Origin of the sequence: Planotetraspora thailandica, from assembly GCF_016863335.1 — a bacterium.
GTDB classification, from domain to species: domain Bacteria; phylum Actinomycetota; class Actinomycetes; order Streptosporangiales; family Streptosporangiaceae; genus Planotetraspora; species Planotetraspora thailandica.
Window position 1 is genome coordinate 114382 of sequence record NZ_BOOR01000018.1, and the last position, 57416, is coordinate 171797.

Sequence of the window (57416 nt, forward strand, 5' to 3'; positions counted from 1 at the left end):
GGCCTGGTCGAGCCCGGAAAGGGCCTGGGGCAGGCTCGGCGGGGCGTGGTCCAGGTACGCCGTCCGCACGTCGAGCCCGGGCTCCGCCAGCCGTACGGCATGCAGCAGAGCCTCCACCGCCGCGGCGGCACGCGGGTCGCGGGACCCGTGCGCCACCGCGATCAGCGGCGGTCGGTCGGTGGTACGGCTCTGCATGATCACGGTTGGTGTTTCGCCTGCTCGTCGGGTGTTTGCTCGAACTTCTGCATGATCACGAATGGAGAACTCGCAGATCAGGGCACACATCTCCGAAGTTCTGCATGATCACGCCCCTGTGGGGAGCGTGGTCACGCCTCGATCAGAGGTGGATGCCGCACTCGGTCTTGCCGAGGCCCTGCCAGCGTCCGCTCCTGGGGTCTTCGCCGGGGGCGACCTGCCGGGTGCAGGGGGCGCAGCCGATCGACGGGTAGTTGTCGTAGTGCAGGGGGTTGATCAACACGCCGTTGTCGGCGATGTAGTTGTCGACGTCCTCCTGCGTCCACCGCGCGATCGGGTTGACCTTGACCATCTGCCGCTTGGCGTCCCACTCCACGACCTTGGTGCCGATACGGGTCGTCGACTCGTCGCGGCGGATTCCGGAGATCCAGGCGAGGTACGGCTCGAGCGCCCGGTTGAGGGGCTCCACCTTCCGCAGGTAGCAGCACAGGTCGGGGTTGCGGCCGAACAGGCGGGGGCCGAGGTCGCGGTCCTGTTCGGCCACCGTGCGCGACGGCTCGATGTTGATCAGGTTGACGTCGTAGACCTGCTGGACGGCGTCGCGCGTGCCGATGGTCTCGGCGAAGTGGTAGCCGGTGTCGATGAACAGCACGTCCACGCCGGGCTTGACCCTGCTGACCAGGTCGATCAGCAGGGCGTCGCTCATCGAGGACGTCAGGCAGAGCCGGTCGCCGAACGTGGCGGCAGCCCAGCGGATGATCTCCCGGGCGGGGGCGTCCTCCAGGAACTGCGCGGCCGACTCGACGATGCCCTGCAGGTCGAGTGTCGCCCGCTGTCTTTCCAGTCCGACCTCGATGTCCACCAGACTCATCTCTTACTCCTCACACGTCGTTCAAAAAGATCGTTCACGAGCGCACGCCGAGCCCGAGGAACTTCACCCGGAAGGCCCGAGCACAGGAGCGGCAGTACCACCCGTAGCTCTCTTCCTCGGTGACGTAGGGCTCGAGGTCTTCCTCGCCGCAGTACGGGCAGTAGAACGGCGCCGCTCTCTCGCTCATGCGCTCGCTCCGCTCGCTGGTCTCGGGCGCCTTTGAGGCGTTGCCTTCCCTTGTCGCGCTTGGTCGCTGCGCTTCCGCGCGCTCCGCGGTCCAGGCAACGCCGCGCCCTCGATGCTCATTTGAGGTCGGCCTCGTCCGCGCGCTGGACCCACTCGCTGAAGGTCTCGCCTTCGTTCTTCTGCTTCTCGAAGTTCCGCACGACCCGCTCCACGTAGTCGGGCAGTTCCTCGGCGGTCGCCTTGAGCCCGCGGACCTTGCGGCCGAAGTTGGGGTTGAGGCCGATGGACCCGCCCAGGTGCACCTGGAAGCCCTCGACCTGCTCACCCTGGTCGTTGACGACCAGCTGGCCCTTGAGGCCGATGTCGGCGACCTGGATGCGGGCGCAGGAGTTGGGGCATCCGTTGACGTTGATGGTCAGCGGCTCGGTGAAGTCGGGAAGCCGCCTCTCCAGCTCGTCGATCAGGTCGGAGGCGGTGGCCTTGGTCTCGACGATGGCCAGCTTGCAGAACTCGATTCCGGTGCACGCCATGGTCTGGCGGCGGAAGGTGGACGGGTTGACCTGGAGGTCGGCCGCCTCCAGTTCCTTGACGATCGAGTCGACCTGGTCGGGGGCGACGTCGAGGATGACCATCTTCTGCTCGACCGTCGTGCGCACCCGGGTGGCGCCGTGCCGTTCGGCGATGTCGGCGATCCGGTGCAGCTTGTCGCCGTCGACCCGGCCGACCTTGGGGGCGAACCCCACGTAGAAGTTCCCGTCCTTCTGCGGGTGGACGCCGACGTGGTCGCGGCGGCCGCCACGGGGCAGCGCGGGGGCCGGCCCGTCGGCCAGGGCGTAGCCCAGGTAGTCGGACTCGAGGACCTGGCGGAACTTCTCCGCGCCCCAGTCGTTGACCAGGAACTTGATGCGGGCCCGGTGCCGCAGGCGGCGGTAGCCGTAGTCGCGGAAGATGCCGCAGATCCCCGCCCAGACCTCGTGGACCTGCTCGGGCCGTACGAACGCGCCGAGCCTCTTGGCGAACATCGGGTTGGTCGACAGGCCGCCGCCGACCCAGACGTCGAAGCCCTGCTCGCCCTGCTCGTTCACGACACCGACGAACGCGATGTCGTTGATCTCGTGGACGGTGCAGTGCGCCGTGCAGCCGCTGATCGCCGACTTGAACTTCCTGGGCAGGTTGGAGAACTCCTTCTGCCCGATGTACCGCTCGTTGATGTCGTGGATCTGCTGGGTGCCGTCGATCGTCTCGTCGGCGTCGATGCCAGCCAGCGGGCAGCCCAGGATGACGCGGGGAGTGTCACCGCAGGCCTCCATGGTGGACAGGCCGACGGCCTCGAGCCGCTCCCAGATGTCGGGCACGGACTCGACCTCGATCCAGTGGAGCTGGATGTTCTGCCGGTCGGTGATGTCGGCGGTGCCCCTGGCGTACTCGTTGGAGATGTCGGCGATCACCCGGAGCTGTTCGAGGTCGAGCTGACCGCCGTCGATGCGCACCCGGAGCATGAAGTAGCGGTCGTCAAGCTCTTCGGGCTCGAGGATGGCCGTCTTGCCGCCGTCGATCCCGGGCTTGCGCTGCGTGTACAAGCCGTACCAGCGGAACCGGCCCCGCAGGTCGGCGGGGTCGATCGAGTCGAAACCGCGCTTCGAGTAGACGTCGATGATCCGCTGACGGACGTTGAGCCCGTCGTCGTTCTTCTTGTTCTCCTCGTTCTTGTTCAGCGGCTCACGGTAACCGAGAGCCCACTGACCTTCGCCGCGCGGGCGCTTGTGGTGGCGGTTCGCCGGGCGGGCCGGGGTGCTCATGGGCACGTCCTTTTCCGTGTGATCGGTCTGAGGATCGGTCTACGGTTCGGACGCGCTTGGGGCAGGCGGCCTCGCGCTCCTCATCGAGCGGATGGCATGAAAAAAAGACGCCTGGTGCGCGCCCGATTCAACAGCGGGAGCGGTCAGCCGGCGTCGATACAGATGGCGGAGCGGACACGCAGAAGGTCGACGTGACGTCGCACGACGAGCAATGGGTCCGCTGGCATGTCCTAAACGATACCCCGGAGATCCTGGATGTCCAAGTTCGTGTCCAGGATTCGGGATCGTAACCGGTCCTTCATTCTGAGGTACGGATCATCCCTGGCTGACCCAGTTCTCCGGCGGCTCGGTGTGCCGGTCGTCCAGCGACTCCTGGTGCTGGCAGTCGCACCACGATCCGCCGCGGCAGTCCTCGTGTCGCCGGTCCTTGCACGAGTCGCAGATCATGTGTTCATTGTTCACGCCCGGTTACACCCGGGTGAACCGCGGGTCGCGGCCGGGCGCATGATCGGCGTGGGTGACGCCTCGCCCTCGCGGGCGGGCCGATTCCCCCCTATTGTGGGCCACGGCGTCGGCGTTAATGACCTGGTTTGCCCCAGGTTGGCGGTATTCGCGCCGGGCGCGGGTAGGGCTCATATCCGGCAGCGGGTGTCTGCGTTCATGATCACAATGAGCCGCGGGCACCTTCACTCTGCGTATACGGTTGGGTGCCATGACGTCCACGGACGCTTCGACACGCAGGCCGAGGCATGTCTCACGCCTGGCGATGATGCGTGCCCGCGCACGCCTGAGCTGGGTTCGCGACACCAACGCGTGGTCGCTGGCGAAGGCGACCACCATGGCGGGCGTCAACTACCGGGTCACGGGCCTCGCCGGCGAGGCGGCCTTCTTCGCACTCCTGTCGCTGCCACCCTTCGTGCTCGGACTGCTCGGCGTCATGGGCCATCTGAGCGGCCTCCTCGGCCAGGACAGCGTCCAGGAGGTCAAGGAGTGGGTCGTCAACCAGTCGGAGCTGCTGTTCACGAGTAACACCGTCGACCGCGTCGTGATGCCCCTGCTCAACGACGTGCTCAACGGCGGCCAGGTGTCGCTGATCTCCGTCGGCTTCCTGCTGTCGCTGTGGTCGGGCTCCCGCGCGCTGTTCGTGTACGTCGACCTGATCTCCATCGCGTACGGCCTGGGGGAGACCCGGGGGATCATCCGTACCCGGGTGCTGTCGTTCGGCCTCTACGTCGCCGCGCTGCTGATCGGCCTGGTCATCATGCCGATCCTGGTCATCGGGCCGACGCTGCTGTCCAACACCCTGAGCCGATACAGCGTGCTCGTATCGATCTTCTACTGGCCCGTCGTGGTCGCCGGGTCCGTCCTGATGCTCACGCTCCTCTACCACGTGAGCGTCCCCAGGCGCACCCGCTGGTGGCGGGAGACGCCGGGGGCCGTGCTCGCCCTGATCATCTGGATCCTCTGCGCCGCCGTGCTCCGTGAGGTGCTGGCCGCCTGGTTCAAGCCGTTGTCCATCTACGGCTCGCTGGCCGCCCCGATCGCCGTCCTGCTCTGGCTCTACATCACGGCTCTGGCCGTACTGATCGGTGCGACGCTCAACGCCGAGGTCGATCGCCTGTGGCCCCGGAACGGCACCGCCCGCCACGAACTCTGCGCCTGATATCAAGACGGTTGCGACCAAGGCCGGATTTATCGCGCGATATGCGGTGATCCGTAATGATGTCTGCGATGAACGGGCAGCCATCCTCTGAAGAGACCACGTCGGTGCATCGGCGGATGATCGGTCCGTACGTGCCGGTTCGCCGTCTTGGCGAAGGCGGCATGGGCATCGTGTACCTCGCGCACGACCGGGCGGGACGCCAGGTGGCCGTCAAGGTGATGCGCCCGGAGCTGGCCGCCCAGGAGGAGTTCCGCGGCAGGTTCCGTAAGGAGGCGGAGGCCGCCAAGCGGGTGGCCCGCTTCTGCACCGCGCCCCTGCTCGACGCCGGACTGGACGGCGAGCAGGCCTACCTGGTCACCGAATACGTCGAGGGCCCCGACCTGTCCTCTGTGGTCGAAGCACAGGGGCCGATGGGCGGGTCGAACCTCGACGCCCTCGCGGTGGGCGTCGCCACGGCGCTGTCGGCGATCCACCGGGCCGGCGTGGTGCACCGCGACCTGAAACCCTCCAACATCCTGCTCGCCCCCGTCGGGCCTCGTGTGATCGACTTCGGCATCGCCCAACTCGCCGACACCCTGGCCGAGCGGACCGGCGCGGTGATCGGCACGCCGAGCTACATGGCCCCGGAGCGGGCGAGAGGCGAGACCGTCACCGCGGCCGCCGACGTGTTCGCCTGGGGGTGCGTGGTCGCCTACGCCGGGACCGGCCGGCCGCCCTTCGGCCGAGGGGCCGCTGCGGAGGTCCTCTACCGGGTCACCAATCACGTGCCCGACCTGAAGGGGCTCGACGAGCGCCTGCGCCCTCTGGTCGAGCGTGCCCTCGACAAGGACCCCGGCCGCAGGCCGAGCTCCCAGGAACTCCTCGACCGGCTGCTCGGCCGCGAGGAAGTGGCCGTCGAGGCGGCCACGCGGATCGTGAGCGAGGCCTGGACCAGCCCGAATCCGTCTTCGGTCGCCACCAGGGCTGAACCGGTCTCACGCGCACTACGGGCGGCGAAGCCGTCGCGCAGGCTCTGGAGCGGCGTGATCGCGGTATCGGTAGTGCTTGCGGCCGCCGCGGTCGTCGCCGCGCTGCAATTTGGCGGAGACGGGGGAGCGACGACCCCGGAGGGCCCGGTGGCGACCGCAGCCAAGCAGTTCAAGGGCACTCCGTTGCAGGTCACCGTCGACTCGGCGACCCGGCACGGGACCTCGGTGAACCTCAGGCTGTCGGTCAAGGTCACCGGCACGGAACAACGATGGTGGCCCCGGGACCTCTTCGGGGAGGACGCCTCGGAGATCAACCTCGTCGCCCCGGACGGCACGGCGAAGTATCCCCCGGCAGGCAAGGACGACGTGTGCGTATGCGGCCCCGTGCCCGCACAGTGGTTCGAATCCGGCGACACGGTTTCCCTGTGGGCGAGCTACACGGGCGTACCGGACGGCATGGATACGGCCGGGGTGGACGTCCCCGGGTTCGGGCTCATCACGGATGTGCCCATCTCGGAGGGGTGAGCCGTATGGGACGGCTCCCGATAAAGTAGGGAAGTCGCGACTGGCGCTGGCGTGCGCCCCATGGGGCCGCGTCGCAAGGTGGGTCACCACCGGGGAGCATTCTCGCGGAGGCCGTGCGCCTGGGCCGCCGCACCTGTCAATGTGGACAAGGAAGGCGCCATGGCTGGGAACTCGCTGAACTCCGTCGATCCCGAGATCGCCGGGCTCATCAGGGCCGAAGAGCGGCGGCAGGCCGACACCGTCAAGCTCATCGCGTCGGAGAACTACGTCTCCAAGGCCGTTCTGGAGGCCACGGGAACGGTTCTCACGAACAAGTACTCCGAGGGGTACGCGGGCAAGCGCTATTACGAGGGCCAGCAGGTCATCGACCAGATCGAGACCGTCGCCGTGGAACGGGCCAAGTCGCTGTTCGGGGTGAACCACGCCAACGTCCAGCCGTACTCCGGCTCGCCGGCGAACCTCGCGATCTACCTGGCCTTCCTCAACCCCGGCGACACCGTGCTCGGCATGGGCCTGCCGTTCGGCGGCCACCTCACCCACGGCTGGTCGGTCTCGGCCACCGGCAAGTGGTTCAACGCCGTACGGTACGGCGTGCGCAAGGACACCGGCCGCATCGACATGGACGAGGTCCGTTCGATCGCGCTGGAGCACCGGCCCAAGCTGATCTTCTGCGGCGGCACCGCGATCCCGCGCACCATCGACTTCCCGGCCTTCGCGGAGATCGCCCGTGAGGTCGGCGCCGTCCTCGCCGCCGACATCGCGCACATCGCCGGGCTCGTCGCGGGCGGCGCCCACCCGTCGCCGGTCGGGCACGCCGACGTGATCTCCACGACCACGCACAAGACGCTTCGCGGCCCACGCGGCGCCATGCTGATGGCCACCGCCGACGAGCACGCGACCGCCCTCAACAAGGCCGTCTTCCCCGGCCTCCAGGGCGGCCCGCACAACCACACCACGGCCGCCATCGCCGTCGCCCTGCACGAGGCCGCCCAGCCGGAGTTCAAGGCGTACGCCGCGCAGGTCGTGAAGAACGCCAAGGCGCTCGCCGAGGAGCTGTCGAGCAGGGGCTTCGACCTCGTCTCCGGCGGCACCGACAACCATTTGATCCTCATGGACCTCACGCCCAAGGGCGTCGGCGGCAAGCCCGCCGCCCAGGCGCTCGACCGGGCCGGGCTGGAGACCAACTACAACACGGTGCCCTTCGACCCGCGTAAGCCGTTCGACCCGTCGGGCATCCGGATCGGCACCCCGTCGGTGACGTCCCGGGGCATGGGCGAGGCGGAGATGCGGCAGATCGGCGCGTGGATCGACGAGGTCGTCACCGCCGTGGCCAAGGGCGACGCTGACGATGTGATCGCGCGGGTCCACAAGGAGGTCAGTGACCTGACCGCCCAGTTCCCCGCCCCCGGCCTCTCCTGATCCGCCGCCTTCTTGGCGTATCAGCCACTCCAGCAGAGCCCCCTTCACCCGCCCCTTGGGCGTGATCATGCAGATCTTCGGTGAAGGGGGCTCTTCGCTGCCCCACCCCCTTGGCGTGATCATGCAGAAGTTCGCTGAGAGTGGGTCTGACCTCGCAGGACGCCGATCGTGATCATGCAGAACTTCGCCGGAAGTGTCGGTGACCTGCGGCTTCGCCGTACGTGATCATGTAGTGAACGTCGGGCCTGAGTATCAGTGCCCCGCATCCCTGGGGTGCCCACTGCATGATCACGGTTCTCGTTTCCGCAGGTCGGTACGGCTTTCGCCGAACTTCTGCATGATCACGATTGGGAAAACCGCTGGCAGGCGGGCATGTTCTCGAACTTCTGCATGATCACGCCCACGTAAGCATGATCACGCCCACGTAAGCATGATCACGCCCAGACTCCTGGGGGATAAATGGGTTGGCGGGGGGTGGGGGTGTCCGTTAGGTTCGGGGCAACCCGTTCGGGCAACGCCCTTCGGGGTGACCACAGGCGAACGCCGCTGATCGGAGCGGCCACGGAGAAATCGGAGGTGATGATCATGCGGGTCTTTCTGACGAGCATGCCGTCCATCTACCTCCGGGTGCCCGCCTGATCCTGCGCTGAGGCACCCGCTTCCGAAGGGTTCCTCAGAAATGTTCTCCGATCTTTCTCTGCTCGGCTGGCGCGACGATCTCTACCCGCAGCTTCCCGCGGGCGCGGTCCCCGGCCGGGTGGCCCGCGTCGACCGCGGCGCCGCCGAGGTCATCACGGCCTTCGGCACACATCAGGCCATGTACGGCTCACGCGTCCGCAGGGCCTCCGCGGCCGATCCCGTCGCGTTGCCGTGCGTGGGCGACTGGGTGGCGCTGAGCCGGCTCCCTGAAGGCCGCTACGAGCTCACCGAGGTTCTTCCGCGCGCGACGGCCTTCGTGCGCGGCGGCGTCAGCCGTCACTCGCGAGGGGGGCTGTCCGGCGACGGGCAGGGCCAGGTGCTGGCGGCCAACGTCGACGTGGTCTTCGTCGCCGAGCCCTCGATGCATTCCACCGATTTCGCCGATCTCGGCAGGATCGAGCGGCTCGTCGCGCTGGCCTGGGAGAGCGGCGGCCTGCCGGTCGTCCTCATCACCAAGACCGACCTCTTCGAGGACGGGCTCGACGACCTGCTGGCCGACGTGGCCGCGACGGCGCCGGGGGTGGACGTGCACCCGGTCAGCTCGCTGACCGGCGACGGCGTCGACCTCGTCCGCGCCCACCTTGCGGGCTCCAGGACGGCGGTGGTGCTCGGGGCCTCCGGCGCCGGCAAGTCCACGCTGGTCAACGCGCTCGCCGGTGGCGAGGTCATGGAGACCCAGCAGGTCAGGGCGGCCGACGGGCGGGGCCGCCACACCACCGTGCACCGGGAGCTCATTCCGCTGCCGGGCGGCGGGCTCGTCATCGACACCCCCGGCATCCGCAGGGTCGGCCTGTACGACATGAGCGACGGCGTAGATCTCGTCTTCTCCGACATCGACGAGCTGGCCGGCTCGTGCCGTTTCTCCGACTGCGCCCACGTGGAGGAGCCCGGCTGTGCCGTGCTGGCGGCGGTCGAGTCGGGGGAACTGCCCGAGCGGCGGCTGGAGAGCTGGTACAAGCTCCAGCGCGAGGCCGCCTGGATGGCCCGCCGTACGGACGCGCGTCTGCGCAGCGAGGAGACGCGGAAGTGGAAGGTCATCCACAAGGAGATGCGTCGTTCGGGCAGATCGCGACCATAAGCGTGATCTGCGGCTTATGCCGGGTATGACGACACGCATGAACCGGAAACGGGTGCGGCTGCCGTTCGCCGACAGGGCGCAGGCGGGCTCCCACCTGGCCTCCGCCCTGTACCGCATGCGCCGGGGTGACCCGGTGGTGCTCGCGCTGCCGCGCGGCGGGGTGGCGGTGGCCGCACCTGTGGCGGACATGCTGAACGCGCCGCTCGACGTGCTGGTGACGCGGAAGATCGGGTGTCCGGGCCAGCCGGAGCTTGGGGTGGGCGCCATCGCTGAGGGCGGGGAGCCGGTGTTCCACCACGACCTGCTGGAGAAGCTGGGCCTCGAGCCCGCCGACGTCGTCCCGGTCGTGGACAGGGAGCGGCTGGAGCTGGCCAGGCGGGTGGAGGTCTACCGAGGTGAGCGCAGGCCCGTGGAGGTCGCGGGCAAGGACGTGATCGTCGTCGATGACGGCCTGGCGACGGGGGGCACTGCGACGGCGGCGCTGCGAGCCGTCCGGGCTCGGCAACAGGGGAGAGGGACGGTCACGCTGGCGGTGCCGGTGGCTTCCGGAGACACCGTACGACGGATGCGGCAAGAGGCCGACAATGTCGTGGTTTTAGCGGTTCCGTGGGGTTTTCGGGCGGTCGGCCAGTGGTACGAAACCTTCGACCAGCTCACCGATTCCGATGTTCTTGATCTGCTGAGGGGCCGGACCCCGGACGGTCCGTGACCTGAGGGTGTCCCGCTTTCCTTGCGGTCGGCGGGAACACCCGGAGGCCTGCTGACGCGTGTCGGGGAAGGGGGAAGACTCAGGCGACAGCGCTGATGCCGGCGCTCGCCGCGCGGCGCATGCGGCGACGACGCTCGGAGGCGCGCTCGTCCTCGTTCAGCCCGCCCCAGGTCCCGTACTTCTCCGGGCGGGAAAGGGCGTAGTCGAGGCACTCGGCGCGCACTGGACACTGAGCGCAGATGGCCTTGGCCTTGCGCTCACGGATGTCGCGCTCCGGCTGACGCTCACCGTCAGGGCCGAAGAACAGCACAAGGTCCTCTCCCCGGCACGCGGCATCATCCTGCCAACCCCAACTGGGGCGCGGGCGGGCGAGCTGCCGACGTACCTGAGACATGAGAAACCACCTTTTGATGTGAGGTATTTCAGGGTTCGTGCCGCTTTGGACGCTTGTGGCGTCCCTCGATCCAACGCCAGGACTGGCCGTGATGTTCCCGATACCGGGCGGAAGGACCGTCAGGCCACGGCCGGAGTGAGCTGCCTCAATTCGGCCAACCTGTAGGTCGAGATCTCGTCGGCGCAGGTCATTCCGCACGGTGGGGTGAACACCGCGGGTTCGACCACTACCCGAAATCGCGACGATCCACGTGGTGACGTGCAACGCACGACGCACACCGTGGTGCCGCTTTCCGACCGGGAGGATTCCACGGCCACTCCGCCGACCGAGAATTCACCGGTGTGAGACCGGACGAAATGCTCAGCGGCCTGAAGTGGCTCAGGGATGCCCGCGCGTCCCCGGAAACGATCGAGGACGACCTCGCCGTGCCGGTACGCGTTTGCCGCCGCGATCGCAGCAGCCTGAGACATGCTGCCGTAGTAAAGCCCGTGTGGCAAGCATACGAGGTTAGCGGCGTATCGATCGCCGCCAACATGACTGGTCTCCCAGACGCCTCCGGGCAGGTTTTCGTCAAGAAACCGGGCCAGCGGGAGGCCGAGACGGGCGCAGCAGGCGTTGCGTTTGCCGTGCGTGCAGACCAGGAACATCGGCTCGTTCACCAGTATGCAGGACTCCGGAACCACTCCGTGCACGAGCGAGCCCAGGTCAAGATCGTTGAGGTCCTCGAAACGGCCTTCGGCCAGCCAGGGTTCGGGGCCTGCGGACGACGCCACGAAAATGTGCGTCGTGGTCGTCTCGGCGGCGCGTCGCCCCGACCGGCGGATTAGTTGCGGCCGGATTCCGAGCGAAGTGGCCCGGTCGATCAGGGCGTGCACCTTGTCGGGTAGTTTGCACTCGTCGAGATAGGCCGCCCAGGGACCTGAGTGCTCAATGAGCAGCCAGAACTTCGCGCCGACGGTCGCGCTCGCGAGAACGGGAGCGGCGCCCGTGTGAAGAGCGGGGAAGTGCTCACAGCCGTTGGCCATCGACGCCTGCCCTCCCTCACACAATTAGGTAAGTCTTACCTTAGCTAACCGAGTCAAGCGCTGTGACCGGTGGGCCCCCTGAAAACTTCACGCACGCCTGAGGGCCGCCTCCGCCGCGGGAATCGCCGCCTCGCGGTCCGCGGGCACCAGCCCGATCCGGGTGCGCCGGTCGAGCAGGTCGCCCACGTCCAGGGCCCCCTCATGACGGATCGCCCACACCAGCTCCGCCGTGGTCGTCTCGAGTGACGACCCGGGCGCCGCCGGCTCGGCCAGCTCCGGGTTCTGACGCATCAGCGCCTGTACGGCACGGGCCTCGGCGCCGTACCGCTCCACCAGCCTCCGGTCGGCGCCGGCAGCCTCGCCCGCCCCCACCAGCGGCAGCCGTGCCGTACGGCTGGGGGGAGCCTGGGGGCAGGCGGCGTCGACGGCGTCCTCGGCCATGCGGCGGTAGGTGGTGAGCTTGCCGCCGACGACGGTCACCACCCCTCCGCGTGATCGCAGCACGGCATGCCTGCGGGAGACGTCGGCCGTCCTGCCGTGGCCCCCGTCGACGAGGGGGCGCAGCCCGGCGAAGGCGCCCGCCACCCGGTCGCGGCCGACCGGCTCGGTCAGGACCGAGCTCAGGACGTCGAGGAGGAAGGCCACGTCGTGCTCGGGGGCCTCGGGTACGTCGGGCACCGGGCCGTCGACGGGCTCGTCGGTGAGCCCCACGTAGGTGCGCCCGTCGGGCTGAGGCAACACGAGCACGAAGCGGTTGCGCTCACCGGGGATGGGCACGTGCATGCCGGCCCGCATCCCGCCGAGCGTGCCGGGGGCCAGCACGAGATGCGTGCCTCGGGAGGGGCGCAGCCGTACCGACGGGTCGAGCTCGCCGGCCCACACACCGGTGGCGTTGATCACCGCACGGGCCCTGAGACCGAACTCGGCCCCGGTCAGCTCGTCGCGCACCTGGGCGCCGTCCCCGCTCACCGCGAGCGCACGGCACCGGGTGAGGATCCGCGCCCCATGGGCGGCGGCCGTGCGGGCCAGCGCCACGACGAGCCGTGCGTCGTCGACCACGCGGCCGTCCCATGACAGCAGGCCTCCGCGCAGGCCGTCGGGGCGCAGCGCCGGGGCGAGCGCGAGCGCCCGAGCGGTCGGCACCCGTGACGGGCCGGGCAGGGAGCGGCGCGGCGTTCCCGTCGCGGCGCGCAGCGCGTCGCCGAGCCGGTAGCCGGTCATCAGCGCCGCCGCCTGCCCGCGCGTCACCGCCGGGGTGAGCGGCAGCAGGTACGGCTGGGCGGTGACGAGGTGGGGGGCGGTGCGGCGGAGCAGGACGCCGCGCTCGGCGGCGCTCTCGTAGGCCACGCCCACCTGCCCCTTGGCGAGATAGCGCAGACCGCCGTGGATGAGCTTGGAGCTCCACCGGGACGTGCCGAAGGCGATGTCGTGGGCGTCGATCGCGGCCACCGACAGGCCGCGCGATGCGGCATCGAGAGCGGCGCCCGCCCCCGTGGCGCCGAGGCCGACCACGAGCACGTCCACGACCGTGTCCCGAACCTCGGCGAGCTCACGGGCCCGCCGCGCGGCGTTCAGCGATGACCGGCCGATGTCGGGCGAAGCGTCCATACGTCTCCTTGGGTCGCGCATTACCCTTGGGTAACCTACCCGGAGCCGTCCACGTCGTGGAGACCTCATGATTCCTGCGGATGAGACCCGGCCGATGCTCTGGTCCGGCTGGGGCGACCCGGCCAAGGCGGCGGAGCTGCCGGAGCCGGTCCGCCGGCTGCTCGCGGACTTCCTCGGCGTCAGGGCGCCCGCGACGTCCGCGGCGGCTTTGCAGGACGTCCGCCTGCCCGCCTCGTCGTTGCCCGCGGCGGCGTCCGCCGCGATCGAGGCGGTCGTGGGCGCCGGTCACGTGCGGGCCGACGACGAGGCGCGCATCCGCCACACGCGCGGCAAGTCCACGCCCGACCTGCTGCGGATGCGCGCCGGAGACGCCTCGGACGCGCCGGACGCGGTCGTGTCGCCGGTCTCGCACGACGAGGTGGCCGCCGTGCTGCGGGTCTGCTCGGAGCACCGGGTAGCCGTGGTGCCGTTCGGCGGGGGCACGTCGGTGGTCGGCGGCCTCACCGCCGCGCAGCCGGGTTTCGCGGGCGTCGTGGCGCTCGACCTCGGCCGGCTGAACAGGCTCGTGTCCGTGGACGAGGAGTCGATGATCGCCGAGTTGGAGCCCGGCCTGCGCACTCCCCAGGCCGAGGCGTTGCTGGAGCGGCACGGCCTGACGCTCGGCCACTTCCCCCAGTCCTACGAGTACGCCACCCTCGGCGGCTTCGCCGCGGCCCGGTCCAGCGGCCAGGCGTCGGCCGGGTACGGCAGGTTCGACGACATGGTCGTCGGCATGACCGTCGCGACGCCGCGCGGCACGATCGAGGCCGGGCGTGCTCCCAAGTCGGCGGCGGGACCCGACCTGCGGCAGGTGTTCCTCGGCTCCGAGGGCGCCTTCGGCGTGATCACCTCGCTGCGCCTGCGCGTCCGCCGGGCTCCCGAGGCATGGGCCTACGAGGGATGGCGGTTCGAGTCGTTCGCGGCCGGGGTCGCCGCGGTGCGGCGGCTCGCCCAGGACGCCGCGCCGCCCACCGTGCTGCGCCTGTCGGACGAGACCGAAACGATGATCGGCCTCGCCCGGCCCGACGAGATCGGCACCTCATCCGGCGGCTCGGGATGCCTGCTCGTCGTGGGCTATGAAGGCACCGTGGCGGACGTCGTCCACCGTGATGAGGCGGCCGGGCTCGTCCTGGCCGACGCGGGCGGCGTCCCGCTCGGCCCCGAGCCCGGGGAGCGGTGGCGGCACGGCCGGTTCGCCGCGCCGTACCTGCGCGACTCGCTGCTGGCCGCCGGCGCGACCGTCGAGACGCTGGAGACCGCCTGCTTCTGGTCCGGGCTTCCCCGCCTCTACGACGCCGTACGGCGGGCGCTCACGGCCTCCCTGGGCTCACCGCTGGTCATGTGCCACGTCTCGCACGTGTACGCCACGGGGGCGTCGCTGTACTTCACCGTGGTGACCGCGCAGTCGGACGACCCGATCGGCCAGTGGGCGGCGGCCAAACGTGCGGCGAGTGAGGCGATCGTCGAGGCCGGAGGCACGATCACCCACCATCACGGGGTGGGCCGCGACCACCGGGAGGCGTACGCGCGGGAGATCGGGGACCTGGGCGGCGAGATCCTGCGTGCCGTCAAGGAGAGGCTCGACCCGGCGGGCATCCTCAATCCGGGTGTGCTCATTCCGTAGATCCGTTTGCCGGGAAACCGTCAAGATTGTCCCATGGTCGATGTCGGTGCCGCCGCGGCGCGTGGAAAGCAGGTCTCGTCGAGGGTCTCCGAGGACGGGGCCGGATGGAACTGTCAGACGATCGGGACCTTCCAGGCGCTACGGCCGAACACGAAGACCTTCACCTGGCTCAACCCCCTCACGTTGTGGCGTTCGCGCAACGAGGTGCTGGCCGGGCTCTTCGGCGATCCGTCGCCCGAGGTCAGGCGCCGCTGGGTGGCGGCCCAGCGGGAGCGGGGCGTCGACCCCGACTTCCGGATCAAGCAGGACGTGGGCGAGGAGTACTCCTTCCTCGTCCTCGGGGACACCGGTGAGGGCGACGCGTCGCAGTACGCCGTGATCCCCGGCATGCTGAAGCTCGGCGAGGGCACGTCGTTCTCGGTGGTGGCCAGCGACGTGATCTACCCGACGGGCTCGGGCAACGAATACCGCGACAAGTTCTTCCGCCCCTACAAGGACTATGCCGCCCCGATCTACGCCGTCCCCGGCAACCACGACTGGTACGACGGGCTCGGCGGGTTCATGCGGGTCTTCTGCGATGCCAAGCCGCTGCACGTGCAACGCCAGGGATTCCGGCTGTCGCCTTCCGGCCTGCGCGGCCTGCTCTGGAAGAAGCCCGACGCCATTGACGAACCCGCCCTGGACGAGGCCCAGAAGATGCGCCCGCTTCCGGAGCAGCAGGCGACGCTGCCCGCGCCGTACTGGGTGCTCGACCTCGGCAGGCTGCTGCTCGTCGGCATCGACACCGGCATCAGGGGCGACCTCGACCGAGAGCAGGGGGAGTGGCTGCGCCGGGTCTCCGCCGACCCCCGGCCCAAGATCCTGATCACCGGAAAGCCGATCTACGTCCGCAACGAGTACCACCCCTGCGCCATCGAGGGCGGGGGCACGGTCGACGACATCGTGCGCGATCCAGCCTGCAACTATGTGGCGGCCATCGGCGGCGACGTGCACAACTACGAGCGCTTTCCCGTCCGCGTGGGCGACAGGACCATCCAGTACATCGTCTCCGGCGGCGGCGGCGCGTTCATGCACGCGACGCACACAATCCCCCGCGTCGACGTCGGGGGCGTGCACGAGGACGAGTTCAGGTGCTACCCCCTGCGCGGCGACTCGTTGTCGTTCTACAGCCTGCTGTACAGCAAGCGGCTCCACATGCGCTGGCTGTACCTCACGCCGGAGCAGGGGCTGGCCCTCACGGCGAAGCAGGTGGGCAACACGCCGCCGCGCCATTCGGCGGACGTGCCGATCACGGCCCGGATGCGCTGGGCGGCCCGGCTGCTCGGCGCCTGGCCGATGCCCTTCCACCTGCCGGTCGGCCGGATCTTCCACCGGTACATCTCCGAGTTGTCGGACTGGGACACTCCGCCGTTCTTCAAGAGCTTCCTGCACGTGTCGGTGACGGCAGGCCACCTGAAGATCCGCTGTTTCGCCGCGACGGGCTGCCTCCAGCAGGAGGTCGAGCCGCCCCTCGAGGACGAGGTCGAGATCCCGCTCTGAGCCGTTGTCGGTGCCGCCTGGCACCCTGGAGGCGTGCACGTAGTCGTCGCGGCCGACCCGGAGGGCGGCGGAACGATCCGCCGCCCCGGCCGGGACACCCAGAGGGTCGCCGACCTGCCGGCCGCCGTCGGCGAACTGGAGCGTGCGGCCGAGGACGACGGCGGGCGGCCCCGCTGGGTCTGGGCCGACGCCCGGCGCGTCTATCCCGCCCTGCTGACCCGTGGCGTACGGCTGTCGCGCTGCCACGACGTCGCCCTGACCGAGGGGCTGCTGCTGGCGGCGGAGGGGCGTTACGGCGAGCCCAGGCAGGCCGCGGCGGCCTACGCGCGCCTGCACGGCCTGCCGGTGCCCGACGACTCCCACGAGCCCGCGACGGGGGCGCAGGTCGCTCTCTTCGAGCCCGCCAAGGACGGTCCGGAGGTCGCCGAGGCCGTCCTGGTCGCCGAGGTCCTCGACGACCAGCTGCGCAGGATCGCCGCGACACCCGATCCCGGGCGCTTCCGGCTGCTGGTCGCGGCCGAGTCCGCGGGCGCGCTGGTCGCCGCCGAGATGGCGCACGACGGCATGCCGTGGCGCGAGGACGTGCACGACGCCCTGCTGACCGAGCTGCTCGGCCCGCGGCCCGCCCACGGCATGCGCCCCATCAAGCTGCAGGCCCTGGCCGACGAGATCTCCGCCGCGTTCGGCCAGCAGGTCAACCCCGACTCCCCGCAGCAGATCGTCAAGGCGTACAAGGGCGCGGGCATCACGATCCCGTCCACCAGATCACACGTGATCAAGGAGGTCGAGCATCCGGCGACGCGGCCCTTGCTGGCCTACAAGGAGCTGGCCCGCCTCTACAGTGCCCACGGCTGGGCCTGGGCCGGCCAGTGGGTCAGGGGCGGCAGGCTCCGCCCCGAATACGTCGTCGGGGGCGTCGTCAGCGGCCGGTGGGCCACCAGCGGAGGAGGCGCGCTGCAGATCCCCAAGGTCATGCGCAAGGTCGTGGTCGCCGACGACGGGTGGACGCTGGTCGTGGCCGACGCCGCACAACTGGAGCCGCGCGTTCTCGCGGCCATGGCGGGCGACCGGGGGCTCGCGCGGGCGGCCGGGGAGATCGACCTGTACGCCGCCCTGGCACAGGCGTTCGGCGGCGCCCGCGACTCCGCGAAGATCGCCATGCTGTCCGCGATGTACGGCGGGACCAGCGGCGACGCCCCCAAGCTGCTGGCCGTCATGCGGCAGCGCTTTCCCCAGGCGTACGCGTTCGTCGAGGACGCCGCCCGCGCAGGGGAGGAGGGGCGGATCGTCCGGTCGTGGCTGGGCCGTACGAGCCCGCCGCCGTCGGCGCGGTGGCGCGAACTGGTCGCGGGGCCTGAAGGCGCCAGGGCGGCCCGCGACCGGGGCCGGTTCACCCGCAACTTCGTCGTCCAGGCCACGGCCGCCGAGTGGGCGCTGACCCTCATGGCCGTGCTGCGCGGCCTGCTGCCCGAGCCCGCACGTCTGGTGTTCTTCCAGCACGACGAGGTCATGGTGCACTGCCCGGCCGAACTGGCGGACGAGGCCCGGGCGGCGGTCGGGCGGGCCGCCGAGGAGGCGACCCGTCTGCTCTTCGGGCAGACGCCGGTCCGCTTCCCCATGGAGGCGGTCGCGGTCGCCTGCTACGCCGACGCCAAATGACCCGCGTGGGGCCTCCGGGTGGTCAGGAGTGCGGTCAGGAGGGCGTGAAGGTGCTGAAGAGCGTCTGCCGCACGGAGGCGGCCGACTCGCTCCAGTCGTAGTCGGGGGAGGAGAAGGCCACCGAGTAGCCCTGGCCGTCGACCGCCACGTAGCGGATGACCGCGTGCACGGTCACCTGGCTGGAGTTGGTGTAGGTGTACTCCCAGTCGGCGGCCGGCCAGCGGTAGTTCACCTTGCCGAGCTGGATCTGGGTGTAGTTCGGATAGTCCTTGATGTTGAGGTTCTGCTCGGCCGCCTGCAACGCCGCCAGGCTGCCGTCGTCGATTCTTTCGATCTTGATGCGCTGGCCGCTGTCGCGGGGGCCCGAATACGTCACCGACGAGATCTGCGTGGTCACCGACCAGCCCTTCGGGACGGCGACGGTCACGCCGCCCTCCGAATGCTTCTCATAGCCCTTCGGCACCGAGATCGCGGCGAGAGGCTTCCCGGTCGGCGCCTGCTGCTGGCCGGCCGTGAGCGGCTGGCCGCCGGCGACGTCCTGCGCGTCGTCCCCGCCGCTCGGCAGCAGCACGAGCAGCAGCGTCACGGCCAGGCCGATGACGGCGACGGCGGTCACGGAGATCAGGAGGACGGAGCGGGGCTCGCGCTCACGGGTCCCGGCCCGGCGCCCGCCGCCCGTGGACGGCGGCTCCGCAGAAGCCTCGTCCACCCGGTTGGGGCCGGTGGTGGAACGCAGCGCGTAGGGCCCGCTCGTCGTCAGCGGGTCGTCGCGGCCGGCGTCCTGCGCGAGGTCGCCGGGTGTGGGCGCCGGCCAGGGCTCGCGTGAGCGCTCGGGTGCGCGGTTCGAGCCCGACGGCGACGACAGGGCATCGAACGGGGCGTCGAACGGGGCCATCGGGTGCGCACCGGTCGACCGCCCGGCGGACTGCGGCCCAGTGAGCGGCCCGCCGGTCGTGTGAGGGCCGGTGAGCGGCCCGCTCGCCGACGGGGGCATGTCCTCGGGCGCGTACGGCACCCGCACCGGTCCCGACGGCGTCTCGATGATGCGCGAGGGCAGCGGCCCCGACGGGATGTCCAGCGGGGGCAGCAGCCCGGACGGCGTGGAGTTCTGCGGCGTCGGCACGGAGGACGGGCTCATGCCGCGGACCGGCAGACCGGCCCCGTTGCTGTGCAGGACACGCTCCAGCATCTCGGCCACCTGCGCGGCGGCGAGGCGGTCGGCCGGGTTCTTGCGCAGCAGTCCGTCGATGACGGGCAGGAGGGCGCCGGCCCGCTGCGGCCGGTTGGGCTCCTGGGTGAGCACCGCCCCGAGCACCGCGACGGCGTCCGCCCCCTCGTACGGCGGGCGGCCCTCGACGGCGGCGTACAACGTGGCGCCGAACGACCACAGGTCGGCGGCGTGGGTGATCGGGCGGCCCTGCAGGCGCTCCGGCGGGATGTAGGCCGGGGAGCCCATCAGCAGGCCGGTCTGGGTGATGCTGACGTCGCCCTCGATGGCGGCGATGCCGAAGTCGGTGAGGACGACCCGGTCGGCGGTGAGCAGCACGTTTCCCGGCTTGACGTCGCGGTGGAGGATGCCGGCCGCGTGCGCGTGCCTGATCGCGTCGAGGACGCGGATGCCGATCTCGGCCGCCTGGACCACGGGCAGCGGCCCGCTCTGCCGTACGGCCTGCTCGAGGGACCAGGCCCGGACCAGTTCCATCACGATCCAGGGGCGGCCGTCCTCCTCGACCACGTCGTGCACGGTGACGATGCCGGGGTGGCTGAGCCGTGCGGCCGAGCGCGCCTCCCTGAGCATGCGCCGGTTGGCGACCTGGGTGGCCGACTGGTCGAGGCCGTAGGGGAGGATCAGTTCCTTGACGGCGACGTCGCGGTCGAGCAGGACGTCGTGGGCGTGCCAGACCATGCCCATGCCGCCGCGGCCCACGGGGGACAGGAGGCGGTATCGCCTGCCGACGAGACGGCCCTGCCCCTCCGGGGCGGCCTCGGGGGGGACGCCTCGCATGGAACCCTGACCTTCTGGCATAGAGGGGACCATACCGAGCAGGCCATCCGTCGTCATACGAAGGTCCCCAATTCATCGCTCGATCCGCAAGATCCCCCGAATGGATCGAGCGAATTTCACCGTATATGTGAGGTTGGGCACCGATATTAGGGTCAATCGCCCTTCAAAGGGAATTCATGATTGGCTCAAGGCGCGCAGCGCGGCGGTGAACGCCTCGACCGGCGGGCTCACCAGACCCGCTCCGACCTGGCCTGTTCCGGCGACGCGTCCGGCGATGCCGGTGTTCACGACGGGAAGGATGCCGGTGCGCGCCACGAGGGTGACGTCGATGCCCACGGGCGTGCCGCGGAAGCCCAGCCCGGGGATCTGGTAGGCGGGGTGCTCGGCCATCGTGATCTCGTACATCGAGGTCGTGGCCGTGACCGCGTCCGACACCTCGCCGCCGACGAACCGCACGATCGCCGGGGCGGCGGCCATGGCGAAGCCTCCCAGGCCGGTGGTCTCGGTGATGGTCGAGTCGCCGATGTCCGGGTTGGCGTCGTCGGGGCCGTAGGCGCCCAGATAGAGGCCGTCGGGAACGCCCGCGGGGCCGGTGAACCACCGGTCGCCGAGCCCGGACACCTGGATACCGAATTCCGTCCCATTACGGGCCATGGCGACGACGAGACTCGAACCGGGAACGTTCCTCGCGGCGTCGGCGCCGACTTTCGCCGCAGCCATTCCCACGTTCAAGAAGAAATGATCATTTCCATTGACGAAACGCAGCACCTCGGCCGCGCGCCCGGGGGAGGCGTCCACGATCGCCGGCGCCATCTCACGGACCATCAGCGAGGTGGCCGCCCGGTTGCGGTTGTGGAGTTCGTCGCCCATCTGCAGCGCCTGGGCGACGAGCGCGCGCAGATCGAGCGGCCCGGTGCGCTCCAGGGCCGCCTGGAGCACGGGACCCAGCACGTCGCCCATCCAGCGCAGGCGCTCGATCACCTCGGGGCCGTAGGCGCCGTAGCGCAGCACCTTCCCCAGGCCCTCGTTGAGTGAGCAGTAGGCCGTGCCGCCGTGTTCGGCGTCGGAGACCTCCAGCATCCACATCGACGGGCTGACGACCCCGGCCATCGGGCCGACCGTCCGGTGGTGGTGGCAGGAGTCCAGGGTGATGCCCTCGCCGGAGGCGAGCCTGCGCTCGGCCTCCTCGGGAGTGGGCGCCAGGCCCTCGAAGAGCATCGCCCCCACCAGGGCGCCCCGCATGGGCCCGGAGGCGCGCTCCCACGTGATGGGCGGCCCCGCGTGGAAGAACGTGCCGGGCTCCAGGCCGAGCGCGTCACGGGCGGGCCGTACGCCGACGAGCATGGGACGGGCCGACAGGAGCCGCCCGACCGCCGTCTCGTTGGCGGCTTCGCGGCGGGGGTCGGCGAGCACGAGGGCGAGCGCATCCGACGTGCCGGGCAGCGGCGGACGCCAGGCGACCTCGCGACGCGGCACCGCCTGCTGGTCCAGCGCCTCGGCCAGGATCGACGCCCCGGCGGAGATCACACGCGGCTCGCCGTACAACATCGAGAGGGTCATGAGGCTCCGATCAGGTCGCTTGCGTGGCGAGCCGCGGCCGCGTTGGACGTGAAGACGTCGGCTCCCGCCTCGTTGAGCAGGGCCGCCTGGGCGCGCAGGCCCTGCGGGTCGCCCACCGTGCCGACGAGGGCGACGACGACGGCCACGCCGCGGTCGCCCGCCTCCCGGATCGCCGGGGCGAGGGCCGCCGCGGGGTCGGGGTCGGCGCCGTGGCCGAGCACGACGTCGAGCAGGACGACGCCCGACTCCACGGCGGCGAGCGCCTCCAGTCGCAGCGCCGGGTCGATCATCGGATGGGCGCGCCCGCGGGTGTACTCGTCGCCGCCGAAGTCGGTGAATTCGCCGGTTCCCGCGATCAGCGCGGCCTCCGTGCACAGCGTGCCCCCCGAGTAGAGCCCGCGCAACGGGCCCCCCTCGGCACGGCCCTGCCGTACGGCAGGCCACGACGGCCACTCGGGCACCGGGGCGCCGAGCGCGCGCAGGACCTTCTCGGCGGCGGCGGTCAGGTCGTCCTGGCCCGGGCCCAGCAGGGCGTGCACGACCGGTTTGCACAGCCCCAGACCGGTGACGGCGGCGGCGACCTCGGGAGCGGGGGGCTTGGAGACCAGCACGATCAGCTCGGTGGCGGGGTCGGCGTCGAGCGCGCGCAGCGCCTGGATCGCCGAGCGCCCGCCCACCTGCGCCGACAGGTCCCTGCCGCCGACGCCGAGCAGATGGCTGACGCCGATCCCGGCGAGATCGAGCAGGCTGGTCACCTGCTGGGCCCCGCTGCCGGAGGCGGCCACCACCCCCACGGGCCCCGGCCGCAGCACGTTGGCGAACCCCAGTCCCGCGCCGCCGATCACGGCGGTGCCGCAGTCGGGCCCCATCACCAGCACGCCCTTGTCCCTGGCGCGGTCCTTCAGCAGGATCTCCTGCTCCACCGGGACGTTGTCGCTGAAGATCATGACGGACAGGCCGGCCTCGACGGCGTCGGCCGCCTCCACGAAGGCGTGTTCGCCGGGCACGCTCACCAGGGCGACCGTGGCGTCCCATGACCTGCTCGCCGATCGCATGGTGCGCGGCGGCGTCTCGCCGGCGCCGGCCTGCCCGGCCGGCGCCCTGGCCGCCAGCTGCCGCTCCAGTTCGGCCGCCGCGTCATCGAGCTCCTCTCCCGAGGACGCTCTGATCGCGACCAGCAGATCTCCCCCCGTGGCCGCCGGTACGGCGAAGCCGAGGTCGCGAGCCAGATCCACGTTGAGCTCGGTGGCCATCGCCACCACGGCCACCTCGACGCCCGCGCGGGCGGTCAGTGCCTGGCTCACCCGCATGAGGCTCACCGAGTCGTGGTAGACCCCGGTGCGCACTTCGACCAGATCGCTCAAGAATTCTCCCCGTTGGACGTGGCGGCATGGGACAGCACGGCGGACAGGCCGATGTGTACGCCCCAGGCGATGTCGGCGCCCGACGTGTGGCCCAGGCGGAGCAGGCGGCCCGCCGCCGGTTCGAGCGGCTGCAGGCCCGCCAGGCCCCGCAGCAGGCCCATCACCTCGGGGCTCCCCTCGCCCCGGGCGGCGCAGTGAAGCAGGGTGGCGGAGATCGGCGTCGTGCGGGTGCGGGCGTCGTAGGTGACGGCGGCCGCCAGCCAGTCGGCCAGCCACACGGCCCGGGGCGTTCCCGTGGCCACGCCGAAGTGCCGCAGCGCGATCAGCAGGCCGCAGAGCATGTCGTCGCCGCTCGGCGTCAGTCCGGGCCCCAGCCCGATCAGGCGCTCGGCCGCCGTGATGCCGTCGGTCAGCGACCCGGCGCGGCATCCGGAGGCCAGGAGGGCGGGCGCGCCCGCCAGGTCGAGGCCGGGCCGCCGCCGGGAGCGCTCGCGGATGCCGCTCAGCAGGTCGTGCGACCGCCACAGCCGTACGGGATCGGCGGGGCCGAGCGGCGGCGCCGGATCCCACCAGCGGCGCACCCGGACGCCGATGCCGCCCACCTCGACGATGCCGTCGCCGACCCAGCCGTCGGCGCCGGGGGCGATGCCGTCGAGGGGCTCGCCGAGCACGACCGCGTTGGGCAGCCTGATCCCCTCGCCGGTCACCAGCGCGATCACGTGAGGCTCCGACTCGCTCCTCACCTCGAGATAGACGGCGAGGGGGAAGGTCGCGAGCACGCGGGCCGGGCGCCGAGGGGATTCCAGGGCGGGGCGGAGGGCGGTGCTCGCCGCCCCGTTCACGTGGGTGCGGGCTCCTGCCACCCGGAGTGCGGGTGCTGCTCGCCGGGCCCTCGGGTGCGCGCCTACGGTCACCGAACCTCCCGCCATGCCAGTTCCTGCCGACGCTAGAACGCGGTTGGCACGGTCCGTACGGAGAAAGCTGCCAACAGTCGGCCGAATGCTTGGCTCTTCCTGACAGTCACCTCGATCATGCACAATCAGCGGGAGACGTACACATTCCGGAGCACACCATGACAACGGATCCTGCCCCGCCCGCCATGCGACTGGCCAGCACGGGAACCATCCTCCACGGCGTTTCCGTGGGCGAGGTGCTCGGCGTCTCGACCCTGGCCGACGCCAGGCTCATCGCGGGCAAGAGCGGGCTCGACCGCATCGTGCAGCGGCTCAACGTCATGGAGGTTCCCGACATCCTCGCGTGGGTCAAGCCGCACGAGCTGCTGCTCACCACCGGCTACCCGCTGCGCAACACGCCCCAGTCGCTCGACCGCCTCGTCGCCGACCTCGACGAACGCGGCCTGGCCGCCCTGGCCATCAAGCTCGGGCGCTATCTCGACGAGCTGCCCGGCGAGATGGTCGAGCAGGCGGACAGGCTCGGCTTCCCGCTGATCCTGCTCCCGAACGACGTCGGCTTCGACGACATCCTCAACCAGGTGCTCACCGACATCCTCAACCGGCAGGCGGCGATCCTCGCCCGCACCGAGGAGGCCCACCGGGCGCTCGTGCAGATCGTGCTCGCCGGCGGAGGCATGCGCGAGGTCACCGCCGAGGTCGCCGGGCTGCTGCACGTGGCCGTCGCCGTCGTGGACGCCTCCGGCCTCCTCACGGCCACGGCCGGGGACGCCGAGCAGGTGGCGATGCTCAAGGACGCCCACACCATGGGCGCCGCGGCGTCCACCCCGATGGTCGAACCGGTGACCAGGGCCGACGGGCACTACGTCGCCGTCCCCGTCGTGGCGGGAGGTCACCACCACGGCAGGATCGTCGTCTTCAGCGCGGCGGGCACGCTCACCCCGAGTGACATCGGCATCCTCGAACGCGCGGCCACCGTGGCGGCCCTCGTCATCACCCGGCAGGAGGCGGTCACCGCCGTCGAGAGCAAATACCGCGCCGACTTCCTCAGGGACGTGCTCACCGGCCGGGGCGGCACGCGGGTGGCCGAACGCGCACTGGCGTTCGGGTGGAACCTGGAACGGCCCGTCAGCGTGCTGGTGGCCGAGATCGACCCGGACGCCGACGAACGCCCGGCGCAGGACCGCATGCTCGCCGCCTGGCAGGCGGCGGTGCGCAAATACGACTCGCGCGGCGCGGTCGCCGGCTTCTCCCACGAGGTCGTCGCCATCGTCGGCGCGGAGGTGGACGCCGCCAGGATCGCCAGGGACGCGCTGGGCGCCATCGCCGACGGCACGTTCTCGACCGGGCTCAGCCGGGTCTCCGGAGGGGCGGACGCCCTGCCGGCCGCCTACGGCCAGGCGCTCAAGGCGGCGCGGGTGGGCCGTCAGCTCCACGGGGCGGGGGCCGTCGCGCATTTCGACGAGCTCGGCGTCTACCGGCTGCTCTCCCTGGTCAACGACACCGACGAACTGCACTCCTTCGTCAGGGAGACCCTCGGGGCGCTGGCGGGGGACGAGGACGCGGAGAACGCCGACCTGCGCAGGACCCTGCAGGTGCTGCTGGACACCAACCTCAACGTCGCCGAGACGGCACGCCGGCTGCACTTCCACTACAACACCCTGCGGTACCGGATCGGCAAGCTGGAACGGCTGCTCGGCAACTTCACCGAAGACGCCCACCTGCGGCTGAACCTGACTCTCGCGCTCCATGTGCTCCGCATGCGCGGCATCTGACCCTATATTGACGCCGTGAAAGAGACCTTCGAGCTCCAGGGCGAGTACATCCCGCTGTGCGATCTGCTGAAATTCTGCTTCGTCACGGAAAGCGGCGGCGCGGCCAAGCACCTCATCGCCGGAGGGAACGTGCTGGTGGACGGCCAGGTCGAGCTGCGCAAGGCGTGCAAGATCCGCTCGGGCCAGGTGGTGACCGGAGATGGCTTCGAGATCCGCGTGGTCGCCGCCCCCTGATCGGCGACCGGCCTTCCTGGACCTGCTCGGCTGCGCACGACATCGGCGGAACTCGGCGCCGGGGCTTGCCTGACAAACGCCGTCCGGGCTTTATTTGTCAGACACGACCTGGCGCACGGAGGCCGATCCCGAACAGTGCGCAAGGCCTCTGCTACCCACGGCTCCGGGTTTGGCAGATCATGCCCATGTCTAACCGTTCCGGCAGTCCTAAAGTCCCGGCAAACGGTCGAGACCGACCGGCGTGTGACGCCGCGGCGGGGAGCCCGCGGGGTGGCCACCGGCCCACGGCCTCATAGCTGAAGGGGCTCCTATGGTCTTTCGATGGAACGTCCACGGTGATGGAAGAGGCCTCGCGCCGGGCGAGGTCGTCAAGCCCGGTGAGCGGCTGAGCTGGCCGCGGATGGTCGGTTTCGGCGCCCAGCACGTGATCGCGATGTTCGGCGCCACGTTCGTCTTCCCGGTCATCATGGGCCTGGACCCCAACCTCGCCATCATGATGTCCGGCGTCGCCACGATCATCTTCCTGCTGATCGTCCAGGGGAAGATCCCGAGCTACCTCGGGACGTCGGCCTCGTTCGTCGGCGCCGTCGCGGCCATCCGCGCGGCGGGCGGCGACGACGGCAGGGTGACCGGCGCCATCCTCGTCGCGGGCGTGGTGCTGGCCGCCGTCGGCGTCGCCGTCCACTACCTCGGTGTCCAGATCATCCACAAGGTGTTTCCCCCGGTCGTGACCGGCGCGGTGGTCATGCTCATCGGCTTCGGCCTTGCCTACGTCGTCGCCGACGTCTACTGGCCGCAGGACCCCTGGATCGCGCTCGTCACGATGCTCGCCACCGGCGTGTTCATCGTCGTGTTCAAGGGCTTTCTCGGCCGGATCGGCATCCTGCTCGGCCTGATCTTCGGATACGTGGTGTCGTGGCTCGCCGACAAGATCTGGGGCGACATCACCGCGTTCAACGCGAACATCGGAAAAATCGACACGCATCCACGCGTCAACTTCGGGCCCCTCTCCCAGGCGGACCTCTTCGGCTTCCCGCACTTCCACGCGCCGAGCTTCCAGGCGTCGGCAATCGTCCTGGTGCTTCCCGCGGTCATCGCCCTCATCGCCGAGAACGTCGGCCACGTCAAGGCCGTCGGCGAGATGACCGGCACGGACATCGACCCCCTCATCGGCCGCGCCATCGCCGCCGACGGAGTCGGCACCGCCCTGGCCAGCGCGGTCGGCGGCTCACCGACGACCACCTACGCGGAGAACATCGGCGTCATGGCCGCCACCCGGGTCTACTCGACCGCCGCCTACTACATCGCCGCCGTCGTGGCGATCCTGTTCGGCTTCTCGCCGAAGTTCGGCGCGCTCGTGGCCGCCACGCCCGGCGGCGTGCTGGGCGGAATCACCGTCATCCTGTACGGCATGATCGGCCTGCTCGGCGCGAAGATCTGGATCGAGAACCGGGTGGACTTCTCCGACCCGGTCAACATGGTTCCCATCGGGGCGGGGATCATCCTCGCGATCGGGCCCGTAGAGCATCAGATCACCGGCGACTTCAAGCTCGCAGGCATCACGCTCGGCACGATAGTGGTACTTGGTGGATATCACCTTCTCCGCGCGATCGCGCGCCGGCCCGACAAGGAGGTCTCCGGTGGGGAGATCGGATTCGAGCGAGACGCGGCCGCGGGCTGACCGGCGGGCCCTGAACTCGTGAAACCACCTCCGTTCGACTATCACCGCCCGGCGAGCCTCGGCGAGGCGCTCGACGCCCTCGCCGAGGCCGGCGGGCACGGCAAGGTGCTGGCCGGGGGCCAGAGCCTCATCCCGCTGCTCAACATGCGGCTGGCCGCCCCCGGGCACCTCGTCGACATCAACCGCCTGACCGAACTCGACACGATCGCCGCCGACGCGTCCGGGGTGCGGGTCGGCGCCCTGGCCAGGCACGCCGCAGTGGAACGATCTGCCTCGGCGAAGGCGGCGCAGCCGCTGCTGGCCCAGGCGCTCAGGCTGGTCGCCCACCCGGTCATCCGCAACCGCGGCACCGTCGTCGGCAGCCTCGTGCACGCCGACCCCTCGGCCGAGATGCCCGCCGTCCTGGCCCTCCTCGGAGGGTCCGTACGGTTGGCCAGGCGTGGAGCAGAGCGCGAGGTGGCGGCCACCGACTTCTTCGTCGGCCCGCTGGAGTCGGCCCTGCTGCCCGGGGAACTCGCCGTCTCGGCGTTCTTCCCCGCCCTGCCCGGACGGTCGGGCACCGCCTTCTGCGAGGTGGCGCGGCGGCACGGCGACTACGCCATGGCGGGGGTGGCCGCCGCCGTCACCCTGGACGAGGACTTCAGGATCGCCGCCGCCAAGGTGGCCTGCGTCAGCGTGGGCCCGGTGCCCGTCGTCGTGGACGTATCGCAGGTGTGCGGCACCCGCCCGGTCGCCTCGGTCGACTGGGACGCGGTCGCGGGAGCCGTACAGGACACGATCGAGCCCGAGGACGACATCCACGCGACGGCCGAATATCGGCGGCACCTGACCGGCGTGCTCGTCACGCGGGCACTGCGGGAGGCCGCCCACGACGCAGCCCAAGACGCCGCACGCGCGGCGGGGGAGGGGCAGGCATGAACCATGCGATCACGCTGACCGTCAACGGGGTGGTGCGCGAGGCCAGCGTGCCGGCCCGGCGGCTCCTGTCGGACTGCCTGCGCCACGACCTCGGTCTCACCGGCACGCACGTCGGATGCGAGCACGGGGTGTGCGGCGCGTGCACGGTGCTGCTGGACGGCGAGCCCGTGCGCTCGTGCCTGACGTTCGCCGTCACCGCCGACGGCCACGAGATCACCACCGTGGAGGGCCTCGCGGGCGACGACGGTCTGTCGCCGGTGCAGCGGGCCTTCACCGAATGCCACGGCCTCCAGTGCGGTTTCTGCACTCCCGGCTTCCTGTGCACCGTCACGGCCTTCCTGCGTGAGACCCCGGCGCCGACCGAGGAGGAGGTGCTGGAGGCCGTCTCCGGCAACCTCTGCCGGTGCACGGGCTACCAGAACATCATCAAGGCGGTTCATCGGGCCGCCGAGATCCAGGCGGAGGAGGCCCGGTGAGCGAGCGAGCGATCAAGCGCAGCACCACAAGCGGGCAGGCTCCGACGAGCCGCTAGGCGAGGAGCAAGCGTGACCACGAAGTTGTTCGGGGAGCCGGTCCAGCGGCGGGAGGACGAGCGGCTCATCACCGGCCGGGGGCGCTACCTCGACGACCTCGGCGCGAACGCGCTGGCCGCCGCGTTCGTGCGCTCGCCCCACGCGCACGCGCGGATCCGGGAGATCGACGTGTCGGGGGCCCTCGACGTCGAGGGCCTGGTCGCCATCTACACGTGGGAGGACCTGCCCGGCCTGCTCGCCGAACCACTGCCGCTGCTGATCCCGCACCCCGCGCTCACGCACGGCAGGACCGGCCACGCCCTCGCGCGTGACGTCGTGCGGCACGTCGGTGAGCCCGTCGTCATGGTCGTCGCCGCCGACCGCTACCTGGCCGAGGACGCCTGCGCGCTCATCGAGGTCGACTACGAGATCCTCAAGCCGGTCGTCGGCGTGGAGGAGGCCGCACAGGCGGTCAACCTCGTCCACGAGGACGTTCCCGGCAACATCGGGGCGCACCTCGTGCAGGAGGTGCCCTCGGCGTCCGGGCAGTCGGCACGCGAGGCCATCGAGGCGGCGCCGCACACCCTCGCCTTCCGCCTCGACATCGAGCGCAGCGCGTCCATGCCGCTGGAGGGCAAGGGCGTGTACGCCCGATGGGACTCCGACGACCAGTCCCTTCGCGTCTACTCCTCCACGCAGACCTCCACCAGCGTGCGGATGGCCATCGCGGCCAAACTCGGCCTGCCGCTGCCCAAGGTCGAGGTCATCGCCCCCGACGTCGGCGGCGGATTCGGCGTGAAGATCGTGCACCCGTGGCCCGAGGAGGTCCTTGTGCCGTGGGCGGCCCGGCAGCTCGGCCGCGAGATCAAATGGACCGAGGACCGCCGGGAGCACTTCATCTCCTCCTCGCACGAGCGCGCCCAGGTGCACTACGTGCGGGTCGGCTTCGACGACGCCGGGCGCGTCCTCGGCCTCGACGTCAACATCCTGCACGACCACGGCGCCTACACGCCGTACGGCATCATCGTGCCGATCATCACCTCCACCCAGCTGGTCGGGCCGTACAAGCTCGGCGCCTACCGGGTGGAGTTCTCCTCGATCTACACCAACACCGTGCAGGTCACGCCGTACCGGGGGGCGGGCAGGCCGCAGGCCGTCTTCTGCATGGAGCGCACGATGGACCGCATCGCCGCCCATCTTGGGCTCGACCGGACCGAGGTGCGCGCGGCCAACTTCATCCAGCCCGACGAGTTCCCCTTCGACCAGGGCATGACGTTCCAGGACGGCCGGCCGCTGATCTACGACAGCGGGGACTACCCCGAGTCGCTGCGGATGCTCAAGGAGATCATCGGCTGGGACTCCTTCCCGGCGATGAAGGCCGAGGCCGCCGCCGAGGGGCGGATCATCGGCATCGGGATCGGCTGCTACGTCGAGGGCACCGGGGTCGGGCCGTACGAGGGCGGCCACGTGCAGATCACCTCCGACGGCCGGGTGCACGTCTCCACCGGCCTCACCTCGCAGGGCCAGGGGCACGAGACCGTCTTCGCCCAGATCGCGGCGACCGAGCTGGGCGTGCCCATCGAGAAGGTGTCCGTCGTCACCGGCGACACCCGGCGCTTCGGCTACGCGGTCGGCACGTTCGCCTCGCGGGCGGCCGTGATGAGCGGCAACGCCATCGCGCTGGCCTGCAGGAAGGTGCGGGAAAAGGCGCTCAGGGTCGCGGCCGACGCGCTGGAGGCCGACCCCCGCGACCTGGAGATCACCGACGGCGTCGTGCACGTGGCCGGTGCGCCGTCGGCGTCGATCCCCCTCGCGACCGTGGCGGTGCTGTCCAACCCGCTGCGGTACTCCTTCGACCAGGAGACCCAGCGGGCCACGCAGTTCGCCTCGCCGGCCCCCGCCGACCGCCCGCCGGTCGCCGAGGGCGAGGAGCCCGGGATGGAGGGCAAGGACTACTACTCGCCGGTCCGCTCGACCTTCGCGTCCGGCATGCACGCCGCCATCGTGGAGACCGACCCGCTCACGGCCGAGATCAGGATCCTGCGCTACGCGGTGGTCCACGACTGCGGCAAGCTGATCAACCCGATGATCGTCGAAGGGCAGATCCACGGCGGGGTCGGCCAGGGCGTCGGCGGAGCGCTCTACGAGAAGATGGTCTACGACGAGCACGGGCAGCTGCTCAACGCCTCGTTCATGGACTTCCTGATGCCGTACGCCACCGAGGTGCCGCGCATCGAGACGGCCCACCTGGAGACGCCGTCGCCGCTGAACCCGCTGGGGGTCAAGGGCGCGGGGGAGGCCGGGGTGATCCCCGTCTCGGCGGTCATCGCCGCCGCCATCGAGGACGCGGAGGGCATCACGATCGACAAGATGCCCATCTCGCCGCCGGAGTTGTGGGAACTGCGCCGTTCCCGGTGACACGCCCAGGCGGTTCCCGTGAGGGAACGTGGGCACAAAATTGTGCCTTCTTGCAGGTCAACGGCCATTTTCCAGATCATTTGAGTACGGAATCCGCGCGATTCCGGCCGCCCGTTCAGTGAAGGACGGGCGCATCAGGCCGGCTCGCGCGCCACTCAAAGCCATCGAGGAAGAGAACGGAAAATGGCCAACCGGCTGGACTCAAAGGTGATCGTGGTCACCGGCGGAACGATGGGAATGGGCAGGGCCTTTGCGCTGAGGGCCGCCGCCGAGGGCGCGAAGGTGGTCGTCGGCGCGCGCGACAAGGAGCGCGGTGACGTCGTCGTCGACGAGATCAGGAGCGTCGGCGGCACGGCGGTGTTCGTGCCCACCGACGTCACCGTCGAAGACCAGGTCGCCGCCCTCGTCGAAACGGCGGTGACGGAGTTCGGCCGTCTCGACGGCGCGTTCAACAACGCCGGAGGCGGCAACGCGATGGGCAGGATCCGCGAGATCGACGAGGAGTTCTGGCGGCTCACGATCGACCGGAACCTCAGCAGCGTGTTCTTCAGTCTCAAGCACGAGATCCCCGCGATCGTGGCGTCGGGGGGCGGCGCCATCGTCAACAACGCGTCCACGGTCGGCGTCGTCGGCGACCCGAACGTCGCGGCCTACTCCGCCGCCAAACACGGGGTCATCGGCCTCACCCGGTCGGCCGCGCTGGATGCCGCGCGGGAGGGGGTGCGCGTCAACGCTCTGGTGACCGGGCTGGTGGACACCCCGCTCTGGCGCGAAGTCTCCCGCGACCCCGCGGTCGAGCAGTATTTCCTGGACCTGCAGCCGGGCGGGGACATCGGCAAGGAGGAGGACGTCGCCGCGTTCACCGCCTTCCTGCTCAGCGACGAGTCGAGGTACATCACCGGGGCCGCTCTCGCCATCGACGGCGGTGTGACTGCCAAGTAGCGCGGTCAGCCCTGGACGCGGTCGTAGCCGGCCCGTGCCGTACGGATGTGGTCGAGGTTGGCCTCGGTCCAGTCGGCCAGGTCCCGCACGATCGTGAGCAGGGTGCGCCCGACGCCGGTGAGGGCGTATTCCACCTGGGGCGGCACGGTGGGATGCACGGTGCGGCTGACCAGCCCGTCACGCTCCAGCCCGCGCAGGGTGACGGTCAGCATCCGCTGGGTGATCGGGCTGGCCAGGCGCCGCAGCTCGTTGAACCGCCGGGGGCCGTTGCCGAGCTCGCAGACGATGACGACCGTCCATTTGTCGCCGACCCGGTCCAGCACGCTGCGGACCAGCTCATAGGTGCAGGCCGGTGAATCGGCTTCGGCGACGTCCGTCATCGGGGCCTTCCCACGGGCGGGCAGATGGTCGTGGTCGGTGGTGCGCACCTGGGTGTAACGGGCCTCCGCCCGGGGCTGTTCCCTCTGCCCTGCTCAGGGCTTCGAGGGGGCGACGTGCGGAGGCTCCGCGTGTTCCCGCGTCAGCCGCTTGCGGAAGACCCAGTACGTCCACGCCTGGTAGGCGAGCACACCGGGCAGGGCGAAGGCGGCGAGCCACGTCAGGACGGTCAGCGTGTAGGGCGCCGACGCGGCCTCCTCGACCGTGAGGCCGGGCAGCGGGGAGGGCCACAGGGCGCCGAACAGGGCCGCGGTCGTCAGCGCGACCGCGCTCGCGGTGGCCGCGAACGCCCAGCCTTCCCTGCGCCGCCAGATCAGCGCGACCCCTGCCGCCAGCGCCGCCATGGCGCCCACCGCCGCCACCCACGACCAGGGGGAGGCGCTCAGGTCCGGTACGGCCAGGGCCGTGGAGCCGGGGATGGACGGCAGGGCCACCACGGCGAGGGGGATCGCCGCCGCCGACACGAGCATCGCGGCCCGCCTGGCCCTGGCGCGGACCGGCCCGGTCGTCTTGAGCGCGACGAACACCGCCCCGTGGAGGGTGGAGACCGACAACGACAACGCGCCGCCCACCACGGTCGCCATGGCGGTGCCGTACAGCATGTGACCGAAGATCGCGCCCCACAGGAAGGCGGGGAGGAGGCTGCCGATCACGATGCCGGCGTCGCACAGCGCCAACTCCCGCCCGGGGGACACCTTGCCGCGCCATTCGAGGCCGACGCCGCGCACGATGAGACCGGCGACCACCAGGAAGACGGGGAGGTAGAAGCCGCTGAGCATGTGGGCGTACCACACGGGGAAGGCGGCGAACATCGCGCCCACGGCGGTGATCAGCCAGACCTCGTTGCCGTCCCAGACAGGCCCGATCGTGGAGATGACCTGTTTGCGGTCGGCCTCGGAGCGCGACAGGAGGGGCATGAGCGCCCCCACGCCGAAGTCGAAGCCCTCCAGGACGAAATAGCCCGTCCAGAGGAACGCGATCGCTATGAACCAGAACGTCGTCAGCGTCATCTGAGCTCCTCAGTACATGAGGGTCGGCGTGAGCCGTACCTCGTCGGAGGGGGCCGGCTCCGCCTGGAGGGGTTCGGGGCCGGCTTTGACGTGGCGCACCAGGAGCACGGCCTCGGCCACGGCGAGCACGCCGTACAGCGCGGTGAAGCCGGCGAGGGTGATCGCCACCTGGGTCAGGCTCACCCCCGGCGACACGCTTGCTGCGGTCATGAGCTCGCCCTGCACGGTCCACGGCTGGCGGCCGATCTCGCTGAGCAGCCAGCCGGCGACGATCGCCAGGGTGGGCAGGGGGAGCGCGAGCACGCCGAGGCGGGCGAACCATCGCGGCGTCGGAGCGTCGCGGTTGCGCCGGCGGGTGAGCCACAATCCGAGCACCGACAACGCGACCGTCGCCATGCCGAAAACGATCATCACCCGGAATGACCAGAAGACCACCGGCAGGTTCGGCGTGTAGTCGGCGGGACCGAAGGCGGTCGTGTAGCGCCGTTGGATGTCGTCGACGCCCTGGATCCGCGCGTCCGGGTCGTGTGCGGCCAGGAGGCTGAGCAGGCGGGGCACCTCGACGCCGGGCACGACACTGAAGGAGGCGCCCGAGGTGTCGTGCCGCAGGCCCTCCGCGGCGGCCAGCTTCATCGGCTGCTGCTCGGCCAGGAGGCGGGCCGACTGGTCGCCGGTGCCGGCCACGACGACGCCGGCGAGCGCGGTCATGGCCAGAGCGCCGCGCAGGCTGGTCCGCCACATGCCCGCCGTGCCGTGGGAGCCCTCGCGCAGGATCCGGTAGCCGCTGACCGCGATGACGAAGCCTCCGGCCACGATGAAGGCGCCGGCGACCACGTGGGGCACCTGTGCGAGCGCCGTCGAGTTGGTGAGCACGGCCCACAGGTCGGTCATCCGGGCCCGGCCGTCGATCACCTGGTAGCCGACGGGGTGCTTCATCCATGCGTTGGCGGCGAGGATGAAGTACGCCGACAGGTTGGAGCCGATGACGGCGGCCCACAGGCAGGCCAGGTGCAGCCGCCGCGGCAGGCGGTCCCAGCCGAAGATCCACAGTCCGAGGAAGGTGGATTCGAGGAAGAACGCGAGCAGGGCCTCCATCGCCAGCGGAGCCCCGAAAACGTCGCCCACGAAGATCGAGTACTGGCTCCAGTTCATGCCGAACTGGAACTCCTGGACGATCCCGGTGACCACGCCCATCGCGAAGTTGATCAGGAAGAGCTTCCCGAAGAACTTGGTCAGCCGCAGGAGGTGGTCGGCCTCCCGCCCCTTGCGCGTACGGCGCAGCCAGGCCGTCTGCAGCCCGGCGACGAAGACGCCGAGCCCGATCGTCAGGGGTACGAACAGAAAGTGGTACACGGTGGTGACCCCGAACTGCCACCGTGCCAGGTCCAGTGCGTCCATGTTCCCCTCGCGGGTGCCCGAGCTCTACAAGCCGTAGTTCTACTTCAAGTAGTACTACAAGCCGTAGAGCAATTGGTCGGCGCGGGCCGGGGAGGATGTGCGATCTATGTCACAACGTCGCCAGGCCCGTGATATCAGGTGGTTTCACGAGCGAGGCGCGTCCCCCGGCACGCACATGACCATGGTGGGCGAGCCCGGCGGCACGGGGCATCCACCGCATGGTTGATCCCCCCGTACGCCCCGCGGGCGACGTGTGAACATCTGCGTAATCCCGGGAAGGGCAGGAGGCAGATGTTGCCGTTCTCCCCGCTCGTGGCGATTGTCTAGTGTGCTCGGCATCGGAGGTGGCCAGTGAAAGTCATCGGAAGCGCAGTGCTCGGAGCGGAACGCAAACGCGTCTGGGACGCCCTTCAGGACCCCGGCGTCCTGGTCCGGACCATCCCGGGCTGCGAACGTCTGGAGGAGACCGGCGAGGACGCCTACAAGATGACCGTCTCGGCGGGCGTCGCCTCCATCAAGGGCGTCTACCAGGGCGAGGTCACCCTCGCCGAGCAGCACGAGCCGGACAGCTTCGTGCTCAGGGCGCGCGGTCAGGGCGCCCCCGGCACGGTCGAGGCCACCGTCCTCGTACGGCTCAGCGAGGCCGAGGGCGGCACCCGCGTCGACTACGACGCCGAGGCCGTCGTCGGCGGCATGATCGGCGGTGTCGGTCAGCGCATGCTCGGCTCGGTCGCCAAGAGGACGGCCGGGGAGTTCTTCTCCGCCGTCGAGCGGCATCTGCTGTCCGGGCCTGCCCCCGCGGCTCCCGAGGCGGCTGCCGTACCCGAGGCGGCGGCCGTGCCCGTACTCCGTGCGGAGGAGGCCGGGCATGCTCCCCAGGTCTTCACCCGCCCCGCCCCCGAGCCGCAGCAGACGGGCACGCCCGCGTGGCCGCTGCTCGCGGCCTTCGGCATGGGCGCGGGCATCGCCCTGGGCAGCGCGGTGATCGGCTGGCTGCTCGGGCGTTCCCGGCGAGGTGGCAGGGTCTGACGACGTGAGGCACATTATTCGGCAGAGTGCGCCGGTTCGGTGCGCCGGATTCGATCGGTAAACACGGGAACATGGGAAGCGTCCGTATCGGGATCGACACCGGGGGCACGTTCACGGACGTCGTCCTGGTCGACGAGCAGACCGGTGAGATCGTCACGACCAAGACCCCTTCGACCCCTGCCAACCCCGCAGACGGGTTCATGGCAGGGGTGCACAAGGTGCTGGACAGGCACCAGGGCATCGACGACCTCGCCGAGGTGGCCGCGATCGTGCACGGCACGACCGTGGCCACCAACCAGCTTCTGGAGGACAGGCCCGACGGCACGTCCCACCTGGGGTTCGTCACCACCGAGGGCTTCGAGTTCATCTTGGAGATAGCCCGGCAGAGCGTGCCGGACAGCTACGGCAACTCCTACTTCTGGGTCAAGCCGTCCCGGATCGTCCCCGTCCAGCGGGTGAAGACCGTCGGCGGCCGGCTGGACCACCTCGGGCGGGAGGTCAGGCCGTTCGACGAGGAACAGGCGGCCGAGGTCGCGCGGTGGTTCCGCGACCGCGGGGTCACCGCGATCGGCGTCTGCTTCCTGCACTCCTACGCCAACCCCGGCCACGAGCGGCGCATGCGCGAGGTCATCGCGCGTGAGCACCCCGAGGCCGTGGTGTCGCTGTCGAGCGACGTCCTGCGCGAATACCGCGAGTACGAGCGGTCGGTCACCACGCTCGTCGACGCCGCCGTCAAGCCGATCATGCGCCGCTACATCGGCAGCCTGTCCGACCGGCTCGGCCGGTCGTTCTCGGTCATGAAGAGCAACGGAGGGGTGTTGTCGGCGGCGGAGGTCGTCCACCAGCCGATCACCACTGTGCTGTCCGGGCCCGCCGCGGGGGCGCTCGGCGCGGCCCTGATCGCCGGTACGGCAGGCCACCCGAGCGTCATCACCCTCGACGGCGGGGGCACCTCGACCGACGTGGCCGTCGTGGTCGACGGCGAGCCGTCCCAGACGACCGAGGGCAACATCGGCCGCTACCCCTGCAAGATCCCCATGATCGACATCGTGACGGTCGGCGCGGGAGGCGGCTCGATCGCGTGGATCTCCCCGGAGGGCACGCTGAAGGTCGGCCCCAAGTCCGCCGGCGCCGACCCCGGGCCGATCTGCTACGGCAAGGGCGGCACCGAGGTCACCGTGACCGACGCCCACGTGTTCCTCGGCCGGGTCCCCCCGCACCTGCTCGGCGGCGAGATCCCCCTCGACGCGTCAGCCGCGAAGGCGGGCATCGAGACCCTCGCGGGCAAGCTCGGCCTCACGCCCGAGAGGTGCGCGACCGGAATCCTCGAGATCAGCGCCTTCAACCAGTCCAACGCCATCCGTCAGATCACCGTGAAGCGCGGCCTCGACGTGCGCGACTTCCCGATGATCGCCTTCGGCGGCTCGGGACCGCTGCTGGCCTGCCGGCTGATCGACGTGCTCGGCCTGCGCGCGGCGATCATCCCGCCCAACCCCGGCAACGTGTCGGCCTTCGGGCTGCTCACCGTGGACGTGAAGAACGACTACGTGCGCACCCACGTCTCCCGGAACCCCTCGGCCGAGGTGCTGGAGCAGATCTTCGCCGAACTGGAGGACGAGGCCGCCGCCGCGCTCGACCGCGAAGGGTTCAGCGGCCACGTGTACGCCCGCAGCGCCGACCTGCGCTACTACGGCCAGGCCTATGAGGTGCGGGTGCCCGCCCCCGACGGCCGGATCGACGACGCCTGGCGGGCCGCCGTCGCCGACCGGTTCCACGAGGCCCACCACAAGCTCTACGGGTACGGCTACCGCGGCGACCCCCGCCACGCCGTCGAATGGGTCAACCTCCGCGTCTCCGGCATCGGGCCGATCATCCGCCCCGCCATCGCGCGCCTGCCGCACCAGGCCGACGAGCCCAGCCCGGTCGCGACCCGGGACGTGTTCTTCGAACGATGGAGCCGCACGGTGGTCTACCGCCGGGGCGATCTCGGTGCCGGTGCCGTCGTGACCGGCCCCGCGGTCATCGAGGAGTACGGCTCGACCATCCCGGTGCATCCGGGCTTCACGGCGACCGTGGACGAATACGGCAACCTCGTGGTGGTGAGCGACCGATGAGCCGGCCCGTGAACCGGAGCGAGCCTGACGCAGCGAACGAGGGAGTAGGACCCGTGACCACCGTGGACCCGATTCTCGTCGAGATCGTCGAAGGGACGCTCGCGTCGGTGGAGATGGAGGTCGAGACCTCCATCGCGCGCACGGCCCGCTCCCCGATGATCCGCGACGCGCACGACTTCCGCGCCGGCATCCATGACGTACGGCTGCGCAAGTTGACCGGAAGGTCCTATTCGGCGCTGGTGCAGCCGGTCGTCAGGGACTTCCCGATCGAGACCATGCGGCCGGGCGACGTGTTCTTCCACAACGACGTCTACCTGTCCGAGGGCGGCATCGGCCACCTGCCCGACCTGTGCGTCACCGTCCCGGTGTTCCACCAGGGGGAGGTCGTGGCGTTCGTCCAGGCGTTCGGCCACCACGACGACATCGGCGGCGCCGTACCGGGCTCGATGCCCTCGCACGCTCGCAGCGCCTTCGAGGAGGGCCTGATGGTCCCTCCGATCAAGTTGTGGGACCAGGGCGTGCCGAACAGGGCGGCCCTCACGATCATGACGCGCAACTCCCGCATGCCGGACTCGCTCGCCGGCGACCTCGACGCGGAGTGCTCGGCCTGCCTGATGGGCGCCCGCCGGCTGGGGGAGATCTTCGACCGGTACGGGCGGGAGGCCGTCGAGGCGTGCTTCGACGCGATCATCTCCAAGACGACCGAGACCTTCCGCCGCGAGCTCCTCGCCAAGATCCCCGAGGGGGTGCACGTCTGGGAGGACTACGCCGAGCACGACGGCGTCGACGAGCCCCGGCTGCACGCGCAGCGGATCACGCTGACCGTCGACCACTCGGCGGACGCGCCGCTGACGATCGACTTCACCGGCACGTCGCCCCAGGCCAAGGGCCCGATCAACCATGCGGGCGACTACGCGGACGGTGTCTTCCTCAAGAAGTGGCTGGCCCCGGTGCTGCGCAACCTGGCGGACACGCCCGAGCGCATGGCGGAGCTGGACGTCAACGAGGGCGTCGTCCCGCTGATCAAGATGGTGTTCCCCGAGAAGGGCACACTGCTGACGCCGATCTTCCCGGCGCCCACCAACGCCCGCACGTTCGTGATCCTTCGGTTGCTGGGGGTGCTGGCGGGCGTGCTCGCCAAGGCCACCGGCGGACGCATGCCGGCCGACCAGGAGACCATCCGCTATACCGGCGTCTACGGTGATTCCGACGAGGGTCCGTACCTGATGCGGGAGGTCCTCGGCGGCGGATCCGGCGGACGCTGGTACGCCGACGGCGAGGACACCATCCACGTCGTTCCCGACTCGCGCAACATCCCCGTCGAATTCGCCGAGGCCCGCTGGCCGTTCCGGGTCGAGCGGCTCGGCCTGGCCGTCGACAGCGGCGGCGCGGGGGAGTTCCGCGGCGGCCTCGGCTACGACAAGCACATCCGCATGCTGCGCGACGCGTCGTTCATGTCCATCGCCGACCGGTCGATCCTCGCCTGCTGGGGCGTGAACGGCGGCCAGGCCGGCCGCCCCTTCGTCGTCACCGTCGACGGGCAGGAGATGGACGGCCTCGTCGACGACTTCCCAGTGCAGGAAGGGCAGATCATCCGCGTCAGGACCACGGGAGGCGGCGGCTGGGGCTCGCCGTACGATCGGGAGCCCGCTCTGGTGGCCGTCGACGTCCGTGACGGCAAGGTCTCCCTGGAGGCCGCGCGTGACGAGTATGGCGTCGTGCTGTACGGCTCCCGCGACGACCTTCGTGTCGACGAGGAGGAGACCAGGCGGCTGCGGCAGGCCATGCGAGCACGGCCGCGGACGTTCTTCGACCGCGGGCCCGGTTACCCTCGCCTGTCCGGAGGCCGCCCCCACGCCGACGTCGACATCATGTGATTGGAGCCCGTGTCTTCGGCGGACGTCTTCAGGACCAGCCGCCCATGGCCGCTGCGGCCGATTTGGCGACCGTGCGCGGTGTGGCACGCAACTCCGCCTCCAGTTCGGCGAGCACACGGTGGGCGGTCGTCCTGATCCGGGCCCGGCGCTCGTGCAGTTCCTCGCCGAACGCCCGGGCGGTCGGCCCCACCCATACGGGATTGCCCGCGAACGTCGCGCAGGCCTGATCGAGCGCCGTCTCCAGGACGTGCAGGTGCTCGCGTACGGCCGTCAGCGCCGTCTGCAGGTCCTGATACCTCGGATTGGGCACCAGGTCGTCGTCGATGGGCAACGCGGGGCTCCTGCCGGGAGGGTGATTTCAGTGTCCGTACGGATACTCCGGTGGCGCGGCGGTTCTCGTTGAGATTATGTGGGCTGGTACCGATCACTGCCACGTGTGGAGGCGAAGACGATGCGGGAATCGCTGGGCCGAGGACGATCGTGTGGCGCATTCATGGCCGTGGTGGTCCTGGTGTCGCTGGTCCTCGCCGGTTGTGATTCCGATGACGGCCCCACCGCCGCCCAAGCCGGCCAGACCCTGAAGAGTGACATTCTGCAACTGCTGAAGGAACGCGACGCACGAGACGTGACTGTCACTGACCCCGGCGGCAAGGACATCCCCTGCGGAGACGGAAAGGCCAAGCAGACTTTTGCCGCCACAGGAACCGACGGTTCCCGCATGACTGAGCCGTACATTCTGCGTACAGCGATGTTGGGCGCATTGAGCCGTGTCGGCCATTATCAGACGGTCGGAACTTCGACGCCCGACTCGCCGATTCGTGTCGTGAACGAATCGACCGCGACGATTTTGACTCTTGATTCATCGGCCGCTGGGATCTACGCAGTTAGCGGCGAAACGCAGTGTCTCCGCTCGTCATGATTCCTCCGTCATTGAGATAGCGCTCTCCAGTTGCCGCCCGCGATCCTGCTGCCGCCGAAAGTATCCGAGAGCATTCTGACGGATTCGCCTAAACTAAATTGATCTTTCCCCATTCCGTTAGCTATGAGCCATTCGTCTACGGTGAACAGGTTGCCTGCGGTGGACTTCGAAATCTCTGGGAACGGAATCAGCCTGCCGTCCGCGTCGGCGATGGCTGTCGCCGATGGATTCAAGGCCTGATAGTCCCGAGGGGAGACTTTCGGGGTGGCACCCGCGTCCATCAGCAACTGGGCGATGACACGTCGGCGTCCGAAATCCTCCTGGAGGGTTATCTTGCTGAGCTTATCAGTATTAGTCTCCGGGTTCGGCTTGAATGTGTCGTAGGTGTCGTACCCTGTGGTCAATGCTGTCCACAGGGCTGCCCCCGTCATTCCTCCCGGTATGACGAAGCCGGCTAGTCCGAAGGCCACGCCCAAAGCCCAGTCTTGGCCGTCTTTTTCTCGCTCGGCAATTTCGTCCATGGCTTCGGCGTGTTCCGCGGCTGCGCCCAATTCCATTCCGCGTATGTTGCCCAGCGCGGAGAACGTGGCATCCAGCCGTTTAGGGTCCTCGCTTTCGAGCATGGTGGGTACGCCGACGTCGAGCACGCGCCGGGTGAGGTTTCCCATTCCAGTGTCGAACGGCAGCCGATGATCGGAGGTGTCGGCAAAAGTCCTGATGAACTTGTAGGTGTGCTCCGGGCTCAGCCGGAACATCGGCCTCAGTCCCGGAAGGCGAGACGCGACGGGTTCAAAGGCGCTTGGGAGGAACTGGTTGTCGTCGCCGAGGTTGGCTCCCTCGGTCATTTCGGTCGCGTAGGATCCAGCGATCTCGGCCAGATGCACTCGTGCCGGAGGCGCGAACTCGATGGCACCTGCGGCGATTATGAGGTTGAAGGTGAAACGCGCGGCCGCGTCGGAGTGGCGGCCGTCTGACTCGTCGTAGGCACCGGACGCCGACGCCAGCAATCGTCCGAACGCGTCGGACGCAGTGGGGTCCAATGCTGCTCGTCCGTCGAGGTTTCCGAGGATCGTGACGAGATCTGGCCGGCCGTCCGCCAGTGCGGGATTGGGCAACAGCATTTCGCTGAGCCTGTTCCTTGCTCGAGGACTGCCATGAGTGACCGCGCTGATTGCGAGACGCGCAGCGGACGGATCCCGGGCCAGAGCGTTGAGATAGGGGGCAAGAGACAGCCCCATGGTGGCATCGGCGGTTTCGAAGCGTCTGGGGGAAGTCCCTACAGCCAGGTCCTCACTTCCGAGCACTTGGGCGGCGACGACGTCGGCGAGCCATTCGGTGGGGAAACTTCCCGCCGACAACAGGTCTCCCAGTCCTTGCCTCTCAGAAGTTGCCAGCCGGTGTCTCATCGCATTGCGGATCGCCGCGAAATCCCCAGTCGTGTCTCCGGCGCTGACTGCTGTGCCGAATGCCTGGCTGATCACGTCGATGGCGGCCTTGTGGCGCTCTACCAGGGCCCGAAGGAGTACTTGTGGGAGTTCCAGCGTCTGTCGCAGGCCAAGCCCGGCGAAGAAGGCCGCTGCGAATTCGGAGTCGTGAACGTGGGCGGTGAGTGCGTCCACGATCTCCTGGTAGCTCTTATCGCCTGCCGGGACAATTCGAGACGCGTTTGAATATTTGAGCGCGAGTTCGGCGCCGAGGCGACGGGCTTCCGCGACGGGAAGAATCGACTTCTCCTCGTACGGCACGAGCCTGCCCGGGGCAGTGGGGTCCCAGGCGGGAAGCGACGAGATGCTCGTCGTCAGCCGGTGTCGCGTGCGCAACTCGGGAAGCTTGTCGTCGATCCATCTCTCGGCTTCGCCGATGGGGTCGAGAGACGCCGCTGAAACGCCGTTGGCGGCGAAGACGCGGCGGACGGCCTCTGTGCGCTCGCCGACGACCCCCCGGGCGTGCTCCATCTCGGTGATGAAGCGGCTCATCAGGGTGGGATCGATTCCCACGAAATCCGGCGAAAGCGGTCCGGTGCCCGACGGTTCTCCGCCCATATTGATCACCCCTTCGCGGCCAACGTAACGCGGTGCACAGGGGTGCGGACGGGCATCTTCCGCAAACCGTATGGCTTGTGCCAGGTGCCGTCTGGTGATTGGAGGTGACATCCCTGGGTAGCCGACTAGTGACAAAGCGAGGCAAGGGTGGTGAACCAGAAGATGGCGAACATCGTCGAGCGGATCAAGCAGTACCTCCGCGGCCCCGAAGGCAAGCGAATGACCGAGAAGGCCAAGTCGATGGCCCGCGACCCGCGCAACAAGGAGCGCATGCAGCGGTTCATGGATCGGTTGCGCGGGCACAAAACCCCGCGCTGACCCGGGCGTGTGACGACGGCGCCCGCGAACATGAGGTCACCTGGCGGCGGGAGGCGCCTCCCGGTGGATTACGGACCGGACCACCTGGCAGGCTTGCGGTGAAACCGGATCTATCTCATGGAGCTGACCGTGGACCAGCCTCTCCGCGACCAGGGACCTCTCAGCGGGGTCGTCGTCCTCGACCTGTCGCGCGCTCTGGCAGGCCCGCACGGCGCGCAGATGCTCGGTGATCTCGGCGCCCGTGTGATCAAGGTCGAGCAACCGTCCGGCGATGAATCGCGCGGATGGGGCCCGCCCTTCGTCGGCCCAGAACACGATATTTCGACATATTTCCTGGCGGCCAACCGCAACAAGCAGTCGATCACCGTCGACATGAAGTCGGCCGAGGGCCGCGAACTGATCGAAAGGCTCGTACGGCAGAGCGACGTGCTGATCGAGAACTTCCGCACGGGCGTGCTCGACAGGCTCGGGTTCTCGGTCGAGCGGCTGCACGAGCTCAACCCCCGCCTGATCATTCTGTCCATCACGGGGTTCGGCCATGACGGGCCGGAGGGCGGCAGGCCGGGCTATGACCAGATCGCCCAGGGCGAGGCCGGTCTCATGTCCCTCACCGGCCCCTCGACTGCCGAGCCGTACCGGGTCGGGGCCTCCATCGCCGACCTGCTCGCCGGAATCCACGGCGCATACGGCGTGGTCGCTGCCTTGTACGAACGGGAGCGCACAGGGCGGGGCAGAGTGGTGCGCACGTCACTGCTGGCCTCCGTCGTCGGCGTGCACTCCTATCACGGGACGGCCTGGACGGTCGGGGGATCGGTGCCCCGCCCGGGCGGTAACCACCACGCGTCGATCGCGCCCTACGGGGCCTTCCACTGCGCCGACGGGATGATCCAGCTGGCGGTCGCCAACGATGGCCTGTGGCGCAAGACGGCCAAGGTGCTATATATCGACCCCGATACCCCGAAATATGCGACAAATAGGGATAGGTTTGCGCATCGGGAGGAGCTGATCGCCGACATGGAGCACGCCCTGGCCGCGCACACCCGGGAGCACTGGCTGGCCGAGTTCGGCGCGCTCGGCGTGCCCGCCGGAGCGATCCGCTCGATCGACGAGGTCTACTCCTGGGACCAGGTGCGTTCTCAGGGCCTGGTCGTGACCGTCGACCACCCCGTGCTCGGGCCGATCGAGCTTCCCGGCTCGCCCCTGCGCTTCGACGGGGACGGCATGCCGGGCCACACGGCCCCTCCGGCCCTGGGCCAGGACCAGGACGCGGTCCTCACCTGGCTCGACGAGCGCGAGCGAGAGCACGGCCGATGACTCCCCGCCCGGACGCGCGGGCCCTCATCGTCCGGGTGCTCGACGCCTATTCGTGGAAGTCCTGGGACGAACCACCGGTCGACCGGGCAGAGCCCGGCTCGCAGTACGCGGAGGAACTCGCCGCCGCCCGTGCGGGGTCCGGATACGACGAGGCGGTGATCACGGGGGAGGGCACGCTCGAAGGCCGCCGCGTCGCGGTCGTGGCCGGTGAGTTCTCCTTCCTGGCCGGGTCCATCGGCGTGGCCGCCGCGGAGCGGCTGGTCACGGCGATCGAACGGGCCACCGCCGAGCGACTGCCGTTGCTCGCCGCCCCGTCGAGCGGCGGCACCCGCATGCAGGAGGGGGCGCTGGCCTTCGTCCAGATGGTGAAGATCACCGCGGCGGTGGTGCGGCACCGCGAGGCCGGCCTGCCGTACGTCGTCTACCTGCGGCACCCCACCACGGGTGGGGTGTTCGCCTCATGGGGCTCGCTCGGCCACGTGACCGCGGCGGAGCCGGGCGCGCTCATCGGATTCCTCGGCCCACGCGTCTTCGAGTCGTTGTACGGCTATCCCTTCCCCGAAGACGTGCAGGTCGCCGAGAACCTGTACGCCCACGGCCTGGTCGACGCCGTGGTCTCCGCGGAGGACGCGAGGGAGATCGCGATCAGAGCCCTGACGGTCCTGTGCGCGCCGAAAACGGGCCTTTCCCGCGGGCCCGAGCCGGAAGAGGCCGACGGCGCCGTCGAGGCGTGGGATGCGATCATGCGCTCGCGCCGCGACGACCGGCCGGGCGTGCGCAGCCTCCTCAAGCTGGGCGCCCGCGACGTCACGCCGCTCAACGGCACAGGCGCCGGGGAGTACGAGCCCGGCCTGACTCTCGCCCTCGCCCGGTTCGGCACGGCTCCCGCGGTCGTGCTCGGCCAGGACCGCACGCGGCAGCGGGCCGGGGCTGCGTTCGGGCCTGCCGGTTTGCGGGTGGCGCGCCGAGGCATGCGCCTGGCCGCCGAGCTGGGGCTACCCCTCGTCACGGTGATCGACACCGCGGGCGCCGCGTTGTCGAAGGCGGCGGAAGAGGGCGGCCTCGCGGGCGAGATCGCCCGTTCCCTCGCCGATCTCGTCATGCTGGACGCCCCGACCGTGTGCCTGCTGCTCGGCGAGGGTGCGGGAGGCGCGGCGCTGGCGCTGCTGCCCGCCGACCGGGTGGTGTCCGCCCAGCACGCCTGGTTGTCGCCGCTGCCGCCCGAGGGAGCCTCCGCGATCCTCTACCGTACGGTCGACTTCGCCCCCGAGATCGCCCGCGCGCAGGGCGTCGGCGCCACCGACCTGAAGAGGGACGGCCTGGTCGACCGCATCGTCCCCGAACGCCCGGACGCGGCCTACGAGCCCGCCGCCTTCTGCCGGCGGGTCGCCAGGACGCTCGAATACGAGATCATCGGCCTGCTCGGCCGGCCTGCCGAAGACCGGCTTGCCGCGCGGCTGTCGCGCTATCGGTCGCTGGGCTGCTGATCGGCGGTCGTGGGCACGGGCACCCGCTCGACCCTGATCGAGTGCACCTCGTCACGTGGGACCACGACCTCGTAGGCGCCGTGGTCGACCAGCCAGTAGCCGAGCGTCTCCGCCTTCTGACCGCTGTGGCCCGTGTAGGCGATGTGCAGACCGCCTTCGTCGGAGCCGTCGCCGCCGTCGTCCTCGTCCAGGACCAGGCACGGCTCCCCGCCGAACGCGCCGACCGTACGAAGCAGCGTGAGCTCCTCCAGGTCGGAGCGGCGCACGCTCAGCCGCCAATAGCCGCCCGCCTTCGCGAACCCCTCCTCGGGAGCCTCGCTGAACAGCACGACGTCGTCGCTGTCCGGCCCGATCGCCGCGGCGTAGGTCTGGCCGCGATGGCGGGCGACGAACCCCAGACCGACCGGTTCGATGCCCGTCATGACGCGGGCCGCCAAGTCAGTCCGTCGTACCCGGCGAAGGACCGTTCCCCGGCCTTGGTCAGATGGACGATCTCGGCTCCTGCGGGGATCGGCATCGGCATGGTCTGGAACTGCGGCACCACGTGCTCGCGGGACGTGGTGAACCCGTTGCCCGTGAACGGCGGTGAATCGCTCCAATCGCCGCCCATGTGCGGGCCGTACGGCACGACGTAGGTGTCGATGTCGCGCGCGTACCACCGCATGACGTACAGCTCGGGCACGTCCCGGGTGAGCTCCGATCCGTCGAAGCCCAGGTCGAGGGCTTCGACGAGCGACTGGGGAGTGGTGAGCCGGCCGCAGTCCTGCACCCGGTACACGTATCCCGAGATGATCGTCCGCTTGCCCGCGAGGTAGGGGACGAGCAGCCTGGGCGGGATCACTTTCTGCATCTGTGTCCTGTGTCCCGGCTCGCTCATGGGGCCAAGTTTACGATCTGGTGACTCCAAGCCGTCGATGTTCCAGTGATGGAAGGGTCCTGCGCACACTTTCCGTCAGGGCGGGGTCGATCTCCCCGACCTGTACGGCAGGCCCCGGCCCGAGGTCGTGCCGTACGACGCCCATGGGGTCGACCAGCATGCTGCGCCCGACGCCGAACCCGTCCCCCGCGGCGGGGTTGGGCGCCTGGCCGACCGCGATCGTCCACGTCGTGTTCTCGACCGCCCTCGCCTTGACGAGCGTGACCCAATGCTCCTCCTTCATCGGCCCCGAGCCCCAGGCCGCGATGACGGCGAAGGCATCGGCCCCCCGGTCGACCAGCTCGCGGGTCAGCTCGGGAAACCGGATGTCGTAGCAGGTGACGAGGCCGAGCCGCAGGCCGGCGACCTCGACGACGACCGGATCGTCTCCCGGCGCGACCAGCTCCGACTCCCGGGCGCCGAACGAGTCGAACAGGTGGATCTTCCGATACGACCCGGCGATCCTGCCCGTGGCGTCGACGGCGACGGCCGTATTGGCGACTCTGCCGTCTCCGGCGGGCTCGAAGACGCCCGCGACCACTGCGACGCCGTGCTCGCGGGCCGCCTCGGCGAGCCCCGTCACGAAGGGCCCGTCCAACGGCTCGGCCGCGTCGGCCACGCCGCGTCCGAACCTGGTCAGCGTCGCCTCGGGGAACACCGCCAGATCCGCTTCCTCCGCACGGGCGAGCGCCTCACGGACGGTCTCGAGGTTCACCTTCGGATCGTGGTCGACGGGGATCTGGCACAGGGCTACTCGAATCACGCGTCCCAGTCTGCCTGTTGGGCACCGGTTCCCACCAGGTGAGGCACCGCCAGACCCATTCGAGCGGGCCGTACCGGTAGCGGGCGAGCCACCACCGGCTGAAGGCCGCCTGCACCGCGAGCGTGGCGGCGCTGACGCCCACGACGGCCACGCCCGTGCCGTCGGCCGTCAGCAGCGGCGCCGCCGCCAGGATGACGGCGGTGCTGCTCACATAGTTGGTGAGGGCCATCCGGCCGAGCGCCTCGAAGACCGTCGTGCGCCGCACAGCGGTCTTCGAGGCCGTGCTCCGCACGAGGAGCAGGAAGCCGGTGCCGTAGGCGACCGCCCCGCACAGCGCCCCGGCCTGATACACGCCGCCGCCGGGAGGCGAGTGGTTCCACCACCAGGTCAGCGCCGCGTCGAGCACCGCCGCCACCACGAAGGCCGCCGGCATGGCCCGCCGTACGGCCGCGCCGTAGGCGACCCCGCCCATGCCGAGCAGGAACAGCGCGGCGATCAGCACGTACGGCTCGCCGGTGAGGATGGCGGGGACGGTCGCGCCCACGCCGATCAGCAGGATGAGCGGCGCAGGCAGGAAGCTCACCGGCAGCAGGATCGTGGCCCCCAGCAGCGCGTACGGCAGCAGCACCTCCCCGGGATTGGCCCAGGAGTGCACGAGGCCGATCAGCGCGAGCACGGCGAGCCGTCGCAGCAACGCCACCCGGGGCCATGCCGTACGGGACCGGGCAGAGCGGAGGAACAGCGCGAATCCCACGCCGAACAGGAACGAGAAGATCGGATAGAAGCGGCTCTGGAAGAGGTTGCCCATCACCCAGTCGATGTCGGTCGACCGGCGATAGCTGAGGGCGTGCTGCCAGGTGTTGACGAGCATGATCCCGCAGATCGCCAGACCACGCAGGGCGTCGAGGGCGTGGATGCGCCCGGGCGCCGGGGAGCCGTCCATGGTGGCCAGTCCACCACGCCGCGCACCGGTGATCAAAGCCAGGCCGCCGGCCGCGTGGCGGACGGACGTCAGCTGATGCGCACGATCTGGAAGCCGGCGCTCGACAGGATGCCCGGCAGGCTCCGTACGGTGTCGCGGTCCTTCTCCTTGGCCTCGGGCGAGATCCTGTCCCAGCTGTCGAGATCGGGGTGGTGCATGGCGATGGGGTCCTTGAGCGGACCCCACGTCCAGCCGTTTTTGATCAGGTCCTTGAGCCATCGCTCGTGCTCCATCTGCGACAGGCTCTCGATCTCGTGGTCCTTGAAGGCGAAGGCGAGGTCGGGCTCGACGCGCGGAGCGAGCGCGCACCCGATGCTGGCCAGCTTCCTGCCGATGTCCTCCGCCTGCGCCCGGTTCGCGGCCTTGAGACGCGGCGGCAGCAGCTCCCAGGGGACCATCGAGGTGTTCACCGACTCTGTGGTGTTCCGGGTCGCGTTGACGATCAGATAGTTGTCGTGGATGGCCCGCGCCAGCGTCTCCACGATGTCCTCGGTGATCAGCCTCGGATCGCCCGCCTCCTCGTTGATCGCGAAGATGCGCAGCGCTCCCGACAGGCTCTCGAGCAGTCGCACGTCGTCGAATGCGCTGCTGAACGTGGCCGCCTGGTCGACCCGGACGACCAGCGAGCCGGGGCCGCAGCCCCACAGCCGCAGCGAGGTGAGGGCGACCTTGAGCGCCACGTCCTGGTCGGCGTAGCAGACGAACACCCGCTGGGGCGTCTCCCCGGGCAGGAGGTCGGTGAGGGGCAGGTCGTCGGGGGCGACGTCGTGCGTGGTCACCGCGCACGCCTCGGTGATGAACTCGAACCTGCGGCACAGGGAGGCGACGGCCTGCCGCGCGTCGGTGTCGATCACCGTGACCGGCAGGCGGCGGGGCCGGGCCGGCTGCAGCCGCCGCCGTCTGGCGATCTCCGTGAGGAGGCTGCGGCCGAACGCGTCGAGCCCCAGCACCACGATGGGCCGGTCGTTGACGATCGGATGCCGCTCCAGAAGAACTCGGGCGGCGAGCTCGTCGAGGTTGAAGAAGTCCAGGCGCAGGGGCGGCCGGCCGGCGAGGCTCAGCCTGCGGGCCCGCAGCGCCGCGCACAGGTCCGGATCGGATATGTGGGCGTAGGCCGACAGCGGGTGCCGCGGTCCCGACCGGGGCAGGCTGTGCGCGGCCAGCGCGATGGCCGTGTTCGCGGAGCTGTCGGCCTCGCAGGCGTACAGGACTGAGGCGCGCGGCACCCCGGCGGCCCGCAGCGTGGACGGGCTCCGCGCGTCGCCGCTGACGTGCAGCACCCTGTTGTCGCCGAGCGGCGTGGTCGGCGTCTGGCTGATCATCACGATGCGCTCGTTCGACCGGCGGAGCTTCTCGACCAGGGCGATCGCCACCGCCCCTGACCCGCAGACGACCACGTGGTCCCTGGACTCGCGGGCCCGTATGCGGAGCAACTCCGAGGCCAGTAGGAGGCGGGCGCCCTCGACGAGGGTGTAGACGGTGACCCCGGGCGCGGCGAACCTGGCGAACTCCAGCATGGCGGGCAGCTTCTCCGGGTCGCCGAGGGCGCCGGAGTCGATGACGAACAGCTGCAAATCCCAATAAAAAAGATCAAGAGGGGTGATGGGCGAGCGGTTGCCCCAATAGTCGCTCAGCCCGAAATAACCGGTCACCAGGGCCAGCAGCCCGAGAGTTATGAACGTGGCCCGTACCACTGAGGTCGCGGAAAACGGCATCCACTCTCTTCTCTCTCGGGGACACGAACGGGGCCCGCTTCTAGGAAAGTAACGCGTTCCAACGGCATGATCTAGACCCGTTCGCGCCTAAGGCGGCAAATAGCACTGGGAGTCCAGCTTTGTTGGAAAGATCCCTCGGTGGCTCTTTTCGGAAGTCCCGGTTGAGAGGATGCTTAAGTAGAGATCCTCGGAACATCGCCGCGGGAAGGCAGAGGCGTTTGACGGAGGGCGTACGCTCGGCGGATCGTAAGCGCTGGCTCGCGATCGCGCAACGGGGAAAGATCGATGGTGGAAAGCCGGTATTTCTGCTGCACGGAACGCCGGGCAGCAGAGTGGGCCCGCTGCCGAGGCAGCCGTTGCTCTACCGGCTCGGAGTTCGTCTCATCACGTATGACCGGCCGGGATACGGCGATTCCGATCGCCATCCCGGCCGGAAGGTGAGCGATGTCGCGTCCGATGTGGCGGCGATCGCCGACCACCTCGGCTTGGAACGGTTCGCCGTGGTGGGCCGCTCCGGCGGCGGCCCGCACGCCCTGGCGTGCGCGGCGCTGATGCCGGATCGGGTGACCAAGGCCGCTGTCCTGGTGGGGCTGGCCCCGCAGGAGGCGGAGGGCCTCGACTGGTTCGACGGCATGACCCAGGGCAACATCGCGGAGTACATGACCGCGATGCAAGGGCGGGCCCGGCTCGCCGCGCGCCTGGAGCCCGCCGCGCTGGAGATCAGGAACGATCCGGTGCGGCTGATGGACGATCTCTACGACGAGCTCACCGAGGCCGACAGGCGCGTGGTCGCCGACACCGGCATCCGGACCATGCTGCTGAAGAACTACGCGGAGGCGCTCCGCACCTCGCCGGACGGCTGGATCGACGACGCCATGGCCTTCTGCTCGCCATGGGGGTTCGATCCCGCCGACATCACCGTCCCCACGGTGCTGTGGCATGGCGAGGACGACGTCTTCTCGCCGGTGAGCCACTCGCGCTGGCTGGCGGCCCGCATCCCGACGGCCAAGATGACCATCCAACGCGGCGCCGCCCACTTCCATGCCCTGCACGTGCTGCCCGACCTGCTGCCCTGGCTGATCTCCGGCGACCGGTCGTCGCCGGTCACCAGGGGAGCGGCTCAAGGTCAAGGTTGACGCGCTTCCAGTCCAGCACCGACTTCACGAAGGGATGAGCCTCACCCAGCGTGCGGCGCAGATGGACCAGGACGGGCTCGCGCAACTCGCGAGCCTCGTCGGTCCGTCTGGCGTCGCGCAGGGTGACGGCGAGGTTCGCCTCGCAGAGCAGGGTGTAGGGGTGGTACCTACCCTGGGCCTTCCTCATCTTCTCGAGCGTCTCCAGAGCCAGCGCCTCGGCCTCCTCGTACTCCTCGGCGTCGCTCAGGATGTTGCTGACGTTCATCGCGCACACCAGGGTGAACGGATGATCGGCGCCCAGCTCCCTCCGGAACAGGCTGAGCGTGTCGAGTGCGAGCTCCTTGCTCTTGGCCAGGTCGCCGTCTTCCCGGTAGTAGATGGTGAGGTTGTTGGTGGCGATCAGGGTGTAGGGGTTGTCCAGGCCCAACTGCCCTTCGTAGGCGGCCACGACCTCCGACGCGATCCGGATGGCCTCCTTGGTCTCGCCGTCGACCGCCAGATCGGAGGCCAGATTGACCTTGCAGGCGACCGTGTCGGGTGAGTCGGGCCCGAACCGCTGGATGTACCGCTCGTAGGTCTTCGTCGTCAGGAGCCTGGCCTCGGCCAGGTGCCCCGCCCGCCGCAACGAGACCGCGAGGCTCCGCGCGGTCCGCAGCGTGTCGGGAAGGTCCGGGCCGAGGATGCGCTCGTAGCTCTCCAGCGTGCTGCGCAGGAGCTCCGCCGACGCGGAGTAGTCTCCCGCCTCCCGCATGTCGAGACCGAGATTGTTCTCGGAGAACAACGTGTAGGGGTGTTCGGGCCCCAGCACGGCCCTGCGCCGGTCCAGCGTCTCCTGGTCCAGCCGGCGCGCGCCGCCGAAGTCGCCCACGTGCCGCATCGCGACCGCCAGGTTGTTGGCCGCGGCGAGCGTGCGCGGGTGGTCGTCGAGGAAGAGCTCCTTGGTCTGGTTGTAGGTCTCCCACTCCATGCGCAGGGAATCCTGCAGGTCTCCGAGCGCTCTGAGGTCGGCGGCCAGACCGGCCGCCGTCATCAGCGTGTGCGGGTGCGGATTCGGAAGCTCCCTGCGCTGGTCCTCGAGGACGGCGCGGTCGAGGTCGCGAGCCTCCTGGTAGTTGCCCTGCTGGCGCATGATGTTGGCCATGTGGAAGCGGAGGTACAGCGTCTGCCGGTCGAGGTTGCCCAGCTTGTCGATCCACAGCCGTTCGAGCCGGTGCCCGAGGTCGAGGGCGCGGTTGAACTCGCCGCGCTTCCAGAGGTAGCGGACGCGCTCGATCAGAAGCTGTCGGGTCTCCTCCTCGTCGCAGGTCTCGGCCTGCGAGGGAGCCAGATGCGGCCAGATCTCGTCGTACCGCGGCCAGTTCTCGGGGTCGTCGGTGTCGCCTTCGCGCGGTCGTGCGCCGAGCAGGATGCGGTGCACGTCGTGGACGGTGTCCTCGCGTTCGTCGGCGTTCATCTGGTCGCGCAGCACCGCCTGGACCAGCCGGTGCACCTGAACGGTATTGTCGCGCTGGTCGACCTTGGCGAGGGCGAACCGGTTCAGCTCCCGGACCAGCCGGCCGATCATGATCTTCTCGCGCAGCGAGTCGTCGTACGGCACGAGGCAGCGCACGGTCTCGTCGCCGTACAGCATGGACAACGACACCGGCTCGGCCGCGAAGAACGCCAGGAGCTGCAGGAGGCGCACCGCGGCTGGAGAGCGCTCACTGAGCCGCTGGAAGGACACGTTCCACGTGGCGGCGACCGGAGTCGGGTAGGTGGGGGTGTCGCCGAGCGCCAGGGTCTGCGCGGGCTGGTGGGAGAGCTTCTCCACGTACTCGTCCACCCGCATGCCCGTTTCCTGCAGCCACGCTCCGGCCTGCTCGATGGCCAGCGGGAGGTCTCCGAGGGCTTCCGCCACGTGGTTGGCGTCGGCGGGGCTCAGCTCGGTGACCCTGCGCCGCAGATGCTCCAGGCTCTCCTCACGGGTGAACACGTCGATCTCGAGCGGCGCCGCCACCTGCGACCAGGTCTGGTTGCGTGACGTGATCAGAACGTGGCCCGTCCCGCCGGGAAGGTAGTCCCTCAGATCGTTCGGGTCGTTGGCGTTGTCGAAGATCAGCAGCCAGCGTCCGTACGGCTCGCCCCTCCTCAGCGCCTCCCGTGCCGCCTGAGCCGCGTCCGCAACGTTGTCGCCGACCCGGATGCCGAGCCGTTCGGCCAGCTCGGCCATCGCGTTGTTGAGGAGGTCGGCCTGCTCGGCGGAGATCCACCAGACGACGTCATAGTCCGTCATGAACCGGTGCGCGTACTCGATGGCGAGCTGGGTCTTGCCCACACCGCCCAGGCCGTACAACGCCTGGGGGGCCGTCGCCTGCGTCACGATGGCCTGGCTGCCTCCGACGAGCTGTGCGCGTAGCCGCTCCAGCACTTCGGCGCGGCCGGTGAAGGTCGTGTTCCTGGTCGGCAGGTTGAGGACGGCCGGCTGGATGCCGGGAAAGCGCGGGGTCGGGGTGCCCGGCACGGGATCGGTCATGGTGACCGGGCGGTCGAGCGCCCGGAGCAGGGCGGCGGTCGCCTGGCTCTCGTCGAGCCGCACCAGATCGATCGGCGCCGGGTCGGAGTACGGCATGGGGATGCGCACGTCGGCGACCCGGATGGGGATCAGCTGGCTGCGCGAGCTGGACAGCTCACCGACCGACGACATCGTCTGCCACGTCTCGCGAATCCGGGAGGAGCGCAGGTAGGCGGGGGACAGCAGGGCGAGGGTCCGTGCCGCCGATTCGGCGCCCCTCACGGGGGCGGTCTCATCCTGCTCGCCGGTCGAGCTGTGAGGGTGCACCCGGAAACCGGCCCCCGTCAGGACGGAGGTGATCCAGTCCACCCACAGGCGGTCGTCGGGAACGTAGCTCAGGTAGATGTCGGTGGAGACGGTCGGCCTGCGGCGGATGAACAGCTCCCGGTAGCTCATCCGCAGGTCGTCGTCCATCGCGGGCAGGGAGTTCACCCGCCCCTTCGTGATGAAGTTCGCGAGCCGCTCGTACGCCGACAGCAGCGAGGCGGGGGAGCCGGGCGCGTCCCCGAACGCCGCGAGAGTCTCCTCGTAGGCGTAGAAGGGCTTGTACGGAATCTCCACCGCACCCCAGTACGCGTGGATCGCGTCGCGGGTCATGTCCTCGGGGAAGCGCTCGAACTGGGTGCGCGCGACGGCACGTCCGGCGTCGAGCTTCTCCTTCTCCGCGTCGTCGACCCGCATGGGGATCGGCAGGATCCTGATGCGGCGCTCGCCGTACCGTTCGGCGATGTCCGTCGCGACCTTCGCGGCCCCCTCGATGCTCTGATCGCTCAAGGTGAAGCAGGTCACGAGGATGTCGGGGAAGTGCACGGTGCAGATGTCCGCGATGTCGCTCAGGCCGGTGCGGCTGTCGATGAGCACGTAGTCGTAGTTGGCCCGCATGTCCTCGCGCAGCGCGTCGAAGAACGGGCCGCCGCCGAGACGCTCGTAGAAGTTGTCCCAGTTCAAGGCGGAGACGAGCGATGAATAGTCGCGGTTCTGCCGTCCGGCGGAGAGGAAGTCGAGCGCTCCGCCCTCGGGGAAGTGGTTCCACTCGACCGACACGACGTGCTGCTGCACCTTGGCGTATTCGAGGTGCCAGTTCGCCGGTCGCGCCTTCTTCTCGACGGCGGCCCACGCGAACTCGGAGATCAGCTCGATCACCCCGGGAGTACCGGTGATCATCGCCTGGTCGAGGAACGGGCGGAAGAACTTGTGCAGGCCGGGCGACTCCAGGTCCCAGTCCACCACCAGCACACGATGCCCGTTCGAGGCGAGGATCCACGCGGTGTTGGCCAGGGCCATCGTGCGCCCGGTTCCACCCTTGAAGCTGTAGAAGGTGATGATCTGCCCGTTTCGATCCTCTGTCATGTCATCCCCCTCTGACCCTGCTGATCATCCTGTATGGACGGCTTCGACGGATGCTCCGTGCCGGACATCTCCGGTGGGAAGGTCTGCACATGCCTGAGATAGGCGCTGCCCAGTTCCTGCACCACAGGCCTGAGCGAGGTCTCGAACTCGCCCAGCGTATGGATGCCGTGCACCGCCTTCCTCGAGGCGAGGCGGCCCTGCGCGATCTTCCGTGGCAGGGTGGTGCGCAATTCGTCGCGCAGGTCCGTCGCCGCGTCCGCCAGTTGTACGTCGGTCTCGTTCCACGGGATCACGAGGCCGACCCACGGCTTGTTCGCCTGATCGAGCTCGCGCAGCAGCTGCCGATGATGCTGGTCGGTGGCGACCCACGGGTCGACGAGCACCAGTCCGGGGCAGGAGGGCGAGGCCACGTTGATGAGTTCGTCGCGGTGATCGGCGAAGGTCCCCACGTCGGGTTCGAACCCGAGTTCGCGCACGATCTCGGATGCGGTCTCCGCGATGGACCTGTCACTCGACGGCAGGTAGGGGTTCCAGTCCAGGGGGGATCCGCCGTAGTACCTGTCGTGCCGGTACACGGGGCGGGACTCCGCGGTGTGGGCGACGATGGTGATCTGGAACTTGCGCTGCTCGTCCCGGTTGAACGCGCTCTTGATCGCGGCGTAGTCGCAGGGTTCGCTGGCCGGGAGCCGTACGCCCTCGGCGACCTCGATGATCCTGTGGGCCAGGGCGTCCACGGCGGACTTGTAGTGATCGCGGAATCTCTTGATCTTCATCATGCCGTAGAAACCGCGTTCGACGTAGTGCGTGCCCAGGTCGGGATGGGTGAACTGGATGGACTTCACCATGTCGGGCAGTTCGTAATCCGGAACCGGGATCCAGAACGCCGGGACGATGACCTCGGGGAGTCCCTGCCGTCCCTCCACGTTGTTGCGGCGGCGCAGGTCGAAGGCGGCCCACTCCTTGCCGCACTGCTCGCTGCGGAAATAGCGCCGGGAGTAGAGAGGGACGAAGACCCTGCACGTGGCGAGTTCCTCGGCGAGGCGCCGGTCCCACTCGGCGCCGGGAGGTATCTCGATGTCCATGAACCCGGGCCGCGCACCCGACGGTAACGATGTGTGCTGGAGAACTTCCCGGCAGAGCTCGTGATAGAGCTTCTCTACCCACATGTCGGGATTTTTGTCCTCGGGCTTGTGACGGGGCGTGTGGGCATAGCTGAGAAAGAAATATGGGAGATGTTCTTCACTACCCGAGGCACTCGGCACTCGCACCTCCCACGAACCCCGCCTGATCACCCAACTATAGGATAATTACTGTGAGGAATCCCGTCGTATGACGGTTTTTCACGTTCGCGGGTGACGCCGGTGGTTCCTCATCCATCCTTCCGCGTGCTGGACCGCTTCGACCAGCGAGAAGAGCCGACTTTCTGCATTTCCGACCTGACCGTATTCCATGAATACGGCCTGTTCCATATCCCGGCCGCATTTGTGGAAATCGCTGTCGTCCAGGACCACGTCGTTATACCGGCGCCAGGTGCGTCGGCCGTCGATCCTCATCGCGCATCCGTACTCGGCCGCCGGCGGCCTCGGGTCGTACCGATATTCGGCCAGGTGGAAGCCGGTGCACTTGTCGAAGCCGACGCCGAGCAGGAGCACCTTGGCCTTGGCGTCGAAGAGTTTCGCCAGCGGCGATTCTTCGCCGAGATGGCTCTCGAGCATATGATCGGCCATGAGCCGCCGC

Annotated in this window: 49 protein-coding genes and 1 riboswitch (2 of these 50 only partly in view); of the genes, 23 read left to right on the forward strand and 26 right to left on the reverse strand. The window is 69.7% G+C overall.

Annotated features, from left to right (window positions below; genetic code table 11):
* The 6 genes from Pth03_RS14580 to Pth03_RS42095 form a co-directional block, all read right to left on the reverse strand.
* A protein-coding gene (locus Pth03_RS14580; RefSeq protein WP_203944778.1) for a sirohydrochlorin chelatase crosses the window boundary here: on the reverse strand, positions 1–195 show its start. Its footprint begins 558 nt before the window's first position; the window shows 195 of its 753 coding nt (coding positions 1–195); the start codon lies at positions 193–195; its stop codon lies beyond the left edge, outside the window.
* A 142-nt stretch (positions 196–337) separates the two neighbouring features.
* Positions 338–1066, reverse strand: coding sequence for a phosphoadenylyl-sulfate reductase (locus Pth03_RS14585; RefSeq protein WP_203944779.1), 729 nt, complete (start codon positions 1064–1066; stop codon positions 338–340).
* Between the two features lie 34 nt (positions 1067–1100).
* Entirely contained in the window at positions 1101–1253 is a 153-nt protein-coding gene (locus tag Pth03_RS14590; RefSeq protein WP_203883160.1) for a DpnI domain-containing protein, read from the reverse strand.
* A 115-nt stretch (positions 1254–1368) separates the two neighbouring features.
* Entirely contained in the window at positions 1369–3051 is a 1683-nt protein-coding gene (locus Pth03_RS14595) for a nitrite/sulfite reductase (protein ID WP_203944780.1), read from the reverse strand.
* A 143-nt stretch (positions 3052–3194) separates the two neighbouring features.
* Positions 3195–3278, reverse strand: a complete 84-nt coding sequence (locus tag Pth03_RS42510; protein ID WP_357054749.1) for a putative leader peptide — start codon at positions 3276–3278, stop codon at positions 3195–3197.
* 88 nt (positions 3279–3366) lie between these two features.
* Positions 3367–3498, reverse strand: a complete 132-nt coding sequence (locus tag Pth03_RS42095) for a hypothetical protein (RefSeq protein WP_275413108.1) — start codon at positions 3496–3498, stop codon at positions 3367–3369.
* A gap of 265 nt (positions 3499–3763) precedes the next feature.
* Between Pth03_RS42095 and Pth03_RS14600 the strand changes: the two genes are divergently transcribed.
* The 5 genes from Pth03_RS14600 to Pth03_RS14620 all read left to right on the forward strand — a co-directional run bounded on the left by Pth03_RS14600 (position 3764) and on the right by Pth03_RS14620 (position 10112).
* Positions 3764–4714 carry a YihY/virulence factor BrkB family protein gene (locus Pth03_RS14600; RefSeq protein WP_203944781.1) on the forward strand — a complete coding sequence of 317 codons (951 nt, stop codon included), beginning with the start codon at positions 3764–3766 and terminating at the stop codon, positions 4712–4714.
* Positions 4715–4782: 68 nt separating this feature from the next.
* On the forward strand, positions 4783–6207 hold the full coding sequence (locus Pth03_RS14605) for a serine/threonine-protein kinase (RefSeq protein ID WP_203944782.1): 1425 nt from the start codon (positions 4783–4785) through the stop codon (positions 6205–6207).
* A gap of 26 nt (positions 6208–6233) precedes the next feature.
* Positions 6234–6339: riboswitch (ZMP/ZTP riboswitch) on the forward strand.
* Positions 6340–6348: 9 nt separating this feature from the next.
* Complete coding sequence (glyA, locus tag Pth03_RS14610) at positions 6349–7626, forward strand: serine hydroxymethyltransferase (RefSeq protein ID WP_444544173.1); 1278 nt, start codon at positions 6349–6351, stop codon at positions 7624–7626.
* A gap of 679 nt (positions 7627–8305) precedes the next feature.
* Positions 8306–9403, forward strand: a complete 1098-nt coding sequence (gene rsgA, locus Pth03_RS14615) for a ribosome small subunit-dependent GTPase A (protein ID WP_203944784.1) — start codon at positions 8306–8308, stop codon at positions 9401–9403.
* 37 nt (positions 9404–9440) lie between these two features.
* The gene (locus Pth03_RS14620; RefSeq protein WP_203944785.1) at positions 9441–10112 is read left to right on the forward strand and encodes a phosphoribosyltransferase; all 672 of its coding nucleotides are present in this window, start codon (positions 9441–9443) and stop codon (positions 10110–10112) included.
* 79 nt (positions 10113–10191) lie between these two features.
* On the opposite strand, the gene Pth03_RS14625 is transcribed toward Pth03_RS14620, so the two are convergent.
* The 3 genes from Pth03_RS14625 to Pth03_RS14635 form a co-directional block, all read right to left on the reverse strand.
* Entirely contained in the window at positions 10192–10506 is a 315-nt protein-coding gene (locus Pth03_RS14625) for a WhiB family transcriptional regulator (protein WP_076434697.1), read from the reverse strand.
* A 119-nt stretch (positions 10507–10625) separates the two neighbouring features.
* A complete protein-coding gene (locus Pth03_RS14630; protein WP_203944786.1) occupies positions 10626–11531 on the reverse strand; it encodes a ferredoxin family protein in 906 nt (301 codons plus the stop codon).
* Between the two features lie 87 nt (positions 11532–11618).
* Complete coding sequence (locus Pth03_RS14635; RefSeq protein ID WP_203944787.1) at positions 11619–13139, reverse strand: glycerol-3-phosphate dehydrogenase/oxidase; 1521 nt, start codon at positions 13137–13139, stop codon at positions 11619–11621.
* Positions 13140–13206: 67 nt separating this feature from the next.
* On the opposite strand from Pth03_RS14635, the gene Pth03_RS14640 reads away from it, so the two are divergent.
* From Pth03_RS14640 to Pth03_RS14650, 3 genes are read left to right on the forward strand one after another with little or no spacing between them, the layout of a single operon-like run.
* Positions 13207–14802: an FAD-binding oxidoreductase gene (locus tag Pth03_RS14640; RefSeq protein ID WP_373318540.1), complete on the forward strand. Its 1596-nt coding sequence runs from the start codon at positions 13207–13209 to the stop codon at positions 14800–14802.
* Between the two features lie 33 nt (positions 14803–14835).
* A complete protein-coding gene (locus Pth03_RS14645) occupies positions 14836–16341 on the forward strand; it encodes a metallophosphoesterase family protein (RefSeq protein WP_203944788.1) in 1506 nt (501 codons plus the stop codon).
* Positions 16342–16374: 33 nt separating this feature from the next.
* Positions 16375–18000 (forward strand): bifunctional 3'-5' exonuclease/DNA polymerase, encoded by a 1626-nt coding sequence (locus Pth03_RS14650; protein WP_203944789.1) that lies wholly within the window; start codon positions 16375–16377, stop codon positions 17998–18000.
* A gap of 34 nt (positions 18001–18034) precedes the next feature.
* Here Pth03_RS14650 and Pth03_RS14655 read toward each other — a convergent pair whose 3' ends face one another.
* The 4 genes from Pth03_RS14655 to Pth03_RS14670 form a co-directional block, all read right to left on the reverse strand.
* Complete coding sequence (locus Pth03_RS14655) at positions 18035–20005, reverse strand: protein kinase domain-containing protein (RefSeq protein WP_203944790.1); 1971 nt, start codon at positions 20003–20005, stop codon at positions 18035–18037.
* 174 nt (positions 20006–20179) lie between these two features.
* Entirely contained in the window at positions 20180–21565 is a 1386-nt protein-coding gene (locus Pth03_RS14660; RefSeq protein WP_203944791.1) for a YlbE family protein, read from the reverse strand.
* Positions 21562–22929 (reverse strand): AllF/FdrA family protein, encoded by a 1368-nt coding sequence (locus Pth03_RS14665; protein WP_239119036.1) that lies wholly within the window; start codon positions 22927–22929, stop codon positions 21562–21564. The genes Pth03_RS14660 and Pth03_RS14665 overlap by 4 nt, the downstream gene beginning before the upstream one ends.
* Positions 22926–23843 carry an oxamate carbamoyltransferase subunit AllH family protein gene (locus Pth03_RS14670; RefSeq protein WP_239119037.1) on the reverse strand — a complete coding sequence of 306 codons (918 nt, stop codon included), beginning with the start codon at positions 23841–23843 and terminating at the stop codon, positions 22926–22928. Before Pth03_RS14670 ends, Pth03_RS14665 begins: the two co-directional genes overlap by 4 nt.
* Before the next feature lie 158 nt (positions 23844–24001).
* On the opposite strand from Pth03_RS14670, the gene Pth03_RS14675 reads away from it, so the two are divergent.
* The 7 genes from Pth03_RS14675 to Pth03_RS14705 all read left to right on the forward strand — a co-directional run bounded on the left by Pth03_RS14675 (position 24002) and on the right by Pth03_RS14705 (position 32320).
* A complete protein-coding gene (locus Pth03_RS14675; protein WP_203944793.1) occupies positions 24002–25615 on the forward strand; it encodes a PucR family transcriptional regulator in 1614 nt (537 codons plus the stop codon).
* A 15-nt stretch (positions 25616–25630) separates the two neighbouring features.
* Complete coding sequence (locus Pth03_RS14680) at positions 25631–25849, forward strand: RNA-binding S4 domain-containing protein (protein ID WP_203944794.1); 219 nt, start codon at positions 25631–25633, stop codon at positions 25847–25849.
* Between the two features lie 310 nt (positions 25850–26159).
* The gene (locus tag Pth03_RS14685; protein ID WP_203944795.1) at positions 26160–27530 is read left to right on the forward strand and encodes a uracil-xanthine permease family protein; all 1371 of its coding nucleotides are present in this window, start codon (positions 26160–26162) and stop codon (positions 27528–27530) included.
* An 18-nt stretch (positions 27531–27548) separates the two neighbouring features.
* Positions 27549–28448: an FAD binding domain-containing protein gene (locus tag Pth03_RS14690; RefSeq protein WP_203944796.1), complete on the forward strand. Its 900-nt coding sequence runs from the start codon at positions 27549–27551 to the stop codon at positions 28446–28448.
* Positions 28445–28924 (forward strand): (2Fe-2S)-binding protein, encoded by a 480-nt coding sequence (locus Pth03_RS14695; protein WP_203944797.1) that lies wholly within the window; start codon positions 28445–28447, stop codon positions 28922–28924. Before Pth03_RS14690 ends, Pth03_RS14695 begins: the two co-directional genes overlap by 4 nt.
* Before the next feature lie 69 nt (positions 28925–28993).
* Complete coding sequence (gene cutA / locus Pth03_RS14700) at positions 28994–31378, forward strand: aerobic carbon-monoxide dehydrogenase large subunit (protein ID WP_203944798.1); 2385 nt, start codon at positions 28994–28996, stop codon at positions 31376–31378.
* 183 nt (positions 31379–31561) lie between these two features.
* Complete coding sequence (locus Pth03_RS14705) at positions 31562–32320, forward strand: SDR family NAD(P)-dependent oxidoreductase (RefSeq protein WP_203944799.1); 759 nt, start codon at positions 31562–31564, stop codon at positions 32318–32320.
* Between the two features lie 5 nt (positions 32321–32325).
* Here Pth03_RS14705 and Pth03_RS14710 read toward each other — a convergent pair whose 3' ends face one another.
* From Pth03_RS14710 to Pth03_RS14720, 3 genes are all read right to left on the reverse strand, one after another.
* The gene (locus Pth03_RS14710; RefSeq protein WP_203944800.1) at positions 32326–32700 is read right to left on the reverse strand and encodes a winged helix-turn-helix transcriptional regulator; all 375 of its coding nucleotides are present in this window, start codon (positions 32698–32700) and stop codon (positions 32326–32328) included.
* Positions 32701–32793: 93 nt separating this feature from the next.
* Positions 32794–33768 (reverse strand): cytochrome d ubiquinol oxidase subunit II, encoded by a 975-nt coding sequence (cydB, locus tag Pth03_RS14715; RefSeq protein ID WP_203944801.1) that lies wholly within the window; start codon positions 33766–33768, stop codon positions 32794–32796.
* A 9-nt stretch (positions 33769–33777) separates the two neighbouring features.
* Complete coding sequence (locus Pth03_RS14720; protein WP_203944802.1) at positions 33778–35166, reverse strand: cytochrome ubiquinol oxidase subunit I; 1389 nt, start codon at positions 35164–35166, stop codon at positions 33778–33780.
* Between the two features lie 351 nt (positions 35167–35517).
* Between Pth03_RS14720 and Pth03_RS14725 the strand changes: the two genes are divergently transcribed.
* The 3 genes from Pth03_RS14725 (at position 35518) to Pth03_RS14735 (ending at position 40186) form a co-directional block, all read left to right on the forward strand.
* The gene (locus tag Pth03_RS14725; RefSeq protein WP_203944803.1) at positions 35518–36195 is read left to right on the forward strand and encodes an SRPBCC family protein; all 678 of its coding nucleotides are present in this window, start codon (positions 35518–35520) and stop codon (positions 36193–36195) included.
* 71 nt (positions 36196–36266) lie between these two features.
* Positions 36267–38309, forward strand: a complete 2043-nt coding sequence (locus Pth03_RS14730; protein ID WP_203944804.1) for a hydantoinase/oxoprolinase family protein — start codon at positions 36267–36269, stop codon at positions 38307–38309.
* A 53-nt stretch (positions 38310–38362) separates the two neighbouring features.
* Positions 38363–40186 carry a hydantoinase B/oxoprolinase family protein gene (locus tag Pth03_RS14735; protein ID WP_239119038.1) on the forward strand — a complete coding sequence of 608 codons (1824 nt, stop codon included), beginning with the start codon at positions 38363–38365 and terminating at the stop codon, positions 40184–40186.
* Between the two features lie 28 nt (positions 40187–40214).
* On the opposite strand, the gene Pth03_RS14740 is transcribed toward Pth03_RS14735, so the two are convergent.
* On the reverse strand, positions 40215–40517 hold the full coding sequence (locus tag Pth03_RS14740) for a hypothetical protein (RefSeq protein WP_203944806.1): 303 nt from the start codon (positions 40515–40517) through the stop codon (positions 40215–40217).
* 162 nt (positions 40518–40679) lie between these two features.
* On the opposite strand from Pth03_RS14740, the gene Pth03_RS14745 reads away from it, so the two are divergent.
* Positions 40680–41105, forward strand: coding sequence for a hypothetical protein (locus tag Pth03_RS14745; protein WP_203944807.1), 426 nt, complete (start codon positions 40680–40682; stop codon positions 41103–41105).
* An 8-nt stretch (positions 41106–41113) separates the two neighbouring features.
* Here Pth03_RS14745 and Pth03_RS14750 read toward each other — a convergent pair whose 3' ends face one another.
* Positions 41114–43147: a hypothetical protein gene (locus Pth03_RS14750; RefSeq protein ID WP_203944808.1), complete on the reverse strand. Its 2034-nt coding sequence runs from the start codon at positions 43145–43147 to the stop codon at positions 41114–41116.
* Between the two features lie 162 nt (positions 43148–43309).
* On the opposite strand from Pth03_RS14750, the gene Pth03_RS14755 reads away from it, so the two are divergent.
* From Pth03_RS14755 to Pth03_RS14765, 3 genes are all read left to right on the forward strand, one after another.
* A complete protein-coding gene (locus Pth03_RS14755) occupies positions 43310–43465 on the forward strand; it encodes a hypothetical protein (protein ID WP_203944809.1) in 156 nt (51 codons plus the stop codon).
* 129 nt (positions 43466–43594) lie between these two features.
* Complete coding sequence (locus Pth03_RS14760) at positions 43595–44779, forward strand: CaiB/BaiF CoA transferase family protein (RefSeq protein ID WP_239119039.1); 1185 nt, start codon at positions 43595–43597, stop codon at positions 44777–44779.
* Entirely contained in the window at positions 44776–46266 is a 1491-nt protein-coding gene (locus Pth03_RS14765; RefSeq protein ID WP_203944811.1) for a carboxyl transferase domain-containing protein, read from the forward strand. Before Pth03_RS14760 ends, Pth03_RS14765 begins: the two co-directional genes overlap by 4 nt.
* On the opposite strand, the gene Pth03_RS14770 is transcribed toward Pth03_RS14765, so the two are convergent.
* From Pth03_RS14770 to Pth03_RS14790, 5 genes are all read right to left on the reverse strand, one after another.
* Entirely contained in the window at positions 46245–46688 is a 444-nt protein-coding gene (locus tag Pth03_RS14770) for a hypothetical protein (RefSeq protein WP_203944812.1), read from the reverse strand. The genes Pth03_RS14765 and Pth03_RS14770 overlap by 22 nt on opposite strands.
* Positions 46685–47143 (reverse strand): hypothetical protein, encoded by a 459-nt coding sequence (locus Pth03_RS14775; protein ID WP_239119040.1) that lies wholly within the window; start codon positions 47141–47143, stop codon positions 46685–46687. The genes Pth03_RS14770 and Pth03_RS14775 overlap by 4 nt, the downstream gene beginning before the upstream one ends.
* A gap of 10 nt (positions 47144–47153) precedes the next feature.
* Positions 47154–47897 (reverse strand): carbon-nitrogen hydrolase family protein, encoded by a 744-nt coding sequence (locus Pth03_RS14780; protein ID WP_239119041.1) that lies wholly within the window; start codon positions 47895–47897, stop codon positions 47154–47156.
* On the reverse strand, positions 47875–48888 hold the full coding sequence (locus tag Pth03_RS14785; protein WP_203944814.1) for a DUF418 domain-containing protein: 1014 nt from the start codon (positions 48886–48888) through the stop codon (positions 47875–47877). Before Pth03_RS14785 ends, Pth03_RS14780 begins: the two co-directional genes overlap by 23 nt.
* Before the next feature lie 68 nt (positions 48889–48956).
* Positions 48957–50642, reverse strand: a complete 1686-nt coding sequence (locus tag Pth03_RS14790) for an NAD-binding protein (RefSeq protein ID WP_203944815.1) — start codon at positions 50640–50642, stop codon at positions 48957–48959.
* 218 nt (positions 50643–50860) lie between these two features.
* Here Pth03_RS14790 and Pth03_RS14795 point away from each other — a divergent pair, with 218 nt between their 5' ends.
* Positions 50861–51778: an alpha/beta fold hydrolase gene (locus Pth03_RS14795; RefSeq protein ID WP_203944816.1), complete on the forward strand. Its 918-nt coding sequence runs from the start codon at positions 50861–50863 to the stop codon at positions 51776–51778.
* Here the strand turns inward: Pth03_RS14795 and fxsT are convergent.
* The 3 genes in view from fxsT to Pth03_RS14810 are tightly spaced (at most 48 nt apart) and all read right to left on the reverse strand, a layout consistent with a single transcriptional unit that may run on beyond the window.
* Entirely contained in the window at positions 51747–55679 is a 3933-nt protein-coding gene (fxsT, locus tag Pth03_RS14800) for an FxSxx-COOH system tetratricopeptide repeat protein (protein WP_203944817.1), read from the reverse strand. The genes Pth03_RS14795 and fxsT overlap by 32 nt on opposite strands.
* On the reverse strand, positions 55676–56971 hold the full coding sequence (locus tag Pth03_RS14805; protein ID WP_308442349.1) for a TIR-like protein FxsC: 1296 nt from the start codon (positions 56969–56971) through the stop codon (positions 55676–55678). Before Pth03_RS14805 ends, fxsT begins: the two co-directional genes overlap by 4 nt.
* 48 nt (positions 56972–57019) lie before the next feature.
* Positions 57020–57416, reverse strand: the end of a protein-coding gene (locus Pth03_RS14810) for an AAC(3) family N-acetyltransferase (protein WP_239119042.1). It continues 554 nt past the right edge of the window; only the last 397 of its 951 coding nucleotides appear in the window; its start codon lies beyond the right edge, outside the window; its stop codon occupies positions 57020–57022.

What these genes read in the sequence shown, in the direction of transcription:
- Pth03_RS14585 (WP_203944779.1), bottom strand. Translation starts at nt 1,066, where the DNA reads ATGAGTCTGGTGGACATCGAGGTCGGACTGGAAAGACAGCGGGCGACA.
- Pth03_RS14590 (WP_203883160.1), bottom strand. Translation starts at nt 1,253, where the DNA reads ATGAGCGAGAGAGCGGCGCCGTTCTACTGCCCGTACTGCGGCGAGGAA.
- Pth03_RS14595 (WP_203944780.1), bottom strand. Translation starts at nt 3,051, where the DNA reads ATGAGCACCCCGGCCCGCCCGGCGAACCGCCACCACAAGCGCCCGCGC.
- Pth03_RS42510 (WP_357054749.1), bottom strand. Translation starts at nt 3,278, where the DNA reads ATGCCAGCGGACCCATTGCTCGTCGTGCGACGTCACGTCGACCTTCTG.
- Pth03_RS42095 (WP_275413108.1), bottom strand. Translation starts at nt 3,498, where the DNA reads ATGATCTGCGACTCGTGCAAGGACCGGCGACACGAGGACTGCCGCGGC.
- Pth03_RS14600 (WP_203944781.1), top strand. Translation starts at nt 3,764, where the DNA reads ATGACGTCCACGGACGCTTCGACACGCAGGCCGAGGCATGTCTCACGC.
- Pth03_RS14605 (WP_203944782.1), top strand. Translation starts at nt 4,783, where the DNA reads ATGAACGGGCAGCCATCCTCTGAAGAGACCACGTCGGTGCATCGGCGG.
- rsgA (WP_203944784.1), top strand. Translation starts at nt 8,306, where the DNA reads ATGTTCTCCGATCTTTCTCTGCTCGGCTGGCGCGACGATCTCTACCCG.
- Pth03_RS14620 (WP_203944785.1), top strand. Translation starts at nt 9,441, where the DNA reads ATGAACCGGAAACGGGTGCGGCTGCCGTTCGCCGACAGGGCGCAGGCG.
- Pth03_RS14625 (WP_076434697.1), bottom strand. Translation starts at nt 10,506, where the DNA reads ATGTCTCAGGTACGTCGGCAGCTCGCCCGCCCGCGCCCCAGTTGGGGT.
- Pth03_RS14630 (WP_203944786.1), bottom strand. Translation starts at nt 11,531, where the DNA reads ATGGCCAACGGCTGTGAGCACTTCCCCGCTCTTCACACGGGCGCCGCT.
- Pth03_RS14635 (WP_203944787.1), bottom strand. Translation starts at nt 13,139, where the DNA reads ATGGACGCTTCGCCCGACATCGGCCGGTCATCGCTGAACGCCGCGCGG.
- Pth03_RS14640 (WP_373318540.1), top strand. Translation starts at nt 13,207, where the DNA reads ATGATTCCTGCGGATGAGACCCGGCCGATGCTCTGGTCCGGCTGGGGC.
- Pth03_RS14645 (WP_203944788.1), top strand. Translation starts at nt 14,836, where the DNA reads ATGGTCGATGTCGGTGCCGCCGCGGCGCGTGGAAAGCAGGTCTCGTCG.
- Pth03_RS14655 (WP_203944790.1), bottom strand. Translation starts at nt 20,005, where the DNA reads ATGCGAGGCGTCCCCCCCGAGGCCGCCCCGGAGGGGCAGGGCCGTCTC.
- Pth03_RS14660 (WP_203944791.1), bottom strand. Translation starts at nt 21,565, where the DNA reads ATGACCCTCTCGATGTTGTACGGCGAGCCGCGTGTGATCTCCGCCGGG.
- Pth03_RS14675 (WP_203944793.1), top strand. Translation starts at nt 24,002, where the DNA reads ATGACAACGGATCCTGCCCCGCCCGCCATGCGACTGGCCAGCACGGGA.
- Pth03_RS14685 (WP_203944795.1), top strand. Translation starts at nt 26,160, where the DNA reads ATGGTCTTTCGATGGAACGTCCACGGTGATGGAAGAGGCCTCGCGCCG.
- Pth03_RS14695 (WP_203944797.1), top strand. Translation starts at nt 28,445, where the DNA reads ATGAACCATGCGATCACGCTGACCGTCAACGGGGTGGTGCGCGAGGCC.
- Pth03_RS14705 (WP_203944799.1), top strand. Translation starts at nt 31,562, where the DNA reads ATGGCCAACCGGCTGGACTCAAAGGTGATCGTGGTCACCGGCGGAACG.
- Pth03_RS14710 (WP_203944800.1), bottom strand. Translation starts at nt 32,700, where the DNA reads ATGACGGACGTCGCCGAAGCCGATTCACCGGCCTGCACCTATGAGCTG.
- cydB (WP_203944801.1), bottom strand. Translation starts at nt 33,768, where the DNA reads ATGACGCTGACGACGTTCTGGTTCATAGCGATCGCGTTCCTCTGGACG.
- Pth03_RS14720 (WP_203944802.1), bottom strand. Translation starts at nt 35,166, where the DNA reads ATGGACGCACTGGACCTGGCACGGTGGCAGTTCGGGGTCACCACCGTG.
- Pth03_RS14730 (WP_203944804.1), top strand. Translation starts at nt 36,267, where the DNA reads ATGGGAAGCGTCCGTATCGGGATCGACACCGGGGGCACGTTCACGGAC.
- Pth03_RS14745 (WP_203944807.1), top strand. Translation starts at nt 40,680, where the DNA reads ATGGCCGTGGTGGTCCTGGTGTCGCTGGTCCTCGCCGGTTGTGATTCC.
- Pth03_RS14750 (WP_203944808.1), bottom strand. Translation starts at nt 43,147, where the DNA reads ATGGGCGGAGAACCGTCGGGCACCGGACCGCTTTCGCCGGATTTCGTG.
- Pth03_RS14755 (WP_203944809.1), top strand. Translation starts at nt 43,310, where the DNA reads ATGGCGAACATCGTCGAGCGGATCAAGCAGTACCTCCGCGGCCCCGAA.
- Pth03_RS14765 (WP_203944811.1), top strand. Translation starts at nt 44,776, where the DNA reads ATGACTCCCCGCCCGGACGCGCGGGCCCTCATCGTCCGGGTGCTCGAC.
- Pth03_RS14770 (WP_203944812.1), bottom strand. Translation starts at nt 46,688, where the DNA reads ATGACGGGCATCGAACCGGTCGGTCTGGGGTTCGTCGCCCGCCATCGC.
- Pth03_RS14775 (WP_239119040.1), bottom strand. Translation starts at nt 47,143, where the DNA reads ATGAGCGAGCCGGGACACAGGACACAGATGCAGAAAGTGATCCCGCCC.
- Pth03_RS14785 (WP_203944814.1), bottom strand. Translation starts at nt 48,888, where the DNA reads ATGGACGGCTCCCCGGCGCCCGGGCGCATCCACGCCCTCGACGCCCTG.
- Pth03_RS14790 (WP_203944815.1), bottom strand. Translation starts at nt 50,642, where the DNA reads ATGCCGTTTTCCGCGACCTCAGTGGTACGGGCCACGTTCATAACTCTC.
- fxsT (WP_203944817.1), bottom strand. Translation starts at nt 55,679, where the DNA reads ATGACAGAGGATCGAAACGGGCAGATCATCACCTTCTACAGCTTCAAG.